Annotated in this window: 52 protein-coding genes, 1 tRNA gene and 2 pseudogenes (2 of these 55 cut by a window edge); 27 read left to right on the top strand and 28 right to left on the bottom strand. The window is 67.9% G+C overall.

Translation table 11 applies throughout. The annotated features are described in order from the left end of the window. The 3 genes from QE373_RS05845 to pmbA form a co-directional block, all read right to left on the bottom strand. Positions 1-1,150: the 5' portion of an ISL3 family transposase gene (locus tag QE373_RS05845; protein WP_309683669.1), read on the bottom strand. Its footprint begins 71 nt before the window's first position; 1,150 of the gene's 1,221 nt are visible here — the first part of the coding sequence; it begins with the start codon at positions 1,148-1,150; its stop codon lies beyond the left edge, outside the window. 198 nt (positions 1,151-1,348) lie between these two features. Next, complete coding sequence (locus QE373_RS05840) at positions 1,349-1,732, bottom strand: DUF4870 domain-containing protein (RefSeq protein WP_123699613.1); 384 nt, start codon at positions 1,730-1,732, stop codon at positions 1,349-1,351. Between the two features lie 85 nt (positions 1,733-1,817). Further along, positions 1,818-3,191: a metalloprotease PmbA gene (gene pmbA, locus QE373_RS05835; protein ID WP_057508763.1), complete on the bottom strand. Its 1,374-nt coding sequence runs from the start codon at positions 3,189-3,191 to the stop codon at positions 1,818-1,820. Positions 3,192-3,259: 68 nt separating this feature from the next. Here pmbA and yjgA point away from each other — a divergent pair, with 68 nt between their 5' ends. Next, a complete protein-coding gene (yjgA, locus tag QE373_RS05830; RefSeq protein WP_057508762.1) occupies positions 3,260-3,856 on the top strand; it encodes a ribosome biogenesis factor YjgA in 597 nt (198 codons plus the stop codon). A 101-nt stretch (positions 3,857-3,957) separates the two neighbouring features. On the opposite strand, the gene tldD is transcribed toward yjgA, so the two are convergent. From tldD to QE373_RS05810, 4 genes are all read right to left on the bottom strand, one after another. Further along, complete coding sequence (tldD, locus tag QE373_RS05825; RefSeq protein WP_057508761.1) at positions 3,958-5,403, bottom strand: metalloprotease TldD; 1,446 nt, start codon at positions 5,401-5,403, stop codon at positions 3,958-3,960. Between the two features lie 69 nt (positions 5,404-5,472). Continuing rightward, positions 5,473-9,366, bottom strand: coding sequence for a YhdP family protein (locus tag QE373_RS05820; protein WP_309684519.1), 3,894 nt, complete (start codon positions 9,364-9,366; stop codon positions 5,473-5,475). Positions 9,367-9,396: 30 nt separating this feature from the next. Next, the gene (gene rng, locus QE373_RS05815) at positions 9,397-10,884 is read right to left on the bottom strand and encodes a ribonuclease G (RefSeq protein WP_042612244.1); all 1,488 of its coding nucleotides are present in this window, start codon (positions 10,882-10,884) and stop codon (positions 9,397-9,399) included. After that, positions 10,877-11,485 carry a Maf-like protein gene (locus tag QE373_RS05810; protein WP_309684512.1) on the bottom strand — a complete coding sequence of 203 codons (609 nt, stop codon included), beginning with the start codon at positions 11,483-11,485 and terminating at the stop codon, positions 10,877-10,879. Before QE373_RS05810 ends, rng begins: the two co-directional genes overlap by 8 nt. A 129-nt stretch (positions 11,486-11,614) precedes the next feature. Here QE373_RS05810 and QE373_RS05805 point away from each other — a divergent pair, with 129 nt between their 5' ends. The 3 genes from QE373_RS05805 (at position 11,615) to QE373_RS05795 (ending at position 16,216) form a co-directional block, all read left to right on the top strand. Further along, entirely contained in the window at positions 11,615-12,352 is a 738-nt protein-coding gene (locus QE373_RS05805) for an SIMPL domain-containing protein (protein WP_057508798.1), read from the top strand. Between the two features lie 207 nt (positions 12,353-12,559). Beyond that, positions 12,560-13,219 (top strand): TonB family protein, encoded by a 660-nt coding sequence (locus QE373_RS05800; protein WP_309684505.1) that lies wholly within the window; start codon positions 12,560-12,562, stop codon positions 13,217-13,219. Positions 13,220-13,402: 183 nt separating this feature from the next. Then, positions 13,403-16,216 (top strand): TonB-dependent receptor, encoded by a 2,814-nt coding sequence (locus QE373_RS05795; RefSeq protein ID WP_309684503.1) that lies wholly within the window; start codon positions 13,403-13,405, stop codon positions 16,214-16,216. 111 nt (positions 16,217-16,327) lie between these two features. Here the strand turns inward: QE373_RS05795 and QE373_RS05790 are convergent, their stop codons facing one another. From QE373_RS05790 to rsfS, 4 genes are all read right to left on the bottom strand, one after another. Continuing rightward, positions 16,328-17,083, bottom strand: a complete 756-nt coding sequence (locus QE373_RS05790) for a hypothetical protein (protein WP_309684500.1) — start codon at positions 17,081-17,083, stop codon at positions 16,328-16,330. A 78-nt stretch (positions 17,084-17,161) separates the two neighbouring features. Further along, positions 17,162-17,238 (bottom strand) — tRNA-Asn (locus QE373_RS05785). 22 nt (positions 17,239-17,260) lie between these two features. After that, positions 17,261-17,731 (bottom strand): 23S rRNA (pseudouridine(1915)-N(3))-methyltransferase RlmH, encoded by a 471-nt coding sequence (rlmH, locus tag QE373_RS05780; RefSeq protein ID WP_057508755.1) that lies wholly within the window; start codon positions 17,729-17,731, stop codon positions 17,261-17,263. 68 nt (positions 17,732-17,799) lie between these two features. Further along, positions 17,800-18,225: a ribosome silencing factor gene (gene rsfS / locus QE373_RS05775; protein ID WP_042612238.1), complete on the bottom strand. Its 426-nt coding sequence runs from the start codon at positions 18,223-18,225 to the stop codon at positions 17,800-17,802. Positions 18,226-18,423: 198 nt separating this feature from the next. On the opposite strand from rsfS, the gene QE373_RS05770 reads away from it, so the two are divergent. Further along, on the top strand, positions 18,424-18,693 hold the full coding sequence (locus tag QE373_RS05770) for a hypothetical protein (RefSeq protein ID WP_309684493.1): 270 nt from the start codon (positions 18,424-18,426) through the stop codon (positions 18,691-18,693). 19 nt (positions 18,694-18,712) lie between these two features. Here the strand turns inward: QE373_RS05770 and nadD are convergent, their stop codons facing one another. The 5 genes from nadD to QE373_RS05745 form a co-directional block, all read right to left on the bottom strand. Next, entirely contained in the window at positions 18,713-19,369 is a 657-nt protein-coding gene (gene nadD / locus QE373_RS05765) for a nicotinate-nucleotide adenylyltransferase (protein ID WP_309684489.1), read from the bottom strand. 9 nt (positions 19,370-19,378) lie between these two features. After that, positions 19,379-20,419, bottom strand: a complete 1,041-nt coding sequence (gene holA, locus QE373_RS05760) for a DNA polymerase III subunit delta (RefSeq protein ID WP_309684486.1) — start codon at positions 20,417-20,419, stop codon at positions 19,379-19,381. 12 nt (positions 20,420-20,431) lie between these two features. Beyond that, the gene (lptE, locus tag QE373_RS05755) at positions 20,432-21,082 is read right to left on the bottom strand and encodes an LPS assembly lipoprotein LptE (protein WP_309684484.1); all 651 of its coding nucleotides are present in this window, start codon (positions 21,080-21,082) and stop codon (positions 20,432-20,434) included. Positions 21,083-21,270: 188 nt separating this feature from the next. After that, positions 21,271-23,910, bottom strand: a complete 2,640-nt coding sequence (gene leuS / locus QE373_RS05750) for a leucine--tRNA ligase (RefSeq protein ID WP_309684480.1) — start codon at positions 23,908-23,910, stop codon at positions 21,271-21,273. Positions 23,911-24,009: 99 nt separating this feature from the next. Further along, positions 24,010-24,624: a DUF998 domain-containing protein gene (locus tag QE373_RS05745; protein ID WP_123699603.1), complete on the bottom strand. Its 615-nt coding sequence runs from the start codon at positions 24,622-24,624 to the stop codon at positions 24,010-24,012. Between the two features lie 116 nt (positions 24,625-24,740). On the opposite strand from QE373_RS05745, the gene trxA reads away from it, so the two are divergent. The 8 genes from trxA to QE373_RS05705 all read left to right on the top strand — a co-directional run bounded on the left by trxA (position 24,741) and on the right by QE373_RS05705 (position 32,949). Then, positions 24,741-25,592, top strand: a complete 852-nt coding sequence (gene trxA / locus QE373_RS05740; protein ID WP_309684476.1) for a thioredoxin — start codon at positions 24,741-24,743, stop codon at positions 25,590-25,592. Between the two features lie 190 nt (positions 25,593-25,782). Then, complete coding sequence (locus QE373_RS05735) at positions 25,783-27,399, top strand: CHASE2 domain-containing protein (RefSeq protein WP_309684474.1); 1,617 nt, start codon at positions 25,783-25,785, stop codon at positions 27,397-27,399. Between the two features lie 146 nt (positions 27,400-27,545). Beyond that, positions 27,546-28,010 (top strand): hypothetical protein, encoded by a 465-nt coding sequence (locus QE373_RS05730; protein WP_309684472.1) that lies wholly within the window; start codon positions 27,546-27,548, stop codon positions 28,008-28,010. An 81-nt stretch (positions 28,011-28,091) separates the two neighbouring features. Next, entirely contained in the window at positions 28,092-28,562 is a 471-nt protein-coding gene (locus QE373_RS05725; protein ID WP_123699600.1) for a DUF4442 domain-containing protein, read from the top strand. 125 nt (positions 28,563-28,687) lie between these two features. Continuing rightward, positions 28,688-29,338 carry a protocatechuate 3,4-dioxygenase gene (locus QE373_RS05720; protein ID WP_309684469.1) on the top strand — a complete coding sequence of 217 codons (651 nt, stop codon included), beginning with the start codon at positions 28,688-28,690 and terminating at the stop codon, positions 29,336-29,338. Between the two features lie 166 nt (positions 29,339-29,504). Further along, the gene (locus QE373_RS05715) at positions 29,505-30,185 is read left to right on the top strand and encodes a DUF502 domain-containing protein (protein WP_123699599.1); all 681 of its coding nucleotides are present in this window, start codon (positions 29,505-29,507) and stop codon (positions 30,183-30,185) included. After that, the gene (locus QE373_RS05710; protein ID WP_309684463.1) at positions 30,185-30,958 is read left to right on the top strand and encodes a queuosine precursor transporter; all 774 of its coding nucleotides are present in this window, start codon (positions 30,185-30,187) and stop codon (positions 30,956-30,958) included. Before QE373_RS05715 ends, QE373_RS05710 begins: the two co-directional genes overlap by 1 nt. A 95-nt stretch (positions 30,959-31,053) precedes the next feature. After that, entirely contained in the window at positions 31,054-32,949 is a 1,896-nt protein-coding gene (locus QE373_RS05705; RefSeq protein ID WP_309684454.1) for a DUF885 family protein, read from the top strand. Positions 32,950-33,000: 51 nt separating this feature from the next. Here QE373_RS05705 and QE373_RS05700 read toward each other — a convergent pair whose 3' ends face one another. Further along, positions 33,001-34,368 carry a hypothetical protein gene (locus tag QE373_RS05700; protein WP_309684449.1) on the bottom strand — a complete coding sequence of 456 codons (1,368 nt, stop codon included), beginning with the start codon at positions 34,366-34,368 and terminating at the stop codon, positions 33,001-33,003. Positions 34,369-34,717: 349 nt separating this feature from the next. Here QE373_RS05700 and QE373_RS05695 point away from each other — a divergent pair, with 349 nt between their 5' ends. From QE373_RS05695 to rnfB, 5 genes are all read left to right on the top strand, one after another. After that, on the top strand, positions 34,718-35,113 hold the full coding sequence (locus QE373_RS05695) for a VOC family protein (RefSeq protein ID WP_309684446.1): 396 nt from the start codon (positions 34,718-34,720) through the stop codon (positions 35,111-35,113). 228 nt (positions 35,114-35,341) lie between these two features. Then, positions 35,342-35,785, top strand: a complete 444-nt coding sequence (locus tag QE373_RS05690; RefSeq protein ID WP_309684445.1) for a DUF2147 domain-containing protein — start codon at positions 35,342-35,344, stop codon at positions 35,783-35,785. A gap of 97 nt (positions 35,786-35,882) precedes the next feature. Continuing rightward, positions 35,883-37,967 carry a methionine--tRNA ligase gene (metG, locus tag QE373_RS05685; protein WP_309684442.1) on the top strand — a complete coding sequence of 695 codons (2,085 nt, stop codon included), beginning with the start codon at positions 35,883-35,885 and terminating at the stop codon, positions 37,965-37,967. A 28-nt stretch (positions 37,968-37,995) separates the two neighbouring features. Beyond that, on the top strand, positions 37,996-38,589 hold the full coding sequence (locus QE373_RS05680) for an HAD family hydrolase (protein ID WP_309684438.1): 594 nt from the start codon (positions 37,996-37,998) through the stop codon (positions 38,587-38,589). A 25-nt stretch (positions 38,590-38,614) separates the two neighbouring features. Further along, positions 38,615-39,043, top strand: coding sequence for an Rnf electron transport complex subunit RnfB (gene rnfB, locus QE373_RS05675; RefSeq protein WP_309684436.1), 429 nt, complete (start codon positions 38,615-38,617; stop codon positions 39,041-39,043). 1,457 nt (positions 39,044-40,500) lie between these two features. Here rnfB and QE373_RS05670 read toward each other — a convergent pair. Continuing rightward, complete coding sequence (locus tag QE373_RS05670) at positions 40,501-40,848, bottom strand: RidA family protein (protein WP_057687216.1); 348 nt, start codon at positions 40,846-40,848, stop codon at positions 40,501-40,503. Positions 40,849-41,031: 183 nt separating this feature from the next. On the opposite strand from QE373_RS05670, the pseudogene mprF reads away from it, so the two are divergent. Beyond that, positions 41,032-43,591, top strand: a pseudogene (mprF, locus tag QE373_RS05665) (bifunctional lysylphosphatidylglycerol flippase/synthetase MprF). Here mprF and QE373_RS05660 read toward each other — a convergent pair. From QE373_RS05660 to QE373_RS05645, 4 genes and pseudogenes are all read right to left on the bottom strand, one after another. Continuing rightward, positions 43,588-44,913 (bottom strand): AcvB/VirJ family lysyl-phosphatidylglycerol hydrolase, encoded by a 1,326-nt coding sequence (locus QE373_RS05660; RefSeq protein WP_309684432.1) that lies wholly within the window; start codon positions 44,911-44,913, stop codon positions 43,588-43,590. The pseudogene mprF and the gene QE373_RS05660 overlap by 4 nt on opposite strands. Positions 44,914-44,993: 80 nt before the next feature. Beyond that, positions 44,994-45,611 (bottom strand): annotated as a pseudogene (locus QE373_RS05655) (DUF998 domain-containing protein). Then, complete coding sequence (locus tag QE373_RS05650) at positions 45,608-45,778, bottom strand: oxidoreductase-like domain-containing protein (RefSeq protein WP_309684429.1); 171 nt, start codon at positions 45,776-45,778, stop codon at positions 45,608-45,610. The pseudogene QE373_RS05655 and the gene QE373_RS05650 overlap by 4 nt, the downstream one beginning before the upstream one ends. Positions 45,779-45,821: 43 nt before the next feature. After that, a complete protein-coding gene (locus QE373_RS05645; RefSeq protein WP_309684426.1) occupies positions 45,822-46,424 on the bottom strand; it encodes a hypothetical protein in 603 nt (200 codons plus the stop codon). 231 nt (positions 46,425-46,655) lie between these two features. On the opposite strand from QE373_RS05645, the gene QE373_RS05640 reads away from it, so the two are divergent. Next, complete coding sequence (locus QE373_RS05640; protein WP_309684425.1) at positions 46,656-47,816, top strand: tetratricopeptide repeat protein; 1,161 nt, start codon at positions 46,656-46,658, stop codon at positions 47,814-47,816. Between the two features lie 4 nt (positions 47,817-47,820). Here QE373_RS05640 and QE373_RS05635 read toward each other — a convergent pair whose 3' ends face one another. Continuing rightward, positions 47,821-48,156 carry a zinc ribbon domain-containing protein YjdM gene (locus QE373_RS05635; protein WP_123699824.1) on the bottom strand — a complete coding sequence of 112 codons (336 nt, stop codon included), beginning with the start codon at positions 48,154-48,156 and terminating at the stop codon, positions 47,821-47,823. A 123-nt stretch (positions 48,157-48,279) separates the two neighbouring features. Between QE373_RS05635 and QE373_RS05630 the strand changes: the two genes are divergently transcribed. The 3 genes from QE373_RS05630 to QE373_RS05620 all read left to right on the top strand — a co-directional run bounded on the left by QE373_RS05630 (position 48,280) and on the right by QE373_RS05620 (position 50,370). Then, positions 48,280-49,641, top strand: a complete 1,362-nt coding sequence (locus QE373_RS05630; RefSeq protein WP_309684421.1) for an Hsp70 family protein — start codon at positions 48,280-48,282, stop codon at positions 49,639-49,641. 244 nt (positions 49,642-49,885) lie between these two features. Next, the gene (locus tag QE373_RS05625; RefSeq protein WP_083492053.1) at positions 49,886-50,179 is read left to right on the top strand and encodes a YkgJ family cysteine cluster protein; all 294 of its coding nucleotides are present in this window, start codon (positions 49,886-49,888) and stop codon (positions 50,177-50,179) included. Positions 50,180-50,190: 11 nt separating this feature from the next. Beyond that, complete coding sequence (locus QE373_RS05620) at positions 50,191-50,370, top strand: hypothetical protein (protein ID WP_057687210.1); 180 nt, start codon at positions 50,191-50,193, stop codon at positions 50,368-50,370. 63 nt (positions 50,371-50,433) lie between these two features. Here the strand turns inward: QE373_RS05620 and QE373_RS05615 are convergent, their stop codons facing one another. The 3 genes from QE373_RS05615 to QE373_RS05605 are packed head-to-tail and all read right to left on the bottom strand — an operon-like array spanning position 50,434 to position 52,471. Further along, the gene (locus QE373_RS05615) at positions 50,434-51,324 is read right to left on the bottom strand and encodes a DUF4097 family beta strand repeat-containing protein (RefSeq protein WP_309689580.1); all 891 of its coding nucleotides are present in this window, start codon (positions 51,322-51,324) and stop codon (positions 50,434-50,436) included. 26 nt (positions 51,325-51,350) lie between these two features. After that, positions 51,351-51,899, bottom strand: a complete 549-nt coding sequence (locus QE373_RS05610) for a hypothetical protein (protein ID WP_309684416.1) — start codon at positions 51,897-51,899, stop codon at positions 51,351-51,353. Further along, the gene (locus QE373_RS05605) at positions 51,896-52,471 is read right to left on the bottom strand and encodes an RNA polymerase sigma factor (protein ID WP_309684413.1); all 576 of its coding nucleotides are present in this window, start codon (positions 52,469-52,471) and stop codon (positions 51,896-51,898) included. Before QE373_RS05605 ends, QE373_RS05610 begins: the two co-directional genes overlap by 4 nt. A 126-nt stretch (positions 52,472-52,597) precedes the next feature. Here QE373_RS05605 and QE373_RS05600 point away from each other — a divergent pair, with 126 nt between their 5' ends. Both QE373_RS05600 and QE373_RS05595 read left to right on the top strand, forming a co-directional pair. After that, on the top strand, positions 52,598-52,786 hold the full coding sequence (locus tag QE373_RS05600; protein ID WP_309684410.1) for a hypothetical protein: 189 nt from the start codon (positions 52,598-52,600) through the stop codon (positions 52,784-52,786). A gap of 36 nt (positions 52,787-52,822) precedes the next feature. Continuing rightward, entirely contained in the window at positions 52,823-53,404 is a 582-nt protein-coding gene (locus tag QE373_RS05595) for a mechanosensitive ion channel family protein (protein ID WP_123699821.1), read from the top strand. A gap of 356 nt (positions 53,405-53,760) precedes the next feature. Here the strand turns inward: QE373_RS05595 and QE373_RS05590 are convergent, their stop codons facing one another. Both QE373_RS05590 and QE373_RS05585 read right to left on the bottom strand, forming a co-directional pair. Then, positions 53,761-54,027: a DksA/TraR family C4-type zinc finger protein gene (locus QE373_RS05590; RefSeq protein ID WP_123699820.1), complete on the bottom strand. Its 267-nt coding sequence runs from the start codon at positions 54,025-54,027 to the stop codon at positions 53,761-53,763. A gap of 737 nt (positions 54,028-54,764) precedes the next feature. Further along, on the bottom strand, positions 54,765-55,322 hold the full coding sequence (locus QE373_RS05585) for a DUF2058 domain-containing protein (protein WP_309684405.1): 558 nt from the start codon (positions 55,320-55,322) through the stop codon (positions 54,765-54,767). 61 nt (positions 55,323-55,383) lie between these two features. Between QE373_RS05585 and QE373_RS05580 the strand changes: the two genes are divergently transcribed. Both QE373_RS05580 and QE373_RS05575 read left to right on the top strand, forming a co-directional pair. Next, complete coding sequence (locus QE373_RS05580; protein ID WP_057687606.1) at positions 55,384-55,881, top strand: M48 family metallopeptidase; 498 nt, start codon at positions 55,384-55,386, stop codon at positions 55,879-55,881. 55 nt (positions 55,882-55,936) lie between these two features. After that, positions 55,937-56,273, top strand: partial view of an RNA pseudouridine synthase gene (locus tag QE373_RS05575; protein ID WP_057687605.1) — the start only. It continues 371 nt past the right edge of the window; the window shows 337 of its 708 coding nt (coding positions 1-337); it begins with the start codon at positions 55,937-55,939; its stop codon lies off the right edge, out of view.

The following is a 56,273-nucleotide window of genomic DNA, read 5'->3' as shown; positions in this document are numbered from 1 at the left end:
CGCGCTTGATGACCTTGATCTTGTTATTGATGCCTTCCACCAGGTTCGTCCCGAGCGGCCATCGGCAGTGGGCCAGGATGCCCGGGAGATATGGTTGCAGACGGCGGACAAAGATGCGCAGCGGCTCCAGCCCGCTTCGCAGGGCGCGATGCTTCCATGACCGCCAGGCCTTCTCCGCCCAGCTCTGGCTTCGGTAGCGCCACAGCTGCTTCAGGTCGTCTTTGAGCAGATACGTGGTCAGCAGGGCTTTGTTGGCGGCCAGCAGCTCCTCGAGTTGGACGCGCTGCTCGGCTGGGACGTTTTGCCTATTGCGCAGCAGGAGCCAGCGCGAGGTCTTCACCACCCGTCGCGCGGGCTTGTCGGTGCGTAGGCGATTGGCCTCGTCAACCCGCACCCGATCAATGACTTCGCGCCCGTACTTGGCCACGACATGGAAGAGGTCGTAGACCACCTCGGCGTTGGGGCATTGGGCTTTCACTTCCAGGTCGAATGCCGAATTCATGTCCATGGCGACCGCTTGGATGCGTTCGCAGCCGTCCCTTCCGAGTAACTCGAAGAAGGGGCGCACGTCAGCGCGACTGCGTCCTCGACCGACCCAAAGCACGCGCTTGCGTGATGGCTCGACCACCACGGTGGCGTAGCGATGGCCCTTCTGGATCGCAAACTCGTCCATCGCGATCACTCTTACGTCCGATAGGTCCACCGGCCCCAGCGTCTGCACCAGATGCCTGAAATCAAGTGCCTTGACCGTCTTCCAGTCCAAGCCATGCCACTTTGCGGTGGCATGGATCGAGGTCGTGGCACACATGCGTGCCACGCTCTGCGCAAGCCGTTGCGTTACCCGGGCATGCCGCTCCAACCAATCCAGATGCTCCAGCTTTGGCCCGCAGCGAGGACAGGCCAGTCGCTGTCGCTGGATCTCCAACTCGACCGGCGCATCGAACACAGGCAGGTCACGAACCCGCCGGAGCGTCTGGTCGTGGATGGCCACGACCCACTTGTCGCATCCGCTGCAGCGTCGGCGGCGGCGTGAATCGGGCACCAGCGAAAGCACCAGCCACGTGGCTGCGCCACGTGCCTCGCGGCGCCACCCATCCAGGCGATACCCCGCCCAGCCTCCCAGCAACGGCATACAATCCAGCTTGGCCACGGCCGACCTCGGTTTGTTGTCTCGACAACTACAAATCTAGCTGGTCGGCCGTGCGCCTTCTCCCCTCAGATGGGAGAAGAACCAAAAAAATGCCCGGCATGGCCGGGCATTTTGTTCAGAGCGTGACGACCAACGGTCGTCACCCACCGGGGCGAGGAATCGTCACCCAGCGGGGTGGCGGGTCGTCACCCCCCGTGCTTACTTGATCAGGCGCAGGGTGAACGGGTAGCGGTAGGCTTCGCCGTTGTTGGACTTCACTGCGGCGATGATGCAGAACACCACGTTCAACACGCCGACCACCGGCATCAGCAGGGCGCCGATGAAGACGATCATCAGCACCACGCAGATCGCCATGGCGATGGCGATGGTGATCTGGAAGTTCAGCGCTTCCTTGGCCTGGTCGGTGACGAAGGCCTTGCTGGCGTCGTCCTTGTTGACCAGCCAGATCACCAGCGCGCCGATGAACCAGGTGAAGATGCCGAGCAGGTGCGCGGCCAGTGCCATGGTGCGCTGGTCGGCCGGGGCCGGCTCCACGCTGGACGGCGGCGGCGGCGGCGCGGTGACGTTGTCGAATTCGCTCACGGTAAACTCCTTTTAGGTTGTAGGGTCGGCGCGACCCACTCCCCGTGGGCCGTCGCAGCCCGGCAAGAGTACGCCAATAACGTCGTCAGTCGTTACCGGCGACCGTCATTTTCCCGATCAACAACGAACCGATGGCGACGTGCGAGCGGGGATCCACGTCGCTGCCGATCGCCTCGATGGACTGGAACATGTCGCGCAGGTTGCCGGCGATGGTGATGCCGTCCACCGGGTACAGGATCTCGCCGTTCTCCACGCGGAAGCCGCCGGCGCCGCGCGAGTAATCACCCGTCACGCCGTTGACGCCCTGCCCCATCAGCTCGGTCACCAGCAGGCCCGTGCCCATCTGCCGGGCGATGGCATGCAGGTCCAGCCCCGGTGCGCTGGCGGCTACCTGCAGGTTGTGCACGCCACCGGCGTTGCCGGTGGTCTGCAGGCCCAGCTTGCGCGCCGAGTAGCTGCCCAGGATGTAGCGCTGCAGCACGCCATCGCGCACGATCGCCGAGGTACGGGTCGCCACGCCGTCACCATCGAAGGCGGCCGAACGGCGGCCACGGCGCAGGTGCGGCAGTTCGTCGATCTGCATCCAGGCCGGGAACAGGGAGGTGCCCAGGCTGTCCAGCAGGAAGCTGGACTGACGGTACAGCGCACCGCCGGAAATCGCCGACAGCAGGTGGCCGACCAGGCTGCGCGCCACTTCCGGGGCGAACAGCACCGGCATGCTGCTGGTGGCCATCGAACGCGGCTGCAGCCGGGCGATGGTGCGCTCGGCGGCCTTGCGGCCTACCGCGGCCGGGTCTTCCAGGTCCTCGCGGGCCAGCGCGCTGGTATACCAGCCATCGCGCTGCATGCCGTCGCCCTGCCCGGCAATCAGCGCCACGCTGATCGAATGATGGGTGCCGCGCTCGCGGCCGAAGAAGCCGTGCGAGTTGGCATACACCGACAGGCTCTGTCCGGTCGATGCCGAGGCGCCATCGGTATTGCTGATGCGCGCATCGCTGTCGCGGCCGGCCGCTTCGCAGGCCAGCGCCAGGTCGATCGCCTGGTCGGCCTGCAGCGCCCACGGGTGCCAGCTGTCCAGCTCCGGGAACTCACGCGCCATCAGATCGGCGTCGGCCAGGCCGGCGGCGGCATCGTCTTCGGTATGCCGGGCGATGGCGCAGGCCTGCTCCACCGTGGCCACCAGGCTGGACGGCTGCAGGTCGGCGGTGCTGGCACTGCCCTTGCGCTTGCCGAAATACACGGTGACCGCGATCCCCCGGTCGGCGGTGGATTCGACCGTTTCCACCTCGCCCAGGCGCACGTTCACATCCAGCCCGCGGTCCTCGCTGCAGGACACTTCGGCCTGGCTGGCGCCCAGCCGCCGGGCGTGGTCCAGCAGCTGCTGGGAGATGTCGGCCAGCTGTTCCAGCCGGGCCTCGGGACCTGCGGCAACGGCCGCTTCAGGGGCGATGACGTTCAATGCTTTATCCTGTACAGGTTGGGCCCGGCACTGCGCCGGGCGACGTATTTACGAAAGTAGGAAAGACGATGCGCGGACGCGACGAAGAAACCGGTGAATTCCACGATAAAAGCCGCAAGCAGAAGCGCAATGAAGCGCTGGACGTGCTTGCGCTGGGCGAAAAGCTGGTTTCGCTGACGCCTGCGCAGCTGGCGCGCCTGCCGGTGCCGGAAGACCTGCTGCCGCACATCGCCGAATGCAAGCGGATCACCGCCCACATCGCGCACAAGCGGCAGCTGGCGTTCCTGGCCAAGCACATGCGCCGCGAGGAAGAATCCGCGCTGGATGCCATCCGCGAGGCGCTGGACGCCAACAGCGATACCGGCCGCCGCGAAGTGGCGATGATGCACCGGGTCGAAGACTGGCGCGAAAAGCTGATGAGCGATGGCGACGCCGCGCTGTCCAAGCTGCTGGTGGAATACCCGCAGGCCGACCGCCAGGAACTGCGCACGCTGGTGCGCAATGCCCAGGCCGAAAAGGCCAAGAACAAGCCGCCGCGCGCCTACCGGGAAATCTTCCAGGTGCTGCGTGCGCTGATGCTGCCGGCCGCGCTGGGGCTGATCGTGGCCGACAGCGGCGAAGACGCCGACGCGGTTGAAGACGACGCGGACGACAGCCAGGACTGAGGCCCGCGCTGCCGGGAAAGCCGCCAAGCATGGCTCGGCGCTACCGGTCAGGGACGCCGCCGGGCAGCGCGCGGCGCCACCGGGCAGGAGCACCGCTGGCATCACGCCTGGGTGCCACCTACGGTGAGTCCATCGATCAGCAGCGACGGCTGGCCTACGCCGACCGGCACGCTCTGGCCATCCTTGCCACAGATGCCGACGCCCTGGTCCAGTGCCAGGTCGTTGCCGATCATGCGCACTTTCTGCATGGTTTCCGGTCCGTTGCCGATGATCGTGGCGCCCTTCACCGGCGCGGTGATGCGGCCGTCTTCGATCAGGTAGGCCTCGGTGGCCGAAAACACGTACTTGCCGCTGGTGATATCGACCTGGCCGCCGCCGAAGTTCACTGCGTACAGGCCCTTCTTCACCGAGCGGATCATTTCCTGCGGATCATGTTCACCGGCACGCATGTAGGTGTTGGTCATGCGCGGCATGGTCAGGTGCGCGAACGATTCGCGGCGGCCGTTGCCGGTCGGCGCCATGCCCATCAGGCGGGCGTTGAGTGAATCCTGCATGTAGCCGACCAGGATGCCGTCTTCGATCAGCGTGGTGCACTGGGTGCGCTGGCCTTCGTCATCGATGTTGAGCGAACCGCGCAGGCCTTCCAGCGTGCCGTCATCGACGATGGTCACGCCCGGCGAAGCCACCCGTTCGCCCAGGCGACCGGCATACACGCTGGTGCCCTTGCGATTGAAGTCGCCTTCCAGGCCATGGCCGACCGCTTCGTGCAGCAGCACGCCCGGCCAGCCCGGGCCGAGCACCACCGGCATCACGCCGGCCGGTGCGGGTACCGCGTCCAGGTTCACCAGGGCCTGCCGCAGTGCTTCGCGGGCGAACGCTTCCGGCCGCCCGCTGCTGAACAGTTCGGTGTAGTCATAGCGACCGCCGCCACCGGAATAACCGGATTCGCGACGGCCGTTCTGCTCCACGATCACCTGCACGTTCAAGCGCACCAGCGGGCGGATGTCCGCGCCCAGCACGCCGTCGCTGCGGGCGATCAGGATCGTGTCCACGCCGCCGGACAGGCTCACCATCACCTGCTTCACGCGCGGGTCGGCGGCGCGCAGGTAGGCGTCCAGCCGCTTGAGCACTTCCACCTTGGCTTCGTTGCCCATGCTGTCCACCGGATCCAGTGCCGGGTACAGCGCGCGCGCATCACCGCGCAGCAGGGACTTGCCGGTCTGCGCCCCACCCTCGCGCGAAATCGCACGGGCCGACTGTGCGGCGTTGGACAGCGCATCGCGGTGGATGTCATCGGAGTAGGCGAAGCCGGTCTTCTCACCGGAAATCGCGCGCACGCCGACGCCTTGTTCGATGGAATGCGCACCGTCCTTGACGATGCCGTCTTCCACGCTCCAGCTTTCGCGGCGGGCGTGCTGGAAGTACAGGTCACCGAAGTCGATGCCCGGGCCGAGCAGGTGGCCGAAGGTGTTTTCCAGGGTGCCGGCGTCCAGCCCGGCGGGCTGCAGCAGGCGGTCGGTGGCGAGGGTCAGGGCGTTATCGGTCATGGTGTTCAATCTGGGGGCGAAACGCGGCCATGGCAAGCCGCGTCACGCAGGGGGGGAGAGCCGACGCGCTCAGCGCGCGGTCGGCTTGGGCGGCGGCGGCACGGACGCATCGCGCTCCACCACCTCCACTTTCGGGTCTTTCCAGGGGCCGGTGACGCGGTAGGTCTTGGCCCCGATTTCGCCCAGCGGCTTGGACAGCACCGCATTGGTGGCCGCGCCCAGTGCCGCGCCCACCGGGCCGCCGGCCACTGCGCCGACGACCGTCAGCAGGTTGCCCGAGCGCGGGTTGACGTCGATGGTCTGGTCGAACTGCTGCGCGCGCAGGTCGGTACGGCCACGGATGCGGATGTTGGCGGCCGGACCTTCGATCATCACCTTGTCGGTGGTGGCCGAGCCGTCGGCGAAGGCCAGCGTGCCGCCGATCTGGTTGAACGCAAAGCCCTTGGAGAAGAAATCACGGAAGTCCAGCATCAGCCTGCGCGGCAGCTGGGTGATGCTCAGCAGGCCGAGCACGCGGCCGGCGCCCGGCTCCAGTTCCAGCAGCTGGCCGTTGCGCGCATCGACTTTCAAGCTGCCCTGCAGGTTGCCCAGCTGGAAGTCCGACGGCCCGCCGGCCCAGGCGGCCTGCAGGTCGATGCTGCCCTGCCCGCCACGCAGCTGGCCACCGTAATCCAGGTCGCGCAGCAGGTCGCCAAGGTCTTCGCTGCGCACCTGCGCGGTGAGGTCCGTGCGCGCCGCAGGCCCCTTGCCCAGCCAGCTGCCACGCACGTCGATGGCCTGTTTCGGCGAACGGAAATCGAGCTGCTGCACGCGCAGCCCGTTGGCGACCGGCTGGGTGCGCACCACCGCCTGGCCAAGACTGATCTTGCCGAACTGCAGGTCGGCGATGTCCAGCGACAGCGGCGGAATGGCGGCAGGATCGGTGTCGTTTGCGCTGGCCTGCACGCGCGCGGCCATCACCTGGCCATCGGGCATCACGATCGGCGCACCATCGCGCGGACGCGGCTGCACCGGGCCCGGCAGCGATTTCCAGTGCACGCGCTGCAGGGTGCCGCTGATGGTGCCGCCACTGGCGTTGGGCACCTGCAGCTGGCCGGCCAGCGAAGGGCCGTCCAGGCGCACGTCAAGGTACGGGGCGGTCGGCCGCAGCTGCAGGCGGGTCTGTTCGAACACCCCGCCGATCAGCAGCAGCTGGGCCACCTGCACATCCACCGAGCGCAGCGGCATCGGGTCGCTGGGCGTGCCGTCGCCCTTGCCATCGCCGGCCGAACCACGCGCCAGCGATATCCATTCCAGTGCATCCAGCGAGCCGCTGCGGCCGTTGACCGCCAGCCCGCTGGGCGGCGGATCGCGGTCCACCCGCGCACTGCCCAGCGTGACCTGCACGCCGGTCTGGCCCTGCTGGGTGCGCGCGGCCAGCGCCAGGCGCTCGCCGAAGGCCACGTCGATGCGCCCATCGCCCATCGGCAGCTGCGCCGCCACGCGGGTATCCAGCGCCTCGGCGGCCGGCTTGTCCAGCGGCGCCGGCAGGCTCAGCGTGGTGCCCACCAGGTTGGACTGCAGGTGCAGCCGCGCCGGCGGAGTGGCAGCCGCCGTACCGCCCGCTGACGGCGCCGCAGCCACCGCCTTGGGCATGTCCACGCCGATCTTCCAGTCCGAACGGCCTTCGATATAGGGCTTCAGCCAGGCCATGTCCGGGGCGCGGTCCAGCAGCGTGCCGGCGTCCAGGTTGGCGTCCAGTTCCGATTCGAAGGCCAGCTGCGGATCGCGCACGAAGCCGCCAGCGCGCAGGCTCAACGTGCCCGGCGCGCCGAGGTGGCGCACGCTGAGGTTGTCGGCCCCGAAGCCGCCACCGGCGTACTTCGCGCTGCCGCGCACGTCCTCGAAATCCAGCGCATAGCGCTTGTCGGACAGCTTCACGCCATCCAGCGCCACGCTGCCCTGCAGGTGCCCGGGCTGGCCCGGATGCAGCGGCTGCAGCAGGTCGAAATCCACGTTCGCCGGGCCGCTGGCGCTGAGCGCATCCAGGGTGTCGCCATACTGCCCGTGCAGCGGACTGCGCCGCAGCATCGCCAGCAGCCGGCTGGCTTCGCTGCGGCTCTGCGCACGCACGTACAGCGGGGTCTCACCGAAATCCTCGATGCCCGCTTCCATCGCATTCACGTTGACGCCGGCCAGGTCGCCGCGGCCCTTGAGCGAGAAGCCCGGACCGATGAAGGCGATGTCCGCGTCCACCTGGGTCATGTCCGGCCAGGTCTTCTGGAAACGGATGGTGCCGTCCTCGATATGCCCGGTGGCCTCGAAGCGGCCGTTGTTGCGGTCGAACGGCCAGTCGTCCAGGTCGCCGGTGACCAGCCCGATGCCGTTGCGCACGCGGCCGGACTGCAGCGCGGTGTCCAGCCAGTCGCGCGCGTTGGCGCTCATCTTCGAACGGATCCAGAAGCGCTTGGCTGCGGTCATCGGCACATCGTCGATCTTCGCCGCCAGCTGCATCCACGGCCGCGTGCCGTCGCCCTGGAACCACAACCCGCCGCGCACGTCGGCCGCATAGTCCGTGCCCTGCACGCGCAGCGCCGGGGTGCCGATCCGCCAGCCACCGGCCTCGTCATGCCAGCCCACCACTTCACCGACCAGGCGCACGTCATGGCGCACGCCGAAGCCCTTCGGCCAGTCGAACTGCAGTTGCTTCTGCGGCTGCAACTGCAGCGAGAATCCTTCGGCATCGCCCTGGAAGCGGCCGCCCACGCCGGCCAGTCCCGGCCCGCCATCCACGCTGGAAAACGCCAGCGTTTCCAGCTCACCCTGCACCCACAGCGCACCGTTGCGTTCGCCGCGCGCCTGCAGCGAACGCACGCGCACCTGCGGGTGGGCGCGGTACAGCCAGTCACGCAGACCGGCATCGACCCGATCGGTCAGTGCCAGTCCGCGCAGCAGCACATTGCCATCCACGTTGTCGGCGACCAACGCCATGTGCTGCCCGGCACCGACCAGCAGGCCGTCCAGCACCTGTTCGCGGCCATCGGCACGCACCCGCAGCAGCGGCGCCTGTGCACGCCAGCCGCCTTCGCTGTAACGCCAGCGCGCGCGCATCTGCAGGCGCTCCACTTCCAGCGTCGGCCGCGCCACATGGGCGGTGGGTGCGCCGGACAGGTGCAGCGCGGCCAGGTCGGAATCGGTGGTGACCATCACCGGGCGGAAGTCACGCAGGGCCACCCAGGCATTGAGTTCACCGCGGCCCTGCAGCACCTGCACGCCGGCTCCGGACAGCAGCGACGACCACGCCTGCAGGTCCACTGGATCGCCGCCCAGCCAGGCCTCGCCGTTGCCGTGGCGGCGGTCCACGTCCAGCACCGCCGACAGCGGCAGCGCCTCTTCGTCGGCCCATGCCCGCACGCCGACGCGCAGGCGATCGCCGTTGACCCGCAGCCGCACGTCCAGCCGCGGCAGGGTCGCCTGCAGCCCGATCGAAGGCGCATCGACGGTCAGCCGGCCACGTTCGACCTGCAGCTCACCGAGCCGCCGCAGCGCATCCAGCGGATCACCGCCCGGCCGGCTCGGCAGCCCGCGCACGCTCCAGCGCCCGTCGTCGGCACGCTGCAGGGTCAGCGCCAGCCCACGCAGGCGCAGTTCGGTCAACGAACGCCCCGGCAGCAGGCCGGCATACATCGCCACCTGCACTTCGGCCTGGCCCACGCGCAGTCCCTCGCCGGCGCCGATGCGCAGGCCATCGAGCTGCAGCAGCGGGCCACGCCGAGTCCACTGCGCCTTCAGGTCATCAAAGCGCACCGGCTGGCCGGCACGTGCGCTCAGCCAGGCGGCAATCTGTTCCGGATGGCGCTCAGCCAGCGGCAGCAGCTGGCTGAAGGTGCCGACCAGCAACGCCACCGCCACCAGGGTGATCGCGCAGGCGTACAGGGCAAGACGGCGGATCCTTCGCAGTCGCAGGCGCGGCGGCGCGCTCATCGGCCCTGGCCGGCAACCGGCCGGTAAAGATCAGAGCAGGACCACATCGAATTGTTCCTGCAGGTACTGGTCGTCCGCCTGGAAGCGGATGCTCTTGCCGAGGAATTCCTCCAGCTCGGCAACGGCGGTGGATTCCTCGTCGGTGATGCGGGCCACCACCTTCGACGAGGCGATCACCAGCAGGCGCGCCGCCTCGAACTGGCGCACCGCCCGGGTGATCTCGCGGAAGATTTCGTAGGTGACCGTTTCGGTGGTCTTGATGCTGCCGCGGCCGCTGCATTGCGGGCAGGTTTCCGACAACTGGCGCTCCAGGCTTTCCACCGTGCGCTTGCGCGTCATCTCCACCAGGCCCAGCGGCGAGAAGTCGTACACCGTGGTCTTGGCATGGTCGCGGGCCAGCGCTTTTTCCAGCGTTCGCAGCACCTGGCGGCGGTGCTCGGCGTCCACCATGTCGATGAAGTCGATGATGATGATGCCGCCGAGGTTGCGCAGCCGCAGCTGCCTGGCCACGGCCTGCGCCGCTTCCAGGTTGGTCCGGTAGACCGTTTCTTCCAGGTTGCGCTGGCCGACGAACGAACCGGTGTTGACGTCGATGGTGGTCATCGCTTCGGTCTGGTCGATCACCAGGTAGCCACCGGATTTCAGCGGCACCTGCTTGTCCAGCGCGCGGCCGATCTCGTCCTCCACCCCGAACATGTCGAAGATCGGGCGGTCGCCGGCGTACAGTTCCAGCTTCTCGGCCAGCACCGGCATGTACTTGGCCACGAAGGCCTGCAGCTGCACGAAGGTTTCCTTGGAATCGACCTTCACCTTGTCCACGTCCTTGCGGATCAGGTCGCGCACCGAACGCAGCGGCAGGCTCAGGTCTTCATAGATCACGCTGCACGAGGCGGCTTCGCGGCCACGCCGCTCCACCACGTTCCAGACCCGCGACAGGTAAGCCACGTCCTCGGCGATCGCTTCGGCCGGCTGGCCTTCGGCGTTGGTGCGCACGATGTAGCCGTAGCCGCCGTGCTGGGCCGACAGCTCGGTCACCAGCGCCTTCAGCCGTGCGCGCTCGCCTTCGTCTTCGATGCGCGCCGAAACGCCGACCACCTTGGACTGCGGCAGCAGCACCATGTAACGCGAGGGGATGCTGATCTGCGTGGTCAGGCGTGCTCCCTTGGTGCCGATGGGGTCCTTGACCACCTGCACCACGATGTCCTGGCCGTCACGCAGCAGCTCCACGATGGGCACGCTGGACGGCGGCGGCAAGGTGGTGCCGTCGGTGTCCGGACTGGCCACCGGGGCCGGCCGCACCACGTCGTTGGCGTGCAGGAACGCGGCGCGCTCCAGCCCCACTTCAACGAAGGCGGCCTGCATGCCGGGCATTACCCGCTGCACCTTTCCCTTGTAGATGTTGCCGACCACGCCGCGGCGCCAGCCACGTTCGATGTGCAGCTCCTGCAACATGCCGTTCTCGATCACCGCTACCCGGGTTTCGCGGGGGGTTACGTTGACCAGTATTTCTTCAGACATGTACGGCAGCCTCCGTGGCGGCAACAGGGTGGGAAGGCAAGCCGGCGCCGGCCAGCAGCCGGTCGGTCTGGTACAGCGGCAATCCCATCACGCCGGAATAGCTTCCGGCCAGGTGGGTGATGAAGCGCTCTGCTTCTCCCTGGATGGCATATGCACCGGCCTTGCCGAACGGCTCGCCGGTGGCCACGTAAGCGGTGATACGGGCATCGTCCAGCGCCGCGAAGGTGACCTCGGACACCACCACGTCCACCGACAGGCCGCCGGCAGCGGCCAGCACCACCGCGGTCATCACCTGGTGGGTGCGCCCGGACAGCGCGGCCAGCATGGCGGCGGCATCGGCGGCGTCGATGGGCTTGCCGAACACGCGCTCGCCCAGCACCACTTCGGTATCCGACCCGACCACCACGGCATCCGGGTCGCTGGCCAGCACCTCGGCCAGGCCGGCGCGGGCCTTGTCGCCGGCCACCCGCTGCACGTAATCACGCGGACTTTCGCCGGCAGCGCGCACTTCGGCGACGTCCAGGTCCAGGGTCTGGAACGGACGGCCAAGGCGGGCAAGCAATTCACTGCGGCGGGGGGAGCGGGAGGCAAGATAGAGCATCGACACAGCATACCCTGCGCGCAGCGCCTGAATCGCAGGCAACGCCACGCGGTTTCCGGCAACCCCGTTCCGGCTCACAACGCGTTCATCCCTTCGCCAGCAACCTCGATGGCCTTCAAGGAGATCTCCATGCGTCGCCCCGTCCTTTCGCCCCTGCTGCTCGCCCTGTCCCTCGCCCTGGGAGCTTCCGTGACCGCTCAAGCCGCCGTACCGGCCCCCGCCATCGCCCCGGTGGAAGGCACCCTGCTCAACGTATCGGCCAACGCCGAAGCCAGCCGCGTGCCGGATATCGCCACGCTGTCCGCTGGCGTGGTCACCCAGGCCGTGGATGGCAACACCGCCATGCGCGAGAACGCGCAAAAGATGGACACGGTGCTGGCCGCGATCAAGGCCGCCGGCATCGCCGAGCGCGACGTACAGACCAGCGGGGTGAACCTGAGCCCGCAGTACCGCTACGCGGAAAACGAGGCGCCGAAGATCACCGGCTACCAGGCCAGCAACACCGTCAGCCTGAAGGTGCGTGACATCGCCAAGCTGGGCAAGGTGCTGGACGCGCTGGCCGCGCAGGGTGCCAACCAGATCAACGGCCCCAGCTTTGAGATCGACCAGCCGGAACCGGTGTATGACGAAGCCCGCCTGGCCGCGCTGAAGAAGGCCCAGGCACGTGCACAGACCTACGCCAGGTCGCTCGGCCTGCAGGTCCGCCGCATCGTCAGTATTTCCGAAAGCAGCGGCGGCGGCTTCCGCCCGGTGATGATGCGCGCAGCCGCCGCGCCGATGGCCGCCGACATGGCCAGCACCCCGGTGGCCGCCGGTGAGACCACCGTGTCGGTGAACCTGGACGTGGTGTTCGAACTCGGCCGCTGAGGCCATGGCAGTTGGGTGACGACCGCCCTTGGTGGGTGACGACCGTTGGTCGTCACTGTTTTCCAGTCGCCCTCCGCTTTACCTGACTCGTAACCAAACGAACGCGCCTGCCCGGCTGGGCAGGCCGCGCTTGCCGCGCTATTGCTGATCCACCGGCACCCACCGGCCCCGATGACGTCCCCCTGCTGGCTTGCATGGAGGTGAACCATGGTTCGTACGTACCCGGCAGTCCCGCTCCGCTTCGACCCCGCCCGCATCGCTGCATGGAGCACCGCCATCGCGCTGCACGTGCTGGCCTTCATGCTGCTGGTCATCCCCGCCGCCTACGTGGCCGCCCCGCTGCCACGTGAAGCCCCGCAGGTCCGCTGGATCACCCCGGACAAGCCGCTGCCGCCCACCCCGGTGCCACCGGAAGTCGTGCAGAAGGTCGCGCCGCCGCAGACCGTTGTGAAACCCCAGCCGACGCCCCTGTCCACGCCCACCACCGTCACCGAACAGATCCCGGCCTACGCCGTGCCCGCCGTAGAACCCCAGCCCGCCCCGGTGCCCAACGTTCCTCTGCTGACCGGTACGCCCACCAGCAGCGGCCCCGGCGCACAACTGCGTTACCGTTCGGCCCCGCCGCCGGCGTACCCCATCGCCGCCCTGCGCGGCCGTGAACAGGGCACCGTCCTGCTGCGGGTGGAAGTCAGTGCCGAGGGCCGCCCCACGGCGGTTTCCATCGAACGCAGCAGCGGTTCGCGTGCGCTGGACCTTGCTGCGCGCCAGCAGGTACTGCGCCAGTGGCGATTCGAACCGTCCATGCAGGACGGCGTGGCCACATCATCGGTGGGCCTGGTGCCGATCGAGTTCTCCTTGCCAGAGTAAGGCGCGACCGGGGGTGACGGCGGTCGCCCCCGGTCCCGCTTGCTGACGCACGTCACAAAGCGGTCCCGATTAAGCAAAATTTCACTCTTGCGTCACCTGAAAGAAACCTAGATTGGCGACATCGCGGGGCAAGGGGGCCTGCGGCAGGACACGCCACTACGTATTCCCAGTCAGGAGAGAGCTGTGAAATACCCGACCCTTCCACGTGCAAGCCGCCGCACGTCGCTTGCCACGTCCATCACCCACATCCTTGCCGGCAGCGCGCTGCTGCTGGCGGCCGCCGGATCCACCACTGCCTTCGCGCAGGACCCGGCCACCAACCTGGACCGGATCACCGTCACCGGTTCCAACATCCCGCGCACCAATACCGAAACCCCGTCGCCGGTCCAGGTGGTCACCCGCCAGGAGATCGACCGTACCGGCAAGACCACGGTCGCCGAATACCTGCAGACCCTGACCTCGGACGGCTCCGGCTCCATCCCCAAGACCTTCGGCAACGGCTTCGCCGGCGGCGGCGCGGGCATTTCGCTGCGCGGCCTGGGCGCCGGCTCCACCCTGGTGCTGCTGAACGGGCGACGCATGGCCACCTACGGCTTGGCCGATGACGGACAGAAGGTCTTCACCGACCTCAGCACCATCCCGCTCGATGCCGTGGAGCGCGTGGAAGTCCTGAAGGACGGCGCGTCGGCCACCTATGGTTCGGACGCCATCGCCGGTGTGGTCAACATCATCCTGCGCAGCGACTTCGAAGGCGTGATCCTGCGCGGTTCCTACGGCCTGTCCGGTGACAGTGACGGCGATGCGCGCAAGGCGACGCTGACCGCCGGTACCGGCAACCTGTCCGAAGACGGCTGGAATGCCTTCGCCAGCATCGACGTGGGCAAGTCCGATGGCATCCGGGTCAGCGACCGCCGCAACCGCGACTGGATCGGCACCGGCGACCTGCGTCGCTGGGGCTACAGCGCCGGCGGCAGCCAGTTCCTCGGCGGTTCGATCACCGGCAACGGCAGTGGCGGCGGCAACTCGCCGACCGGCAGCATCTTCAACCCGACCACCGGCCTGCTGGAATCGCTGCCGGGCTGTTCGGGGCTTTCCAGTGTCGCCCCGCAGGATCCGGGCGGTGGCTGCCTGTGGGACATGGCCGACTACCGTGACCTGAGCCCGGAAGAGAAGTACGTCAACGTGTTCGGACGTGCGACCTTCGCCTTCAACGACAGCGCTGAGGCGTACGTTGAAATGGGCTACTCCAAGAAGGAAACCACCTTCAACAACACCCCGTCCAACGTGTCCGGTGCATGGGGTTATCCCGGTGGCCCGGTCAACGCCAACAGCGGCCCCGGCGCCACCGTGCTGGCGGTCGGGCATCCTGACAATCCGTACGGCGAACCGGTGCGCGTGCGTTACAACGCCTTCGATGTCGGCCCGCGCGTGACCAACAACGACAACGAGTTCATCCGCTTCCTGGCCGGGGTCAAGGGCACCTGGGGCGAGTGGAGCTACGACACCGGCTACCTGCATTCGTCCACCAACCTGGTCAACAAGCGCGATGGCTTCCTGCGTTACAGCGCAGTGCAGTGCGTGCTGGGAAACCTGGCCTGCCCAGCCGGCGTATGGAACATCGGTGCCGGTTCGGAAGGCAATCCGCAGAGCCTGTACGACTATATTTCCCCGACCATCCAGGCCACCGCCAAGAGCAGCCTGGACATGTTCGACTTCAAGGTGAACCGCTCGCTGATGGACCTGGCCGGTGGCCCGCTGGGCCTGGCGCTGGGCACCGAATGGCGTCGTACCACCAACAGCCTGTCGCCGCAGACCTACACCGACACCGGCGACATCATCGGCCTGGGCTTCTCGTCCTATGACGGCACCCAGAACGTCTACGCCGCGTATGCCGAACTGGCCGCACCGGTGCTGGAATCGTTGGAACTGACCGCCGCCGCCCGCTATGACAAGTACGAAAGCGGCGATGATTCGGTTACTCCGAAGGTCGGCTTCAAGTGGACCCCGATCGACTGGATCGCCGTGCGTGGTACGTATGCCGAAGGCTTCCGTGCGCCCAACCCGGCCGAGAACGGCGACGGTGGCCTGGCCGCCTTCTCCAATGCGCTCGATCCGGTCCGCTGCCCTGGCGGCACCCCCGCCCCGGGCGGCACCCAGGATGATTGCGGGCAGCAGCCGGTGGCGATCATCACTCGCCCCAATCCGCTGCTGGAAGCGGAAGAGTCCAAGAGCTACTCACTCGGCATCGTGCTGCAGCCGACCCGCACTACGTCGATCACGGTGGACGCATGGCGGGTCAAGCGCAGCAATGAAATCGCGCAGGGTTCGACGGCCGATGCCATCGCCTCAGGCAACGTGCTGCGCGATACCGACCTGCTCAATGGGGTGCCGGGCACCGGCTCGATCCTGGCCATCAACACGAACTACGTGAATGCCAGTGCTTCGAAGGTTGAAGGTATCGATACCGATATCCGCCAGGACATCCCGCTGGGCACCGCCGGCGACCTGCGGCTGGACCTGCAGTGGAGCCACACCAGCAAGTTCGAGCGTACCGAGGGTGACACCACCCACGAATACGCCGGCACCCACGGCAACTGCGATGTCACCAACTGCATCGGCACGCCGAAGGACCGCATCAACTTCGGCGCCACCTGGAATTACCACGACTGGTCGGTCAGCGGCATCGTCAACTACATCAGTTCGATGGACAACCTGGCCGAAACGGGCGGCACCAAGGAAGACGACTGCCTGAACTTCCGCGCCGATGGCAGCCCGGCCCCGGGCAACTGCGAGGTCGCTTCGTTCACCACCTTCGATCTGTCGGCCAACTGGAAGGCGATGGATGGACTGGAGATCTTCGGCTCGGTGGCAAATGTCTTCGACCGCACCGCACCGCTGGATCCGGCCACCTACGGCGGTATCAACTACAACCCACTGCACTTCAGCGGTGCCATCGGTCGTTACTTCACCGTCGGCGCGAAGTACACGTTCAACTGATCGGCTTCACTGTGTGATGTGACCAAGCCCGGGCCTCGTGCCCGGGCTTTTTTTTCGTGGACGGTGACGCGCTCCGCCGAGCACGGCTCGGCGCTGCCGGGGCACTAAGGGTCAGGGCTGGATTTCAGCCAGCGCGCGGCGCAGCGGTGCGTCGGACACCTGGATCGGTCCATGGAAGGGGATGCTCATGTCCAGGACGAAATACACCGACGTGGCGATCAACGCGGCGGACACCAGGAACATGCCGACCACCATCGGATTGTGCGGCGCGCGATAACCGAAGCTGCCGTAGATCAGCGTCAACCATGCCATCAGCATCCAGATGATCAAGCGCGGCACGCTGGCTTCGGACTGCTCGACAATGCTCCAGCGCTGGCGCACCACGGTCTGGTACTGCTGCCGCGCATCGGCGAGCAGGCCTTCGTGGAAACGATCGGCCGGCGCGATGCGGTCCAGCGCTCCGCCGACCTGGTCCAGCGCGTTGGCTGCCGGGCTGCGCTGGTGGGCCAACGCATCGTTGCCGCGTGCGGGATGGGCGATCGCCACCTCGATGTACTCGACCAGCCGTCGGCGCGTCTCGTCGGTCTCCACGCCGTAGGTGCGCAGCGAGCGGTCGAACATGATCAGGCTGGTCGAGAACGCGTGCACGTTCGAATCGATGGTTTCGAAGGTGTTCTTGGAGGAATTGATCAGCAGGCCGAACACCAGCGAGGTCATCACCACGAAGATGTTGGCGACCAGCCGCAGCACGGTATTCGTCTCGTCATCCCGGTGCCGCGCCGACAGGCGCGGATACACGAACATCATGCCGATCGATGCCGCACTCAGGCAGGCAAACACGACCACCGCTGTCATGATCTCGCCCATCGTGACGCTCCAGCCATCAGATGGAGGGCAGCATGCCACATAAAAAAAACCCGCATCTCGCGATGCGGGTTTTCAAAGTGGCGCCCGAAGTTGGACTCGAACCAACGACCCCCTGATTAACAGTCAAGTGCTCTAACCGGCTGAGCTATTCGGGCAGACGACCAGTATAACGACTCTTCACGCGCGATGGTAGGGGTGGTTGGCCAACATCGCCGCGGCGCGATACAGCTGTTCGGCAACGACCAGCCGCACCAGCATGTGCGGCAGGGTCAATGGGCCGATCGACCATTTTTCATCAGCCAGCGCAGACACTTCCGACGAATGTCCTTCCGGGCCGCCGATCAGGAACGCCAGGTCCCTGCCCTGCCCGCGCCAGTGCTCCAGCCGCTGCGCCAACTGTTCCGAGCTCAGCTGTCGCCCGGGAACGTCCAGCGCCACCACGTAGGCATTCTTCGGCAGCGCGGCAATCACCCGCTTGCCTTCGTCATCGGTCGCGCGGCGCGCATCGCGGCCCTTGCCACGCAGGCCCGGTTCGATCTCCACCAGTTCGAACGGCAACCAGTGCGACAACCGCTTCTGGTATTCGGCAAAGCCCTGCGCCACCCAGCTGGGGGCGCGTTCACCGGTGGCGATCAGTCGCGCTTTCATCAGGCATCCTCATAACGTCCAACGGCGCCATCGGCGCCGTCGGGGGTACAGCACAGGCAGCAGGTCGATCAGACCTCGTCGTCCTGGCCTTCTTCTTCTTCGTGCTGGCGACGCTGGTCACCGACCGTCCACAGGCGCTCCAGCGCGTACAGTTCGCGCACGCGCGGCAGCATGACGTGGACCACGACATCGCCCAGGTCGACCAGCACCCATTCGGCTTCGCGCTCGCCTTCAACGCCCAGCGGCATCATGTCCAGCTTCTTGGCGAAGCGGACCACTTCCTCGGCGATGGACTTCACGTGACGCGACGAAGTGCCCGAGGCGATCACGAAGTAATCGGCGACGCTGGACTTGCCGCGTACGTCGATGGTGACCACGTCCTTGGCCTTCAGCTCTTCGGTGGCGTCGGTCACACAGGCCAGCAGCTGCTCCACGGAGGGCGGCGGGTTGGGCAGTTCGACCTTGATGGTCTGGGGTTGGGGCTGGTTGCTCAAAGCGGGTCGACTCGATAAACGTAGGGGGGATTATACGTGGGACCGGCGCCGGAGGCATTCACCGGGTTCAGCCCCCATGCGGACAGGCGCTGGCCCTACCTGGAGCTCCCCCGATCCCTGATGACGGCCCGCCGATGGCCGAGCCGATGATGGTGGCGCGCTCGTTGCGCGCGCGCTTTCCATGACCGGAGCATCACCATGAGCCTGCTTGCCACCTTCGTCGTCGCTTCGGGAATCGCGCTTGGCAACGCTGCGGCGCCGGCCCAGGCGCCGGCGGCGCCTGGAGGGGATCCCTGCCCTGGCTGCCTCACCTGGCGGTGCGATACGCACGGAAGCTTCCACCTGCCCTTGGCAGTGAAGGAGCCCGATCACAAACAGGCCGTCCTGCGCGCCCTGTATGAGCATACCCGCGCCAACTCAAGCGGCGAGGTTCCCGCGTGGGTGACGTGCATCACAACGGGCGGATGACAGCCGCCCGATCGCGGGATCACACCCCGTAAAGTCGATGTTCGGCGATGTACTCAGCCACCGCCGGGGGTACCAGGGAGTGCCACCGCCCTCCGGCGGCGATGCGGGCGCGGACCTCGCTGGCCGACTCGCTGCGCAGCGGCTGGCGCAGCCGCAACACGCGTCCTGCCGGTACCTTGTGCAGATCCTGCGGCCGGTCGGTCCAGCGTCCCTGCAAGGCCTCGCCCAGCGTGCCCTCCACCACCTCGGGCAAGCTGCTGCCCGGGCGCTCGGCGACGATGAAATGGGCCAGCCCGAACAGGGCCTGCCAGCGATGCCAGGCGGCCAGCGACAGCAGGCTGTCTGCCCCCACCAGCCACGCCAGCGGCGTATCCGCGCCGAACGCCTGGCGCAGTTCGGTCAGGGTATCCACGGTATAGGACGGCCGCCCGGACTGGCGGGCCGCGCGCTCCAGTTCGAGGCGGTCCAGCTGCAATCCGGTCTCATCGGCCAGCGCCAACCGCAGCATCTGGCAACGCTGTTCGGCACTGGCACCGGGCGCGGGACGATGCGGGGGGTCGGCGGCCGGCATCAGGTGTACCGGCGCGGCAAGCACATCACGTGCCGCGCGGGCAATGGCAAGGTGCCCGCTGTGCACCGGATCGAACGTACCGCCGTAATAGACGCGAAGGCCCATGGCCAGCGCTCAGGCACGCGCCAGCAGGCGTACCGCGCGTGCTTCGGACACCGCCACCAGCAGGCGCTCCAGCGCCAGCCACGGGTCGCCATCGGCGCGCCCCTTGGCAATGCGATCCACCAGCCCGGCTTCGGCAACGAAGCGCTCCCAGCGTTTGGCTTCGGGGTGCCGCTGCAGCGCGCGCTTGTACGGCGCCTGGCGGGACTCCCAGATGCCGCGTGATTTCATTTCCGCAGCCAGATTGCCGCCCCGCGCCTGCACCTGGGCCAGCGCGGCGCCGGCCAGCAGTTCGCGGATGACGATCGGCATCAGCGCCGCCACCGCTTCGCCTTCGGCGCGCAGCCCGGCGACCATCCGCAACACCGCGGTGGACTGGCCGGAGAAGGTCGACTCGACCAGCCGGAACACGTCATAGCGGGCCGCATCGGCCACCAGCGCGTCCATTTTTTCCACGTCCAGCACCTGGCCGGATTCAACCAGCAGGGCCAGTTTGTCGATTTCCTGGGCGGCCGCCAGCAGGTTGCCTTCCACCCGCTCGGCCAGCCGCTGCACCGCGTGTGGATCGGCACGCAGGCCCTTGCCGCGCAGGCGGCGCTCGATCCATTCAGGCAGCTCGTGCGGTTTGATCGCCCATGCCACCGACGTCACCCCGGCACGGCCAACCGCATCGGCCCACTTGCCCTGGTGCGACTTGCTCCATTCGTTGGCGGTGATCAGCAGCACGACATCCGGCGGCGGCGAGGCGCAGAAGTCACTGATGACCTCGGCGCCTTCCTTGCCCGGCTTGCCGTTCGGCAGTCGCACTTCGATCAGGCGGCGCGCACTGAACAGGCTGGGTGCGTTGAACCCTGCCTGCAGGCGTCCCCAGTCGAAATCGCGCCCATCGGCATCGAATACTTCGCGTTCGCTGATGCCCTCGGCGCGCGCTTTCGTCCGCACCGCATCGGCCGCTTCCAGCACGCGCAGGGTTTCAGGCCCGGCGATCAGATAGACAGGGGCCAGCGGCTGGCCGCCACTGGTGCTGGCCAACTGCTCCGGGCGCAGTTCCATCCGGGTGCCGGCTCAGTCCTGGACCGGCGGGCTGGCCGGTTCGGGGACGGGCCTGGCGGTCGGGAGGGTGGTCTGGATGGCTGGCACGCCGGCCGGCGCCGGACCCGCCGGAATCACCTGGCCATCGACCGCTTCGACCGGGGCGGAAATGCTGCGGCCTTCGCGCAGTTCATTGCGCACCACGCTGTCGATGCGGCGGATGATCGAGGCCGACATGTCGCGGCGCAGCTCATCGGCGAGGATCTCGCGCTCGGTGGTGGTACCGGTGGCGTCGGTCGGCGGGGACACGTAATCGCGCGACAGCTCGATCACCTGCTGCGGGACCAGCTCGCTGCCGTCTTCGCGGCGGAAGATGAAGATAACCGCGTAACGCAGGCTGTATTCCTGCGCACGGCCCTGTGCGTCGATGGCGATCGGCAGGTCACCCCAGCGCTCGGACAGCACCTGCAACTGCGCGGCCGGCGCGGTCGAGTCGTCGTCGGCCAGGGTCGCCCCGGACGCCAGCAGGCTGCGCCGCAGCAGCTTGGCCAGCTCGCTGTAAGGCGCGGTGGAGACCACTTTCACTGCTGCTGTATCGGCCGGCAGCATCAGCTTGTTGCGCATGTGGAAGCCGCAACCGGCCAGGCCGAGGGCGACGAGAAGGGCAAGCAGGATTCGGGTCATGGACACAGTCTGTAGTAGCCGGGCGGCTGCGGCAATACAGCCTGCCCGATGAGGCGTGAATGACGGTTGATCATCGGGGTCTCGGGAAGGCGGTGGCGACCCACGGTCGCCACCCACCCGGCGCTGGCTGACCCAGCGCCGCTGGCGCGACCGACCGACCGGTCGGCCGGCCGGCCGGCCGGCCGGGATCAGCCGACCACGATGTTCACGATCTTGCCGGGCACGATGATGATCTTGCGCACCGCCAGGCCCTCCATGAACTTGGCCGCGTTCGGTTCGGCCACCGCCAAGGCTTCGATCTGCTCGCGCGCCGCATCGGCGGCGACCTCGATCGTGCCACGCAGCTTGCCGTTGACCTGCACCGCCAAGGTGAGTGCATCGCGCACCAGCGCGTTTGGATCGGCCTGCGGGAAGACCTGGTCTTCCAGCAGGGTCTGGCCGTGGCCCAGCACCTGCCACAGCGCGTGGCTGGCATGCGGGGTGATCGGGTTGAGCATCAGCACGATCGCCTGCAGGGCTTCGTGGCGCACCGCGCGGCCCTGCGCACTGGCGTCATCGAACTTGGCCAGCGCGTTCATCAGCTCCATCACCGCGGCAATGGCGGTATTGAAGCTGTGGCGGCGGCCGTAGTCGTCGCCGACCTTGCCGATGGTTTCGTGGGTCTTGCGGCGCAGCGCCTTCTGGCCGGCATCCAGCGAGGAGGCATCCAGTGCCGGGGCGGTGCCGTCGGCGGCGTGCTTGTGCACCTGCGCCCACAACCGGCGCAGGAAGCGCGCCATGCCGTCCACGCCGGCTTCGTTCCACTCCAGCGACTGTTCCGGCGGTGCGGCGAACATCGAGAACAGGCGCACGGTATCGGCGCCGTACTTGCCGACCATGGTCTGCGGGTCCACGCCGTTGTTCTTCGACTTGGACATCTTCTCCGTACCGCCGACCACGACCGGCTGGCCGTCGGCCACCAGGGTGGCGCCGGTGATGCGGCCACGCTCGTCGCGCTGTACGTCCACGTCGGCCGGGTTGATCCAGTCCTTGGACCCGTCCGGATTGGCGCGGTAGTACGTTTCGGCGATCACCATGCCCTGGCACAACAGGTTGCGGGCCGGTTCGTTGCTGTCCACCATCCGCGCGTCACGCAGCAGCTTGTGATAGAAGCGGAAATACATCAGGTGCAGGATCGCGTGTTCGATACCACCGATGTACTGGTCCACGGGCAGCCAGTAGTTGCCGCGCTTGTCCACCGCATCGCGTGCACCCGGGGAGGTGTAGCGGGCGTAGTACCAGCTCGATTCCATGAAGGTATCGAAAGTGTCGGTCTCGCGCTCGGCCGCGCCGCCGCAGTCCGGGCAGGTGGTCTTGCGCCATTCCGGATCGGTCTTGATCGGCGAACCGGTGCCCGAGAAGGCCACGTTCTCCGGCAGCACCACCGGCAGTTGTTCTTCCGGCACCGGCACCGCGCCACACTTGTCGCAGTAGATCACCGGGATCGGGCAGCCCCAGTAACGCTGGCGGCTGACGCCCCAGTCGCGCAGGCGGTAATTGACCCGGCGCTGGCCCTGGGCCTTGCGCTCGAAACGTTCGGCCAGCGCTTCAAAGGCGCCCTGGAAATCCAGGCCGTCGAACTCGCCCGAATTGACCAGCTCGCTTTCACGGGTCTTGTCGCTGTACCAGTCCTGCCAACGGCTGGCGTCGTACGCGGTTTCGTCCTTGCGCAGCGCCTTCAGCGCGATGACCTGGCGGATCGGCAGGCCGTATTTGTTGGCGAATTCGTTGTCGCGCTGGTCGTGGCCCGGCACGGCCATGACCGCACCGGTGCCGTAGCCCATCAGCACGAAGTTGGCCACCCATACCGGCACCTGTTCGCCGGTCACCGGATGGATCGCCTTCAGGCCGGTATCCATGCCGCGCTTTTCCTGGGTTTCCAGTTCCGCTTCGGACACGCCGCCCTGCTTCAGGCCGCCCAGCAGCTCGGCCAGTTGCGGATTGGTGCTGGCCGCATGCAGCGCCAGCGGATGTTCACCGGCGATGGAAACGAAGGTCACGCCCATCACCGTATCCGGGCGGGTGGTGAACACGCGCAGCGGATCCAGCGTATTGCCTTCGGCATCGCGTACGGCGAACTGGATCTCCAGCCCTTCCGAGCGGCCGATCCAGTTGCGCTGCATGGTCTTGACCGATTCCGGCCAGCCGTCCAGCTCGTCCAGTCCGTCCAGCAGTTCCTGCGCGTAATCGGTGATGCGCAGGAACCACTGCGGGATCTCGCGCTTTTCCACCAGCGCACCGGAGCGCCAGCCGCGGCCATCGATGACCTGCTCGTTGGCCAGCACGGTCTGGTCGATCGGGTCCCAGTTGACCACCGCGTTGCGCCGATAGGCCAGGCCCTTGCGCATCAAGCGGGTGAACATGCGCTGCTCGTGGACGTAATAGTCCGGATTGCAGGTGGCGAACTCGCGCGACCAGTCGATGGCATAGCCCAGCGACTTCAGCTGGCTGCGCATGTGGTCGATGTTCTTGTAGGTCCACTTGGCCGGCGCGGTCTTGTTCTTGATCGCGGCGTTTTCAGCCGGCAGGCCGAAAGCGTCCCAGCCCATCGGCTGCAGCACGTTGTGCCCGGTCATCCGCTTGTAGCGGCTGATCACGTCACCGATGGTGTAGTTGCGCACATGGCCCATGTGCAGCGCGCCCGACGGGTACGGAAGCATCGACAGGCAGAAGTACTTCGGCTTGTCCGAGGTCTCGTTGACTTCGAAGGCACGGGTACCGTCCCAGTACTGCTGGGCGGCGGATTCAACCTGCTGCGGGTCGTAGGCGTTGGGTTCGACGCTGGTCATGGAACACACAAGTGCGGCGGCAAAGCGGCACAGGGTACCGCAGTGCGGCAAAAGCCTCCAATCCATCCGACTGGCGGGCCTGGGCCCGGCGGCAGGGGCTCAGCGGCGGGGCTCGGCTGGGGCCACCCACGGCAGGCCCGCTGCCAGCCACAATGCCCACGCCGCAAAGGTCAGCCGCTGCGCCAGCGGTGCCGGCAGCAGCCCGTGCAGGGCAAACGCGGTGACCGCCGCGACCAGCCCGCAGCCCAGCGCCAGCCGCGCCAACGGCGGCGATCTGCGCCAGCTGCCGATGCCCAGCATCAGCGTGCCCGCGATGAACGCCAGCGCCCACACCATCCATGCGCTGGCATGCGCCTGGCTGGCCGGGCCGTCCAGGTCCTGCACATCCAGCGGGAACAGCCCCATGCCGGCGAAGGCCAACCCTGCCAGCACCAGCAACTGGCCGGCCACCCGCAGCAGCCAGCTGCTGCCGGCGGGCAGGCGCGCCAGCAGGCACAGCGCCATCGCCGTGGCCAGCAGGCCCGGCAGCACCCAGCCCAGCAGGTTGAAGCCGAGTGCGTGGGCAATGCCGCCGGCCCCCAGCAACGCCACGGGGTGGCGCCCCTGCTCGAAGCCGTCCAGTGCCACGCCGAAACCGGCCACGGACAGCACGAACACCGCCGCCGCGGCGGGACCGAGCAGGTTCTCGACAGGGCGTGGAAGCAGGGTCGGCATGGTGACGCACTCGATCGTTGGCAGGCCCTATTGTGGAACATCACACCGGCAGCGGGTTGAAGCCACAAGCGTCCGCCACCATAGAATCGGTCTCCCGCCGTAGATCCAGAGGTTCCATGAGCGAACTGCCGAACGTATTCGACGCTGTCACCGAAACCTTCGAAGCCGAGGTGCTGCAGAAATCCCTGCAGACCCCCGTACTGGTCGATTTCTGGGCGACGTGGTGCGAGCCCTGCAAGACCCTGGGACCGCTGCTGGAAAAGCTGGCCGGCGAGTACAACGGCGCCTTCCAGCTGGCCAAGGTGGACGTGGACAAGGAGCAGCAGATAGCGGCGGCCTTCCAGATCCGCTCGGTACCGACGGTGTTCCTGGTCAAGGGTGGCCAGCTGGTGGACGGCTTCCCCGGCGCGGTGACCGAAGGCCAGTTGCGAGAGTTCCTGGCCCAGCACGGCATCGCCCCGGCCGAACCGGTGGCCGAGGCCGAACCCGAGCCGCTGGATGCACAGGCGCAGGTCGACGTGCTGCGTGCGCAGATCGCCGCCGAACCGGCCAAGGACGAGCTGCGCCTGGACCTGGCGGTGGCACTGCTGCAGATCGGTGGGGTGGACGAAGCCGGCGCCTTGATCGACGGCCTGCCGGCCAACCTGGCCACCGATGACCGCGCCGTGCGTGCCCGCGCGCGGCTGGCATTTGCATCGGCGCTGAAGGATGCACCGGCACCGGAGGCACTGGACGCGCGCATCGCGGCCGATGCAGGCGACCTGGCGGCCCGCCACCTGCGCGGAGTGCAGTTGCTGCTGGCCGGCGAAGACGAGGCGGCACTGCAACAGTTCCTGGAAATGCTGCGCGTGGATCGCAGCTTCAATGACGGACTTCCCCGCAAGGTGCTGATCGATGCCTTCAACGTGATCGGTGACCCCGCACTGGTGAGCCAATACCGCCGGAAGATGGCGTCGCTGCTTTTCTGAATGTAAATCCGTTCAGAACAGGCCCTCGGAGGGCACGCGATACTGAGCCGGTGGCGTCGTCGGACGCCACGGTTCATTCGGGGGAATGACACCCGGCCAACGGGCCGAGGGGATCGCTCCGCCGATCTTTCCTGCGGGAGGATCGCGTGATGTGTGAAGGTGCACCCCACCGCGGTCGGTGGCGGCGTTGATGCGGCGGCCGCTGCCGTGGCGTTACCGCCTGCTGCTGGCCGTCCTGGCCGGACTGGTCGCCGCTGCCGCCAGCCATGCCCGCTGGCTGGGGCCGCTGGACGACGCGGTTTTCGACCGTTACACGAGCCGCTGGACCTACCCGCCCGACCCCAGCCTGCTGATCATTGCCATCGACGAGGCCAGCCTGCGGCAGATCGGCCCATGGCCCTGGTCCCGCAGCGTGCATGCGCGCCTGCTTGACCGACTCACCGACGCCGGCAGCGGCCGGGTGCTGCTGGACCTGCCGTTTTCCGGACCGGACCGCCACCCGGGTGCCGATGCGCAACTGGCGGCCGCCATCGCGCGCAATGGCCAGGTGGTAGTGCCGGTGCTGGCGGTGCCGGCCCGCGCCGATCGGCTGGCCGAAGAACGGCTCCCCATCGCGCTGGTGACGGCCAGTGCGGCCGCACTGGGCCACGCGGAAATACACCTGGATGCCGACGGCGTGGCGCGCGGCATGTTCCTGCATGCCGGAACCGGATCAGCGCACTGGCCGGCGCTGGGGCTGGCACTGGCCGACCCGTCCGCGCGGGTCCAGGGACTGCCCACCGCCGAAGATCACCCAGCGCCTGGACAATGGGTGCGCGACGGCTACCTCCGCCTCCGCTACGCGGGCCCGCCGGGCAGCGTGCCGCAGGTCTCCTATGTGGACGTACTGGAAGGCCGGGTCGCGTCTGCGCGGTTGCACGGCCGACGCGCGGTGGTGGGTCCCACCGCGCCAGGTCTCGCCCCGCTACTGCTGACACCGACCCGCCGCGACGCCCCCATGAGCAGCACCGAATACCACGCCAACGTGGCCTCGATGCTGCTGCAGTCGCACACGCTGCGGGTGATGGCGCCGATAGGACAGCACGCGTTGGGCGCGCTGCTGGTGATGCTGTGCGTTTCCGGGCTGTGCGGTGGGCGGGCGTCCACGATGCTGGCCATCGGTGTGGGACTGCCCCTCCCGCTGTTGCTCTCCTGGTCCCTGCTGCGCGGGGCCAACCTGTGGTGGGCGCCCTGCGCCACGCTGGGGACAGCGCTGCTCGCCACCGCTCTCTGGGCCGTGTGGCGGATCGCCAGCGGGCGACGCGGGGCCGACGTGGACACCGTCACCGGGCTGGCCAACCGGCCGCGCTTCGAGCTTGCGCTGCAGCAGGAGACCTGCGTCGCGGACCGCGACTGCCGCCCGTTGTCGCTGGTGCGGGTGGAGCTGGATCACGGCAGCGGTCACCAAGACCGACCGGGTCCGCAGTCAGGCGACCCCCTGCCGATGGCAGTCGCCCGGCTGATTGCCGCACATGCCCGACGACCGCGCGATACCGCCGCCCGCCTTGGCCACGTCGGGTTTGCAATGCTCCTGCCCGATACGCCGCCCGGCGGCGCGCGCCAGGTGGTCGAAGACCTGATCGCGGATGTGCGTCGGCTGCCGTGGGTGGACGCCGCCGGAAACGCCCGCACCACCGTCAGCATCGGGGTGTACTGCCGGGTGCCAGGGCCGGAAGTGCCGGCTGATGCATTCCTCTCCGGAGCCGAGGCGGCACTGCGCCAGGCCAAAGCGAACGGCGGCGACGGCTACGTCCTGGAAGCGGGCTGAGCCGTCCACTCCTCAGGCGCCGCACGTACCGCCGCGTCAGCCGCTCATCGGGCTGGGCGAGATCCGCTCGAACGTGACGGATCTGCCACTTGCCCTGTGTCATCGCAGCCAACAGTGTGAATGGCCCATCCCTCGAGCGCGCCGCCATGGCTTCCATCCCCGCCTTGTTCGTCCTCACCTCGCTCGCTGCGACCTCCTTTCTGCCGAACGTCGCCGTTGCCGGCGCACCGGCCCCGATCACCGTCCAACCTGCCGCACCGGTGGCGACCTATCACCTCCACTATCGGAAACTCTACGACGCCAAGCCTTTCCCGAACGCGACCCTGATGCACTACGCCAACGGCGTTTATCGGATCACCTCGGAGGGCGAGGATCATTACGGCGTTTTCGTCGCCCAGGGCAACGTCGGGGACCAGAGCAGCACGATCCATTACGTCTCACTGCCGTCGCCGGACTGGGGCAATCGCACCGCCTACCATCAGCTGACTTTCATCACAGGCAACGCGGAGGGCAGCGGCCTGTTCGTGCAGAACGCGATCACCGACACCGGCGAAGCCATTGCGCAGCAGAACGGTACTTTTTCCCTGACGATCCCGAAGGGGTCGCCGTGAGAGATCGACCCTGCCGGCACGCCTTCTCCATACGCATCCGCATGGTTACACTGGCGTCCCCATCCCCGGCGCCGGTCCACCATGAAAGCCAGCCTGTTCCGCCACGGCATCAACCTGTGGCCGCCCTTCCTGTTCGCCGGCATCCACGTAACCGGGATCTCGCCGGATTACCGTGACATCGACGTTGAACTGCGCATGCGCCCGTGGAACCGCAACTATGTCGGTACCCATTTCGGCGGCAGCCTGTTCGCGATGACCGACCCGTTCTGGATGCTGGGGCTGATGCACAACCTGGGCCGCGACTACTACGTGTGGGATCGCGCCGGCGAAATCGAATTCCTGAAACCCGGCCGCGGCACGGTACGCGCGGCGTTCCGGATCGATGACGCAATGCTCGCGGAAATCCGCGCGTCCGCTGCTGATGGCAGCAAGCAACTGCGCTGGTACAGCAACGACGTGCTGGACGCCTCGGGTGAGGTCGTGGCCCGTGTACGCAAGCAGGTCTACATCCGGCTCAAGCCGCAGGCGCGCGGCGGCGCCATGGCCGGTTGACGCGAATCGTGCAGGATCGATTGCTTCGCCTGATACTGAGATGCACCACACGGCGCACTCTCCCTGCATGCCGATGATGGTTCCGGCGCGCGACTGGCGCGTCCTGAACTCATCGGAGAACTGTCATGTCAGCAACGATCAGCAGACGCCAGGCACTGCAGGCCGCTGGGTGGGCGGCCACGGCCCTGTTCACCTCCAGCGCCGCCGCGCAGCAGCAAGGCCGGATCACCGTGGAAGACATCATGGGACCGTACTACCCCATCCAGAGACCGCTGGACGAGGACGCCGACCTGACCCGCGTCGACGGACAGCCGGGGGTTGCCCAGGGGACCCGGATCGACCTGCGAGGACGCGTCGTCGATACCTTGGGCCTGCCGGTGGCAGGTGCCTGGATCGAGATGTGGCAGGCCAATACCCACGGCCGCTACGCGCATGCCACCGACCCCAACGTCGATGCGCCGCTGGACCCTGCGTTCCAGGGATTTGGTCGGCAGGAGACCGACGAGGAGGGGCGGTTCCGCTTCCTGACCATCGTCCCCGGACCGTATCCCGTCGGCACCAGCCTGCGCACGCCGCACATCCACTTCGACATCCGTGGCCAGCATGATCGCCTGGTGACGCAGATCTACTTCAGTGGAGAGCCGCTCAACGACAGCGACCTGCTCTACCAGGCACTGTCTCCCGAAGATCGCGAGACCGTTACCCTGACGCCGCGCAACGTGGGGGACGATGCGCCGTTGGAAGCGGAGTGGACGGTAGTGCTCGCCACTGGTTGATGCCGGGAACGGGTCCGCCTCACCTTCCAGCCGGCCGTGCAGCCACTGGATCCTGGCGCAGCGTCACCCCCAGCGGGCCGTCATCGGGTCACAGGACGCGACGTATACGCCGCGTCCTGTGACCCGGAGAGCCTGACCGGCCCCACGCGACCGCTACAATGCGCCGATGTCACTCCAAGCCCCCACCCTCACCCCCCGCCCTTCCCTGCAGCGGCTGTTCCTGACCGGCCTGCTGACCCTGCTGCCGATCTGGCTGACCTGGGTCGTGGTGAAGTTCGTCTTCGTGCTGCTGTCCGGCATCTCCAGCCCGCTGGTGGTGCCGATGTCCGAACGCATCGCCACCTGGTTCCCGCACTATCTGGGCTGGGTCCACGCCGAGTGGATCCAGAACGTGGTGGCGCTGCTGGCCACCCTGCTGGTGATCCTGGCGGTGGGCGTGCTGAGCCGGCGCGTGGTCGGCCAGCGGCTGCTGCGCTGGGTCGGGGCGGTGATCAAGCGGATACCGCTGGCCAGCATCATCTATGACAGCGCCAAGAAGCTGCTGGACATGCTGCAGACCGAGCCGGGCACCACCCAGCGCGTGGTGCTGATCGACTTCCCGCACCGGGACATGAAGGCGGTGGGCCTGGTGACGCGGGTCATCCGCGAACAGGGTACCGGCCGCGAACTGGCGGCGGTGTACGTGCCGACCACGCCCAACCCGACTTCCGGCTACCTGGAAATCGTGCCGGTGGAACTGCTCACGCCCACCGACTGGACCGTGGACCAGGCGATGAGCTTCATCATCTCAGGCGGTGCGGTCGCACCGGAAACCGTGCCGTTCACCCGCGCTGGCGAACGCGGCTGATGAGCGCGCGGCCGCTGCAGGACCGTGCGGTCCTGCTGTTCATCGGGCTGGCCGCGTTCTTCTGCGCCAACGCGGTGCTGGCCGAGCTGATCGGGGTGAAGATCTTCGCCCTGGAAGACACCCTCGGCATCGCACCGCTGAACTGGAGCCTGTTCGGCCAGACCGGCTCGCTCAGCTTCACCGCCGGCACGCTGCTGTGGCCGGTGGTGTTCGTCATGACCGATACCATCAACGAGTTCTTCGGCAAGCGCGGCGTGCGTTTCATTTCGTGGCTGGCGGCGGCCCTGATCTGCTACGGCTTCCTGTTCGCCTACGCGGCGATCTCGCTGGCCCCGGCCAGCTGGTGGGTCGGCTCGATGAGCGCGCAGGGCGTGCCGGACTACCAGGCCGCGTTTGCCGTGGTGTTCGGCCAGGGCATGTGGACCATCGCCGGTTCGCTGGTCGCGTTCATCGTCGGCCAGCTGATCGATGTCGCGGTGTTCCATCGCATCCGCCGCGCCACCGGCGAACGCCATGTGTGGCTGCGGGCCACCGGATCGACCGCGGTGTCCCAGCTGATCGACAGCTTCGTGGTGATCTGGATCGCCTTCGTGCTGGGGCCGCAGCAGTGGCCGACGTCGCTGTTCCTGGCCGTGAGCAGCCTGAACTACGCCTACAAGATGGGCTTCGCCATCGCGCTGATCCCCTTGCTGTACCTGATGCGGCATGCGATCACGCGCTATCTTGGCGCAGCGCGGGCGGCACAGCTGCGGGCCGACGCCGCAGCTGACTGAGCGACAACGCCGCCTTTGCTGACTGCGCTGTGGATGCTGGCCGTATGCGTCCGGATCGTGCAAGCTCCACGGTCTGTGTTCCACGGAAATGTCCGATGCCCCAGCTTGCCCGCGCCCTGGCGGTCGCACTTGCCTCGCTGATGTTGTTCAGCGCCGCGCCGCCGGCCGAAGCCGCGAAGAAGAAAGCCACCCGCCCTGCGGCCGCGCAGACCCGCCAGGCGACCAAGCCCAAGGCCAAGCCGCGTGCCCGCCCGGCCGCCGCTGCAGGCCGGCAGGCAGCCGCCGCACCGGCCAGCAAGGCGACCCAGCTGGAGCGCCTGTACGACGAGTACTGGGACGCTTCGATGCGGCTCAATCCGCTGCAGGCCACCTTCCAGGGCGACGCGCGCTACAACGGTGAACTGCCGAACATCCTGTCCGCGGCCTGGCGCCAGCAGTCGCATGACTTCACCACGCAGTGGCTGGGCAAGGTGGAAAAGATCGGCAGCAGCGGCCTGCAGGGCCAGGATCTGCTGAGCTACGAGATCTTCGTCCGCGACGCCAAGGCATCACTGGCCGCCGAACAGCACCCGGCGTGGATGCTGCCGATCAGCCAGTACTACAACCTGGGCAGCATCATGGCCATCCTCGGCGCCGGTGCCGGGGCGCAGCCGTTCAACACGGTGAAGGACTACGACGACTGGTCCCGGCGTTCGCTGGGCATCCCGGCCCTGTTCGAACAGGCCACCGCGAACATGCGCCAAGGCATGGCGGCCGGCGTGGTGCAGCCGCGCGACCTGATGGAAAAAGTGCTGCCTCAGCTGGATGCGGTGATCAAGCCAACGGCTGAAGAAAGCATTTTTTGGACGCCGATCCGGACCATGCCCGATACCATCCCGGCCGAAGAAAAGACGCGCATCAGCGCTGAATACAAGCGCATGATCGAATTCCGGATCATGCCGGCCTACCGCGCGCTGCGCGGTTTCATCGCCACCGAATACCTGCCGGCCACGCGCGATACTGCCGGGCTGGGCGCCCTGCCGAACGGCGCGGCGTGGTATGCCGGCACGCTGCGCCAGGCGACCGCCACCGCGCAGGACCCTGCCCAGCTGCATGCCTGGGGCGAGCAACGCGTCCAGGCCCTGCATGCGCAGATCGCCGCGGTGATGAAGGACAACAAACTGCGCGGCGGCGAAGCCAAGCTGCTGCAGCGCATGCGTACCGACAAGCAGTTCCAGTACACCGATGCCACTGCGCTGCTGGGCCGCTACCAGCAGGTGCAGCAGCAGGTGGCGGCACGACTGCCCAGCGTGCTGCAGACCCTGCCCAAGGCTGCACTGGAGATACAGCCGGTCGAAGCCGACCGCGCCGCCGCTTCGGCAGCAGCGTCCTATCAGCCCGGCATCAACGGCAGCCGCCCGGCGGTGCTGTCGGTAAACACCAGCAACCTGCCGGCGCGCAAGCGCTGGAGCGTGCCCATGCTGTACCTGCATGAAGCGGTGCCCGGGCATCACGTGCAGTTGGGACTGCAGCAGGAGATCGAGAAGCTGCCGCGCTTCCGTCGCCTAGGCGGTGACCTGGCCTTTGTCGAAGGCTGGGGCCTGTACGCCGAATCACTGGGCGAGCCGCTGGGCCTGTATGCCGATCCGTACGACCATATCGGCTACCTGCAGGCAGCACTGACCCGCGCCGTGCGCGTGGTGGCCGATACCGGAATCCATGCGCAGGGCTGGAACAAGAAGCGCGCGGTGGACTACCTGCAGCAGAACACCGGCATGCCGGTCGACGATGCCAACGCCGAAGTGGAACGGATGATGGCCCAGCCCGGCCAGGCGCTGTCCAACGTGCTGGGCGAGGCGAAGATCGTCGAACTGCGCGACCGTGCGCGGCAGGCGCAGGGCGCTGCCTTCGACCTGCGCGCCTTCCATGCCGAACTGTTGAAGGACGGCTCGATGCCACTGGACATCCTGGAACAGCGGATGACCCGCTGGCAGGCGCAGCCCGGCCGTTGATGCGGCCGGATCCCGTTGCCGCAGGGCACGGGATCCGGCACGGGCCAGGGATCAGAAGTAGACGCCGATGTCCTCGTTCAATTCCTGGTTGCGGCGCAGGGCGGCATCCAGCTCGCGCTGCATCTGTTGCAGCCGCTGCAGCTGAAGCACCGCTTGGCCTACGGGCGGCTCAGCCCGCTCGTCATCCCGGCCCAGGTCCGCCCAGACAACGCTACCGATCTCGGCATGGGTCGCTTGGTGATCCCGGTCTTCGTGGAACGCAGAGTGCACGACGAACCCGCTGTCGTCGTCACCCGTGCGTGCATGCGGCGCGGCCACCACAGCAGACCTCGAGCGCTCGACTGGCTGCGGATCGACGGCGTTCAGCGACGACGGCTGCTGCGCGCTGCGCGTACTCCATTTTCCATCGTGCTCTTTGGTCTGGACGTACTGGTCGCTTACCGAGATCGTCTCTGCGGATTCAGCGTCGACCTCCAGCATCCGGCTTTGTACGAGAGGGTCGAAGCCCACCGTCCGCAAGCGCCCCTGCACGACATCGTTCGGCTGCGGGTCGTTGAGCGCGGCGTTGCCCCGCTGGAGGGCTTCCCGGCGCAGCCTGGCCTGCGTCCTGCGCGGCGTGGTGCCGAACAGCTCGGACGGGTGGAACGGATCCTCGTCGTGCTCCTCGTGGTTCATCGGAAGCGCGGCGCCGTGCGCACGCGGCGCTTCCGCCGGCGCGCCGGGTTGCCCCTCCATCGCGCGATCCACTTCCAGCAACTGCGCGTCGATCACCCCGGCCTGTGCTTCGGCGCCACGCCGCTGGTGCTCCATCTGGTCCAGCAGCGCAGCCACTTTCCACGGATCATCGGCGGCTACCGGTTGGTCTTTCTGCCGCAGCGATACCGATGGCACGTTTGCCGGCTGCAGGACGGCTGCAACGCGCACAGCCGGGGCCGCTGCAGGCACGGGCGGGTGCCCCCCCTGCGCCTTACCGGAAGACGTTGTCGGTGCTTGGTTGCGAAGATGAGCCAGCATCTGCTTCACGCTGATGTTGGACGGCGTCACCACGCCCTGGTCAGGATCCGCGCGTCCCGCGCCGGGTACCGTGCCCTGCTGCTGCAGACGACCGACGACACCCTTCCAGTCACTGCCATCGGCTGCGGTAGTGGTCGACAACCCGGCCGCGGGTGAAACCGGACCGCCGCCAGCGCGCGCAGCCACCGTCGCGGTCACGCGGCGCAGCACCTGACCGACACCGGAAGGCGTTGCCGGCGGTGGGTTGCGAAGATACGCGAGCATCTGCTTCACGCTGACGTTCGACGTGGTCATGACGCCTTGGTCAGGATCCGCGCGTTCCGCGCCGGGTACCGTGCCCCGTTGTTGCAGATGACCCACGAAGTTCTTCCACTCGCTGGCATCGGCGGCTGCGTTGGCCGACAACCCAGCCGCCGGCGAGGCCGGACCTGAGCGGTGCGGCGCAGTCATCGCAGGGCGGCATAGGCTCGATGGATGCGCATCGCGCGCGGGATTGCTGACCGTTCGCATGGCCGGCAGCGCACTCGGCTCGGGGGCCTTTGATTGAAGCCGTATGGAAATGGACGACCTGTAGCTGACAGGAGATTCGCTGATGGTTGTGGTCACGATCGGCACTCTCTGCATGCGGAGGAAGCCCAAGGCTGCACGAGGCATGGCCCAGGCGCTTTCGCATTTCGTCCAGGCGGCGCCGAAAATCGACCGCGCTCGGCGGCGTGATCTGCGATCATGGCCTGCCCCGACCCGGCGCACGCCCATGTCCCTTGGCCTGCAAGGCATCCACCATGTCGCCCTGATCTGCGCCGACTATGCGCGCTCGCGGGCGTTCTACGTCGACGTGCTCGGCCTGGCGGTCATCGCCGAGCATCATCGGGCCGCCCGCGACTCCTGGAAACTGGACCTGGCGCTGCCCGATGGCGGCCAGCTGGAGCTGTTCTCCTTCCCCCACCCGCCGCCGCGCCCCAGCCGGCCGGAGGCGCAGGGGCTGCGCCACCTGGCCTTCCGGGTAGACGCGCTGGAGCCCTTCATTGCCCACCTGGCGCAGCATGGCGTGGCCTGCGAAGCGATCCGCGTGGACGAGTACACGGGGCGCCGCTTCACCTTCTTCGCCGACCCCGACGACCTGCCGCTGGAACTGTACGAAACCCGGTAGTGACGGCCGCTGGCCGTCCGCCTCTTGCGGAGACCCGGTAATGACGGCCGCTGGCCGTCAGCCTCTTGCGGAGACCCTGTAGTGACGGCCGCTGGCCGTCAGCCTCTGCGGATTGACGGCCAGCGGCCGTCACTACCGGGGCCTTGCACCATACCGCCCCGGATGGGTATACAGTCGGCACAGGCCGGCACCTGCGCCGGCATCGAACCAACGCCCTGGGAGGGGACCATGCGCAACACCTTCAAGACCCTGCTGCTGGCACTGCCGCTGTGCGTGGCCGCGCTTTCGGCAAACGCCGCCGATTCGGCGGTGGGCCGCTGGAAGACCATCGATGACAAAACCGGCAAGGTGAAGTCGATCGTGGAGATCACCCAGGCCGGCAACGGCACGCTGAGCGGCAAGGTGGTCGACATCCTGCACTCGGACAAGGGTCCGAACCCGGTGTGCGGCGACTGCAGCGGCACCAACAAGGACAAGCCGGTGCGTGGCATGACCATCCTGTGGAACCTGAAGTCCGACGGCACCGCCAGCTGGTCCGGCGGCACCATCCTGGACCCGGCCAACGGCAAGACCTACAAGTCCAAGATGAAGCTGCAGCCCGGCGGCACCCGACTGGACGTGTCCGGCTGCGTGGCCTTCATCTGCCGCGCCCAGACCTGGCAGCGCGAGTAAGCGCAGGCGGTCACGGAGGTCGGATCGCCCTTTTTGGGAAGGGCATCCGACCCCCTTGTGCGATAATCAGGGATTCCCCTCGCTGCACGCTGTGACCATGACCCGTACCGCGCTCGTCACCACCGCCCTGCCCTACGCCAACGGCCCGCTGCACCTGGGTCACCTGGTGGGCTACATCCAGGCTGATATCTGGGTGCGCGCGCGGCGAATGAGCGGCGGCACCACCTGGTTCGTCTGTGCCGACGACACCCATGGCACGCCGATCATGCTGGCCGCCGAAAAGGCCGGACTGACCCCGGAAGTGTTCATCGCCGGCATCCAGGCCAGCCACGAGCGCGACTTCGCCGCCTTCGGGGTCGACTTCGACCACTACGATTCGACCAACTCGGCCGCCAACAAGGCGCTGACCGAATCGTTCTACCTGAAGCTGGAATCGGAAGGCCACGTCAGCCGCCGCTCGGTGGCGCAGTTCTACGACCCGGCCAAGGGCATGTTCCTGCCGGACCGTTACATCAAGGGCATCTGCCCGAACTGTGGCAGCGCCGACCAGTACGGCGACAACTGCGAAGTCTGCGGCGCAACCTACAACCCGACCGACCTGAAGGATCCGAAATCGGTGATCTCCGGGGCGACCCCGGAAGTGCGCGATTCCGAGCACTTCTTCTTCGAGGTGGGCAAGTTCGAAGGCTTCCTGCGCGAGTGGCTGGGTGGCGATGTCGCCCTGCCCGGCGTCAAGGCCAAGCTGATGGAGTGGATGAACGCCGACGGTGGCCTGCGCGCGTGGGACATCTCGCGCGATGCGCCGTACTTCGGCTTCGAGATCCCCGGCCATCCGGGCAAGTTCCTGTATGTCTGGCTGGATGCCCCGATCGGCTACCTGTCCAGCTTCCAGACGCTGTGCGCGAAGACCGGCGTGGATTTCGAATCGCACCTGCGCGCCGGCACGTCCACCGAACTGCACCACTTCATCGGCAAGGACATCGTCAATTTCCACGGCCTGTTCTGGCCGGCGGTGCTGCATGCCACCGGCCACCGCGCGCCGACCCGCCTGCACGTCAACGGCTACCTGACCGTGGACGGGGCGAAGATGAGCAAATCGCGCGGCACCTTCGTGATGGCGCGGACGTTCCTCGATGCCGGGCTGGAACCGGAGGCGCTGCGCTATTACTACGCCGCCAAGTCCTCCGGCGGGGTGGACGATCTTGACCTGAACCTGGGCGACTTCATTGCCCGCGTCAACGCCGACCTGGTCGGCAAGTTCGTCAACCTGGCCAGCCGCTGCGCCGGCTTCATCAGCAAGCGCTTCGACGGCCAGCTGGCCGCGGCGCTGCCCGATCCGGCGCAGTACCAGCGCTTCGTCGAAGCGCTGGCGCCGATCCGCGAGGCCTACGAGCGCAACGATCCGGCCGCCGCCATCCGCCAGACGATGGCGCTGGCCGACGAAGCCAACCGCTACATCGACGACGTCAAGCCGTGGGTGATCGCCAAGCAGGAAGGCGCCGATGCGCAGTTGCAGTCGGTGTGCAGCCAGGGCCTGAACCTGTTCCGCGTGCTGGTCACCGCGCTCAAGCCGGTGCTGCCGGCGACCTCGGCGCAGGCAGAGGCCTTCCTGGCCGCACCGGTCAGCGACTGGACCGCACTGGCGCAGCCGCTGCTGGCGCATCGCATCAACGACTATGTTCCGCTGTTCACCCGAATCGACCCGAAGAAAATCGACGCCATGACCGACGCCTCCAAGGACACCCTGCAGCCGACCGCCGCTGCCCCCGTTGCCGCTGCGGCCCCTGCCGCAAAGGCCGAAGCCAGGCCGGCAGCTGCCGCGAGCGCGCCGCAGGGCGACGCCGCGCCGGCGTACATCGGCATCGACGACTTCGCCAAGCTGGACCTGCGTATCGGCAAGGTCCTGTCCTGCGGATTCGTGGAGGGTTCGGACAAGCTGCTGCGCTTCGAACTGGACGCCGGCGAGCTGGGCACCCGGCAGATCTTCTCCGGCATCCGCGCCAGCTACGGCGAGCCGGAAAAGCTGGTCGGGCGCAGCGTGGTGTTCATCGCCAACCTGGCCCCGCGCAAGATGCGCTTCGGCCTGAGCGAAGGGATGATCCTGTCGGCCGGCTTCGACGGCGGCGCGCTGGCGCTGCTGGACGCCGACAGTGCCGCGCTGCCGGGCATGCCGGTCCGCTGACCGGCGGCTGGCCAGCACGGAGGGTGCGATGGAGCTGGCGCTGTTCGATTTCGACCACACCATCACCAATGCCGACAGCTACAGCCGCTTCCTGCGGCGCGTTGCCACACCGGAACAACGCGCGCGTGCGTGGTGGCTGGTGGGGCCCTGGCTGGCCGCCTACCGGCTGCGGCTGATCACGGCGGCGCGGATCCGCGCGCGGGTCACCGCGCTGGTGTTCAACGGCCGCCATGCCGATGACATCGCCCTGCTGGCATCCGGCTACGCACGCGATGCGTTGCCGGCGATGGTGCGCCCGGAAATGCTCGAACAGATCCGCTGGCACCAGACGCAGGGCCACACGGTGGCCGTGGTGTCGGCGTCGATCGATCTGTACCTGCGCCCTTGGTGCGAGCAGCACGGGCTGCAGTTGATCTGCAACCAGCTGGAGGCACGCGAGGGCCGCATGACCGGACACTACGCCGGCGGTGACTGCGGCCCCGGCAAGGTGGCGCGCATCCGGCAGCGCTTCGATCTGTCCCGTTACACGCGCATCCATGCCTACGGTGACAGCCGCGAGGACAAGCCGATGCTCGCCCTTGCCCACGACCGCTGGTACCGCGGAAAACCCGTGGAACGATGAATCCCCTGCACCGCCACCGCCCCGCATGAGCCTGATGCCTCCCCCGTTGGTGGAGCGGCTGGACCGCCTGTTGCCGCAGACGCAATGCGGCCAGTGCGGCTTCGACGGCTGCCGCCCCTACGCTGCGGCGATGGCCCGCCGCGAAGCCGGCGTGGAGCGCTGCCCACCGGGCGGTGATGCCGGTGCACGGGCGTTGGCGCAGGTGCTGGGCGTGCCGGCGCTGCCGTATGACCGCCGCCGCGGCGAGCACAAGCCGCCGCAGGTGGCACTGATCATCGAGGCCGACTGCATCGGCTGCACCAAGTGCATCCAGGCCTGCCCGGTGGATGCGATCGTCGGCGGGGCCAAATACATGCACACGGTGATTGCCGATCTCTGCACCGGGTGTGAGTTGTGTATTCCGCCGTGTCCGGTGGACTGCATCGATCTGGTGGGTCGGACGTCGAGCGGGTGAGCCCCCCTCGCGGGTGGCTTTCAGGCTGAAGCTGGTGCGCCGGGCGGTGGGGCTGGGTGGGGGACGGCAAAAGCCGCTCCTGCGGGCCTCGTTTCGCGCCATCCGTGGCGCTCAACGCCCCCGCCCAGCCCCACCGCCCGGCCCCTGACAGGTTCCGATGGCCGCCACCCGCGTAATAAAAATAAAAAAGCAAAGGTAGGGGTCAGAGTCCTTTCGCGTAGCGAAAGGACTCTGACCCTGTCTCTCCTCCCCCCTCCAACCGCTGCTCGTCCATGGCCGCCATGGACCTGTCGAAGGTCCAACGGGTGAGACTCCCTCGCGGGTGGGGTGAAAGCCGCAGCTGGAAGTGGGCCGGGCGGTGGGGCTGGGTGGGGGACGGCAAAAGCCGCTCCTGCGGGCCTCGTTTCGCGCCATCCGTGGCGCTCAACGCCCCCGCCCAGCCCCACCGCCCGGCCCCTGACAGGTTCCGGTGGCCGCCACCCGCGTAATAAAAATAAAAAAGCAAAGGCAGGGGTCAGAGTCCTTTCGCGTAGCGAAATGACTCTGACCCCATCTTTATTCCATCCTTCCAACCGCTGCCTCGTACATGGCCGCCATGGACCTGTCGAAGGTCGAGCGGGTGAGACCCCCTCGCGGGTGGGGTGAAAGCCGCAGCTGGAAGTGGGCCGGGCGGTGGGGCTGGGTGGGGGACGGCAAAAGCCGCTCCTGCGGGCCTCGTTTCGCGCCATCCATGGCGCTCAACGCCCCCGCCCAGCCCCACCGCCCGGCCCCTGACAGGTTCCGGTGGCCGCCACCCGCGCAAGAGAAGAAAAGAGCAAAGGCAGGGGTCAGAGTCGTTTCGCGTAGCGAAAGGACTCTGACCCTGTCTCTCCTCCCCCCTCCAACCGCTGCTCGTCCATGGCCGCCATGGACCTGTCGAAGGTCCAACGGGTGAGACTCCCTCGCGGGTGGGGTGAAAGCCGCAGCTGGAAGTGGGCCGGGCGGTGGGGCTGGGTGGGGGACGGCAAAAGCCGCTCCTGCGGGCCTCGTTTCGCGCCATCCATGGCGCTCAACGCCCCCGCCCAGCCCCACCGCCCGGCCCCTGACAGGTTCCGGTGGCCGCCACCCGCGCAAGAGAAGAAAAGAGCAAAGGCAGGGGTCAGAGTCCTTTCACGTAGCGAAAGGACTCTGACCCCATCTTTCTTCCCACGCCAAATCCGCCGACCATGCGTCGGCGCTACCAAAAGCCGCCATGGACCTGTCGAAGGTGGGGCGGGGTGGGGTTGCGGGGCCTTGAGCGGCAGGAGCCGCGAAGAGCTACATGGATGTACTTGCGCGTGCCCCGCAACCCCACCCCGCCCCGCCAACCCAACAGCCCTGCAGCTTTTGACGTTGACGTTGACGTTGACGTTGACGTTGCTCCTGCTTGAACAAGCAGGCCGCCGGGCCGCAGGCCCGGCATCATCACCCCTGCAGCATCACGGCACCGCGGCGGTCACCACGATCTCGACCTTCCACTCTGCATGCGCCAGCTTGGCTTCCACCGTCGCACGCGCCGGCGTCATGCCCGGCACCACCCATTCGTCCCACGCCGCGTTCATGCCGTCGAAATCGGCCATGTCGGCCAGGAAGATCTCCGCCCGCAGCACGTGCTGTTTATCGCTGGCCACCTGCACCAGCAGCTTGTCGATCTCCTCCAGCACCTGTCGGGTCTGCCCGGTGATGTCCTGGCTGGTGTCCTCCGGGATCTGTCCCGACAGGTAGGCAACCTTGTTGTGGACGGTCATCTCGGACATGCGCGGACCAACATCGAAACGCTCCAACACGGGCGTGCTCCTCTTTCTGTGGACAGACCCCATTCTGGCCCACCGCGGCCGGCTTGTGGTGACGGCCAACGGCACTGCAACAGCACAACCGCACACCTCTAGCCAAACCTCCAGCACGGGCGCACGATGCGCAGCTTCGCGCCGTTGTCGCGCCCATCGCCCGTGCGGGTTCACTTTCCTTCCATGACCGAATCCGCCCTTCCCGCCTCCCCTGCCCGCCAACGCATCAAGCGGCTGCTGACCCTGGTGTTTCCACTGCTGGTGCTGGCACTGGCGCTGCACGGACTGGCCGGCGCCTTCGACGAACATGGCTACCGTGCGGTGCGCCAGGCATTCCGCGACCTGGGCACCGGACAGTTGCTGCTGGCCGTGTTGCTGGCCCTGGCCAGCTATGCCTGCCTGGTGGGCTTTGATGCCATCGGCCTGCGCCGCAGTGGCGTGCGCGTGCATCCGGCGCGGATCGGCATCACCGCCTTCCTGGCGCATGCGCTGGGGCAGACGGTGGGCTTTGCCGCACTGACCGGCGGCGCAGTACGACTGCGCGGCTATCGCAGCGCCGGGCTGGACCTGGCGCAGATCGGCCAGGTGGTGCTGATGAGCACGCTCGGCTTCGTGTTCGGTGCCTGGGTGCTGCTGGGCGCCGCGCTGTGCCTGGAACCGGCCGCCGCCGCACTGGCCCTGCCGCTGCGTACCGGGGTGCTGCAGGCCGGTGGTGCAGCGCTGTTGCTGGGCTATGCGGCAGCCATCGCCGCGGTAGGCCGCCAAGGGCGCACGTTCTCCTTCTTCGGCCATGCGTTGTGGTTTCCCGACCGCCGCACCATGCTGGCGGTGACCGCGCTCAGCGTGGTCGAACTGGTGCTGGCCGCCGCCGCGCTGTACGTGCTGCTGCCCGATTCCACGCCTACCGGCCTGCCCGGTTTCGTCGGCATGTACCTGGTGGCGGTGCTGGCCGGGCTGGTCTCTACCGTGCCCGCCGGATTGGGCGTGTTCGAATGGAGCCTGCTCAAGCTGCTGCCGCAGGTCGCGCCCGGGGCGGTGCTGGCCGCCGCGCTGGTCTACCGCGTCACCTACTACGTGCTGCCGTTGCTGCTGGCCACGCTGTTGGCCACCGCCCCCGCACTGCGTCGTCCGCTGCGTGCCAGTGCCAATGCCACCCGCGCCGGTTGGAAAGCATTGCGCCCGTGGCTGCCGCACATCGTCGCGCTGGCGGTGTTCAGTGTCGGCGCCGCGCTGATCGTGGACGGCACGCTGCCGGCACCGCATCGGCACCTGCACACCGCCTCGCTGCCGTTGCTGGAAACCTCGCACCTGCTCGGCAGCCTGGCCGGCGTGGTGCTGCTGCTGATCGGCCAGGGACTGTCGCGCCGCAGCCACGCCGCGTGGGTGCTGGCGCTGGTGATCTGCCTGGCCGCACCGCTGCCGATCTGGCTGCGCGGCGGGCAGGTACTGATCGCGGTCGCCGCGCTGCTGGTGGCCGTGGCGCTGTGGACGGCACGGCGCGAGTTCTACCGCGAAGGCGCGCTGCTGGACCAAGCGTGGTCGTGGCCATGGCTGCGCAACCTCGGGCTGGTACTGGTGGCGGTGGTGTGGCTGCTGTTCTTCGTCTACAGCCATGTGGAATACCAGAACGAGCTGTGGTGGCAGTTCGCGCTGTCCGGCAACGCACCGCGTGCGTTGCGCGCGCTGCTGGTGGTGGCGATGGCGGTGGCGGTCTTCGGTATCGGCCGGCTGCTGCACAGCACCCGCGGACCGCTGCCGGTGGCCGACGAAGCCACCCTGCAGGCCCTGGCGCCGGTGTTGGCGGCCGCGCGCGATACCCAGGCCTGCCTGGTACTCACTGCCGACAAGGCGGTGCTGCGCGACGAGGCCGGGCTGGGCTTTGTGATGATGCAGCGGCATGGTGGTTCGCTGATCGCGATGGGCGACCCGGTCGGGCCGCCGGACGTCGCCCGCACCCTGATCTGGCGCTTCCGCGAAGAAGCGGACCGCCTTGGCCTGCGGCCGGTGTTCTACCAGGTGGGCGAAGCCTACTGGCAGACCTATCTGGACCTGGGACTGGGCCTGGTCAAACTCGGCGAAGAGGCGATGGTGCCGCTGCAGGAGTTCGCCCTGGAAGGGCGCGACCGCGCCGACCTGCGGCAAGCCTGGAACCGCGGCAAACGCAGCGGACTGCGCTTCCGCCGTGGCGGCAGCCGACGAGGTACCGGCACTGATCCCGGAACTGTCAGCGGTTTCCAGCGCCTGGCTGGACGACAAGGCCGGCGAGGAGAAAGGCTTCTCGCTGGGCAGCTTCGATCCAGCCTACCTGGCACGTTTCCCGGTGGCGCTGGTGGAAGTGGAAGGCCGCATCGTGGCCTTCGCCAACCTGTGGCATGCACCGGCGGGCCATGAGCTGTCGGTCGACCTGATGCGACACCTGCCCGATGCGCCGAAGGGCACGATGGACTTCCTGTTCATCGAACTGTTCCTGTGGGGGCGCGAGCGCGGCGATACCCGGTTTTCGCTGGGCATGGCGCCGTTGTCCGGGCTGGCCAGCCATCGCCTGGCCAGTCGCTGGTCACGCGTGGCCTCGCTGGTGGCACGCCATGGCGAGCGCTTCTATGGCTTCAGCGGCCTGCGCCGCTTCAAATCCAAATTCGTCCCGCAGTGGCGGCCGCGCTACCTCGCCGCGCCCGGTGGCGTGCACCTGCCGGCCGCGTTGCTCGATGCCACCCGCCTGATCTCACTCGAGCCGCGCCACTAGCGGGCAGCGGCGTTGAGGATCTCCCGCGCAAGGCGGTCGTGGTCACCGTTGAAATGGTGGTCACCCGGCAACTGCAGCACGCGCACGCCCGGCGGCAGCTCCGGGCACAGGGCGTCGGCGTCCTTCTGCCCGTAAACACACAGGGTCCTGTCGGTGGGCAGGCGCGCGATCTCCGGCGCGATCGGCAGGCCGTCATCGTTGCTGCCCAACCAGTTGCTGACATGGAATTCGAAATCGGCGGTGCGCCCCACCGACAGCAGCGCGATCAGTTCCACCTGCGATCGCAGCGCCGGTGCCAACTGGTTGATGCTGGCTGGCAGTACGTCGGCACCTTGGGAAAAGCCGATCAGCAGCAGCTTCGGACGCTGCCAGCGCTGGCGGTAATAGTCGGCGATGCGGGTCAGGTCGGCGGCAAAGCCGGCCGGCGTACGCGCGCTCCAGAAATACCGCAGCGAGTCCACTCCGACCACCGACACGCCCTGCGCGGCCAACGCCGCGGCAACGTCCTTGTCCAGCCCCGCCCAGCCGCCATCGCCGGACACGAAGATCGCAACGGTGTCTCCGGCGACGCTTGACGGCACCTCGACCACGGGCAAGCCACCGAGGTCCTTCGGGGCGGGTGCCACGTTGACGCCGGGGGCTTCGCCGAGCACCCGCGCCGCAGCCAGCAGGCCAGGCAGCGCATCGCCGCCAGCGGTACGGCGGAAGCTGCGTGCTGAAGCGATTGTCTGCTGGAAGGCACGCGCATGCGCACCGCTGTCGGCCGCCAGCCACGGCACGGTGAGGGCGGCCGGTTCCAGCACGCCATCGACGATGCCGGCGCCACAGGCCATGCGTTGGCTGACCGCGCCCGGCTGGAAGCCGGTGGTCAACACGCCGGCGAACACGCCCTCGCCCGCCTGCGCGGCCAGCACATAGGCGAACCGGGCGCCGTCGCCGTCTCCGGCCAGCAAGGGCAGGCGATAGCCCGGCAGGTGCAGCCACGCTTGCAGCCAGCGCGAGAAATTCTCCACGTCGCCTGCACCGAACGCGCAGGCAGCACTGCCTTCGCGCTTCAGGGCGTCCTGCAGTTGTCCCATATCGACCGGCACCACCAGTGCGCCGGACGCGCGCAGGGCCTCGCGTTCGCGCTGCGCCGCTGCGGCCTTGCCAGGTGCATGGAACCACAGCACCACGCGCTGCACCGGGCCTTGCGGCTGCTGCACCGGTACCTGCTGGAACCTGCCATGGCTGGCCGGTTGCACCGGCTGTGCGGCGGCCACGCAGGGCGCCAGCACACACCACGCCAACAGCGCCCGCGCGTATTTCCCACCTGACCGCATGCAGCACTCCCCTCGCCTTTGATGTGCGCCCACGATACGCCCGGCAGCTGCCAAGGTGATGTGCCGGGACGGGCGTGCGATCAGCGCGCGTTGCGCGCGTGGCGCCAGCCGGACCACGCCAGCCACAGCAGCCAACCGACGATCACCACGATCACCAGTTTCTGCCCTGCCCCGCGCGGCGGATCCCGCCACAACACGTGCAGCCACAACAGCACGAAGGCCAGCCACGCCCACCACCACAGCACCGTCGCCGCTCGCATCCAGCCGGGTTCGCGACGCAGGTATCAGGACTGCAGCAGCATCGCCACGCTGGCGCACAGGAAGGCGGTCATCGCCGAAAGGCCGTGCACCAGCGGCCACGCAAGCGGGGCCCGCTCGGGCAGCCAGCTGTCGCCGACCGCGACGCCGGCCAGGCCCAGTCCGGCACACACGAACAGCAGTGCTGCGGCGCCACTGCGGCGCGGACCGCGCAGGTGCCGGTACATCGAAAGCCCGAGTACCACGATGGCCACCGCCAGCAGGCAGTATGCCGTGCGCAGCGCCAGCCCCCAGGGCCCGTGCAGGTACAGGCTCAGGGTAGCGGTGACCCAGTCAAGGTCAGCGCGTGCGAACTGGGTCCACAGGGCGGTCGCCAGGAACAGCAGCAACGCCACCATCGCAACGCCACTGGCCCTGCGCAGGCCGCGTGCGCGGTTCATCGCCCGCCTGCCTCCGGATGCCGCAGCAACCACGCCGCCAGCGCCTGCCGATAGCGCTGCAGCTCTTCGCTGTACAGGTCGAGCACGCACAGCGGGCAACCACTGCCACAGCATTCGTTGGGACCGGGCGCTTCCGGCGGTATCGGACGGGGATCGGGATCAGTCACGCAATCAGGCCAACAGGACAGGCCGCCAGTGTAGCGGCCGCGGTCAGGGCCCGGCCACCCGCAGCAGGTTGGCCCGTGCCGGTGCGTCGAAATGCTGGTGGAACAGATCGCTGAGGTAGATGCGTGGCTGCCGCGCCAGGTTGCGCAGGAAGCGGCGACGGCCGGCACGGTACAGGAACGCCGGCACGCTGCCGGCGTACTCTTCGGCCACGCCGCGGTCATAGGCATCGAACACCGCTTCCGGCGCGCCGAGGATGGCCATGTCGCAGTCCAGGAACAGCGCCGCCTCGCGGTCGACGTCGCCGGGCTGCAGGCTGCCGTGGCGTGCGGTCAGCAGGATCAGTTCGCGCACCCGCGCCACGTCGATGCCCGCATCAGGCAGCCAGTGCGCGATGGCTTCGCCGGCCAGGTCGGCAGAGCGCGCTTCGTTGTCCTTGCGCCCGCTTTCGTAGATCGCATCGTGGTACAGCACCGCCAGATAGACCTCGCGCGGCTGCTGCCACGGCGCCTGCGCGGCAACCCACTGCGCGTGCTGCAGCAAGGCGCGCACATGGCCGAAGTGGTGGTACGCACGCGGCGGTGTCGCGTAGCTGTCCTGCACGGCGTCCCACTGCCCGGCAGGCAGGATGATCGGCTGGAATTCCATGCGCTCAGGATGGGCCAGCGAGCCGCCGCGACGCAAGCACTGGTCATTCTTTCACCACCTGTTCACGGCGCCTGCGACGAAAGGGCCGCTGCCACTTATGCACAGCTTTCTCCGCGCATGGTCCACACCCGCTGTGGATGACCGGCCGGCATCCGACCAGCGGTGCAGCGGCAGGCAGGCGCGGCGCTATGCTCGTGGCCGTGGCGCATGCCGCGCCCGCGGAGAATGGCGATGACCCGCCCGTTGCTGTCCGTGTTGGTGGCATTGGCCACGCTTGCACTGGCCGCCGCGCCGGTGATGGCCCAGGCATCGCTGCAGGCGCCTGACGCTGCGTCGCAGGGCGTGCCACCGATGGATGCCCCGCCCCCCTCCCCTGAGGAGGTACTGGCCATCCCGCCGGCATTGTCCGCGCTGCTGCAGGCGCGCGTCATCGATCCCGGCGGCGGCCGCGGACCGCAGTTGCATCGACTGGCGGAGATGATCTTCGACCGCGATGGCATGGACCTGCAGTACGACGCCGCGGCGACCTACACCATCGGGGAGACGTGGCAGCATCGTCGCGCCAACTGCCTGTCCTTCACCCTGCTGTTCGTCACCCTGGCGCGCCATATCGGCATCCAGGCGCAGGTCCAGGAAGTGGCCCAGGTGGTGTCCTGGTACCAGGATGCCGGTGTGCTCTACAACGTCGGCCACGTCAACGCGGGCATCGAATTCAACGGCCGCCGCGGCACCGTCGACCTGGACCGCAACGTGCTGTACGACCGCGACGGCCCGCGGCCGATCACTGATGCGCGGGCGCTTGCCCACTTCTACAACAACCGCGGTGCCGAACGGATGGAGGCCGGCGACGTGGCAGGCGCGCGTGCCTGGTATGCCGCGGCCCTGCAGCAGGCCGCGGACTTCCCGTCTGCGCTGAACAACCTCGGGGTACTGGAAACACGCCAGGGCAACCTTGCGCTTGCGCGGCAGCATTACGCTGAGGCCCTGCGCATCGCACCACGCAATCCCGCCAGCCTGGCCAATGCGAGCAACCTGCTGCTGCGGCTCGGTGAGCCCACGGCGGCGGCACGCCTGCAGGCCCGCCTGCGCAGCGTGCGGCAGAGCGATCCGTTCTTCCAGTATGTGCTGGGCACCCAAGCCGAGCGTGCCGGTGATGCCAACGGGGCCATCACCTATTACCGGCGTGCGCTGCGCCTGTACGACAGTGCCCACCAGTTCCACTTCGCGCTCGCCCGTGCCTACCTGATGGCCGGCCAGCTCGAACGCGCCGATGGTGAACTGGCACGCGCCCAGGCGCTGGGCGGTGCGGCCCTGCAATCGCGTTACCAGGACAAGCTGGACAGCCTGCAGCGCTGGCGCCGTCAGCAGGCCAGCGCGCGGCTGGGCCGCTGAGCCATCAGGCCTTCTTGAGGAAGCAGGTCTTCAGCACCAGGCCCTTGATCTTGTCCGAGTTGCCTTCGATGTGCTCGGCATCATCTTCCACCAGGCGGATGTTGCGGATCACTGTGCCCTGCTTGAGCGGGATCGACGAGCCCTTGACCTTCAGGTCCTTGATCACCGTGACCGTGTCACCGGCGGCCAGCACGTTGCCGTTGCTGTCCCGCACCACCACGCCGGAACCGTCACCTTCCTCGGCCGTCCACTCGAAGCCGCAGTCGGCGCAGATCATCAGGGCGCCATCGGCATAGGTGTTTTCAAGCGTGCATTGCGGGCAGGCGGGGGCGGTGGACATCGGGGACAACCTGGCTGTAGTTCAACAGCGGCCATTGTAACCGCCCGCCCCTGCGGACCGGCCCTACCGCTGGGCCGGCCGGCGCGCTACAGTGCGCGGCCCTCGAAACAGCGGAACCCCACCATGCGCCTGGGCATCGACTTCGGCACCAGCAACTCCGCCGCAGCCATCGTCCGCGATGGCCAGGTACAGCCGATCCGTTTCGGCGATGCCGACCAGTTCCGTACGTCGGTGTACTTCCCGGGCATCATGCAGGACCCCGGTGAATTCAAGCTGGAACCGGGGCAGGAACATGAGCTGCAGGCACTGATCGACGCCGCCGCCGCCCAGGCACGCGCCAACGGCCAGGCGCGTCCGCTGGAAGCGCTGCGCCGCGAAGCGCTGCTGTCGCTGCGCCGGCAATGGATGGAAAAGCGCATGGCCGAGCCGCGCAGTTCCAGCCAGCTGCTGCAGAACGCGGTGTATGGCGATGACGCGCTGGAAGCCTACTTCGAGGAGAACGAAGGCAACCTGGTGCAGAGCCCGAAATCGATGCTGGGCTACAACCTGCATCCGCGCGCTCGCCAGACCATCACCGGCATCGCCACCCACATCCTGGAACACATCCGGCTGACCGCCAGCGCCCAGCTGGGCGCACCGGTGCGCGAAGCCCTGCTTGGCCGCCCGGTGCAGTTCCGCAGCTCGATCGGCGATGCCGGCAACGAGCAGGCACTGGCGATCCTGCGCGAAGCCGCGCTGGCCGCCGGTTTCGACGAAGTGGCCTTCATGGAAGAGCCCGCTGCGGCGGCGATGCACTACCACGCCACCAGCGCGCAGCCGCACGAGGCGATCATCGTGGACATCGGCGGCGGCACCACCGACATCGCCCATGCGCGCGTGGGCGGGGGCGAGCCGCCGCGCATCCACCGCGCCTGGGGCATCGCCCGCGGCGGTACCGATATCGACCTGGCGCTCAGCCTGGCCGCCTACATGCCGCTGTTCGGCCGCGGCATCACCCGGGTGCCGACCCACCACTACGTGGAAGCGGCGATGGTGCAGGACATGACCCGCCAGCGTGACTTCCGCCAGCACAGCTACGATCACGTCGAAGACCCGTATGGCAGCCGCCTGCAGGCGCTGCAGGACACCGGCAACACCGCCCGCCTGTACCGCGAAGTGGAGCGTGCCAAGATCAGTCTCAGCGGCACCATCGAGCATGCCAGCCCGCTGCCGTTCATCGAAAAAGGCCTGCAGGCGGAAACCTCCGCAGAAGGCCTGGGCCAGGCCGCGCACGGCTACCTTGGCCAGCTGCGCGAGCTGCTCGACCAGGTCCGCCAGGACATCGGCCAGGCCCCGGATGCGGTGTTCATGACCGGCGGCATGTCCCGCGCGGGCTACCTGCGCCAGGCCGCCGCCGATGCCTTCCCGACCGCCCGCCAGGTCCATGGCGATGCCTCCTTCGGGGTCGTGCAAGGCCTCGCGCTGGCGGCAGCGGGCTCGCATTAACATATCTCCGCACGATCCGCGTTAAACTCGACCGGCTTGACATTCACCTGCGCTTTCAGCTTGCGCGCTGCCTTCGTGGCGCGCGCAGCGCGTCCCAGTGCGCAGCCGCCCGCCTGCGGGCCCTGTGGCCATGCTTTCCTTGGCTCTGCCATGACCACGTACCCGCTCCGAGCCGCGATCGAGACCATCTTTGGGCATTACGAAGGCCCACGAGGCCTTACAAACTGAGCAGCCCCCGGCCTCCATCGACTGCCGTCGCTGTGATGCGGTGTGCTGCCGGATGCCGGTGTGGTTGATGCCGGGCGATGACGTCCCCATCTGGTTCGTTGAAAGCGACGGCCACGGCGGCCGCCGCATGGCGCAGAACGAAGAAGGCTGGTGCGCAGCCATCGACCCGTACCACCTGCGTTGTTCCATCTACACGCAGCGTCCCGCCATCTGCCGCCAGTTCGAGATGGGCGGCGATGACTGCCAGCGTGAACGGCAGGACTATCAGCACCAGGCCCTTGCCTGGAACCCTCCCCACCCTTCCACCTGACAGGAGCACCCATGCCCCGCAAGGCAAAGACCCCCGCGAAGGCCAGCAACACCATCCGCAACGAGCGCAAGGCCGGTTCATCGTCCACGCCCAGCAGCAACAGCATCGCCGCCGACCTGGCCGCGTTCCGCAAGGCCGGCGGCAAGATCGAAGTCCTCGGCAACACCTGGTCGCTGAAGAAAGCCAGCTGACCGCGTCGGCGACCGCGGCGGCATCACCGCCGCGGCCGGCCAAGCCTGGCCCCTGCCAACGGGTCAGCGATCCAGCCGGACCCGCACGCCACCGGAATGCGATTCCAGGCTGATGTCCCCATCGCCATTGCCCAACCGGGTATCCAGCGAGCTGCCAGGACCGTAGCGCGGCCGTTCCACCTTGCCCGCGTCACTCTGGATGGAACCGCTGAAACTGTTGACCGACAGCTGCGCGGACACGTTGCGCGGCAGGTGCAGGGAGATCGGCGCACTGACCGATTCCACGCTGATCCGCCCGCCCGGCGCCAATGCCGCCGCGGACAGCTCCACCGTCCCCGATACGGTTTCCACCACCATGCGCTGCGTGCGGCCGGCCTCCACGCCAACCCGGCCGGACACCGAGGTAGCGCCGATTTCACCGGACAGCCCACCACCGGCCCGGATGCTGCCACTCACCGTGCGCGCGTCGATCCGCGTGGTCTGCAACTGCGCATCGACATCACCGCTGACGGTGTTGAGCGTGCTCTCGCCGCTGCGACCGGCAGCGCGCAGATCCCCGCTGACCGTGTTCGCCTGCAGGCGCTTGACGTCGATCGCGCTGATGTCCAGGTCGGCGCTCACCGTACCCAGCTGCAGCTCCACCGCACGCGGCACGCGCAGTTCCAGGGTGGCGCCGCCACTGTTGTTGCGCCGTGGGTACTGCACTTCCCAGCGCACCCGGTTCGCGCTTTTTTCCTGCTTCAGGGTCAGTCCGTCGGGGAGCGTGCCGGTGAGCTGCACCTCGTTGCGGTCCCAGCCGCGTACCACCACCTTGCCGGCGACATTGCTCAATTCGACCCGTCCACCACTGGCGATGGCGTGGCGCTCATCGACGCGGGTGTCCGCCCACGCCGGCAGGGACAGCAACGCCAGGGCGGCGAAAGGCAGCGCGCGGCGCGGGAAATAAACGTTCATGGTCATGGTTCTCCTGGTGGATCGGATCAGCTGGGCAGGCCGGTAGCGGACGTCGCCGCCTGCCGGGTCAGTTCAAGCCGCAGCGCGTACGTACGCTGCAGCTGTTCAAGCAGGTGGCGCGAACGCGGGCTCTGCGCCAGCGCGGCGTGGATCTGGTCGGCACTATCGTCCAGCTCGCGCAGCGCCGGGCGCCACTCCGGCGCATCGACCCGCGGCAGCGCCGCGATGGCCTGCTGGTAGTCGGCGCTCATCGCGCTGGCCTGCTGCTGCAGCACGCTGGGCGCAGCCGGCGCCTTCGATGGCAGCTGCATCGTCAGCGGCACCACCCAGTACAAGGCAATGCTCGCGGCCAATGCCGCGCCGGCCGGCAATGCCCAGCGCAGGCGGCGGCGCGCGGAGCGGCCGTGGGCCAGCGTGCGCGGCGGCGTGGCCACGATCGGTGGCCGCGGCGGCAGCGCAGCCTGCAACCGCGCCCAGCCATCACTTGGCGGCGCCAGTTGCGTTGGCAGCGCGCGCAGGCGCTGCTGCAGCGCATCGTCGGTGTCGTCGGTCCTGCGGGGGGTTTCGTGGTTCATGTCATGTCTCCCAGGCGCGCGCGCAACAGGCCGCGTGCTCGATGCAACTGTGCCTTCGAACTGCCGACCGCCATCTGCAGCTGTTCGGCGATCTCACTGTGTTTCCAGCCTTCGATGTCGTGCAGCACCAGCACCGCGCGGGCGCGCGGCGGCAGCGTAGCCAGCACCCGCTCCAGGTCGCGTTCGGTCCCGGCGCAGCAGTCATGCACCTGCATTTCCGGCAGATCCAGGTCCGCATCGTCCAGGCTGTCGTGGGCCTGGTTGCCGCGCGCGCGCAGCTCCATCAATGCGGCGTTGACCGCAAGTCGATGCAGCCAGGTGGCAACGCTGCTGTCCATCCGGAACGCCGGCAGCGCTTTCCATGCCTGCAGGAACGCTTCCTGCAGCGCATCTTCGGCACGGGCCTGCTGGCCGCCGCACAACCGCCACACCACCGCGAACAGGCGCGGGGCATGCCGCCGGTACAGCTGCTCGTAGGCCGCGACGTCGCCCGCGGCCGCAGCACGCACCACCTCCGGCTCGTCATGGGCAGGCAGGGGGGTGTCCAGTGCTGGCGTGAGCGTGTCGAGCATGACCCTTGGATGCGGCGCCTGCAGAAAAGGTTTAAAGCGGTTGACCGTCGATTGCCTTTAAACCTTTCGGCAACCGCGTGCATCCAAGCCAGGTACCCAGCGGCCACCCGGCCACGGAGAAGCCCCATGTCCACCCCCGCCGCCAGCGGCCTGCTCGCCATCCTCGTTTGCGGCCTGCTGCAGGGCAATCCCCTGCAGCTGCAGGTGCGCCTGCACGGCAACCGCGCCTGCCTGCTGCAGCAGGGCGTGGTGGCGGCCTGCATGGGGCTGCCTGATGCGATGACGATGGTCGATCCCCGCACCGGGCGCAGGTAACATCGACCTCCCCCTGCGTTACCGGATGTCTGTTTGATGGAAAAGTACCTGCCGCCGTGGGCCCATGCCTGGCTGGAACAAGCCGAGACCGCCCTGCTGGTGCTGGCCACCCTGCTGGCCGCCTGGCTGGTGAAGCTGGTCGTGCGCCGGCTGATCCGCCGCTTCGCCGCGCACTACACGCTTCCCCCTGAAATGGTGATGGGCGCGCGCCGGATCACCACCTTCGTCATCTACTTCGCTTCGCTGCTGGTGATCCTGCACATCCTCGGCACGTCGGGCGCGGTGCTGTGGACGGCGTTCACCGGCTTTGCGGCGGTGGGCGCGGTGGCGTTCTTCGCGGCCTGGAGCGTGCTGTCGAACATCTTCTGCACGCTGCTGATCTTCACCACGCGGCCGTTCCGCCTGCACGATTACATCGAAGTGCTGGAGAACGGCGAGAAGCCGGGGCTGAAGGGTCGGGTGATCGATGTGAACCTGATCTATACCACGCTGCAGGAAACCGGTGAGGGACACGAAGGGACGGTGCTGCAGTTGCCGAACAATCTGTTTTTCCAGCGCACCGTGCGGCGGTGGCGGGATCCGTCGACGGCGCCGGGTGGGATACAGGGCGACGGTTGAGGGTTGGCGAACGGGTGAGACCCCCTCGCGGGTGGCTGAAAGCCGCAGCTGGAAGTGGGCCGGGCGATGGGGCTGGGCGGGGGACGGCAGAAGCTGCGTCCATGCGGGCCTCGTTTCGCGCCATCCATGGCGCTCAACGCCCCCGCCCAGCCCCACCGCCCGGCCCCCTCACGGGTTCCGGTGGCCGCCACCCGCGTAATGAAAGAAATAAAGGCAGGGGTCAGAGTCCTTTCGCGTAGCGAAAGGACTCTGACCCCATGTTTCTGACCCCAAGTTTCTGCCGCGCTTTCTCCCCGAATCTGGCGACGCCGGGGCGGCGGGGTGCGTCCGCGAGCTTGGGATGGGCGCCGCAGCGATCAGCGCAGCTGGCTGTCTTTGCTGCCGCGGCGGTTGTAGCCGGACTGGGCGCTTTCGTCTTCGTCGTGGGCCTGCTGGCAGGCCACGCACAGGCGCACGCCGGGTACCGCCTTGCGCCGCGCCAGTGGAATCGGGGCGTCGCATTCTTCGCAGTGTTCCAGCCCGGGGCCCTGCTTGAGCTGGCTGCGGGCGCGGGCGATGGCATCGTCGACGGTGGCGTCGATCTGGTCCTGCACGGCGCCGTCCTGTGCCCATCCGGTGGCCATGGGAACTTCCTCCACGGGGATACGGATATCCAGCCTAATCCGGCGCGGGTGAAGCACCCGTTGGGGTGGTCGAACGGGTGAGACCCCCCTCGCGGGTGAGCTGAAAGCCGCAGCTGGAAGTGGGCCGGGCGGTGGGGCTGGGCGGGGGACGGCAGAAGCTGCCCCTTCGGGGTCCGGCCCAGCCGCTGGGCGGCTGTGCGTCCGGGCGCTTGCGAAGCGGTGCTTCGCAAGCAAAGCGCCCTCACCCATGCGGGCCTCGTTTCGCGCCATCCATGGCGCTCAACGCCCCCGCCCAGCCCCACCGCCCGGCCCCCTGACAGGTTCCGGGGGCCGCCGCCCGCGTAATGAAAAAAAAAAGCGTTAGCGCCGACCCACGGTCGGCGGAATCCATCAGGCCCCATTCCCTCAACGCCAGAGGTCAAAGCCAGGTGTCAGAGTCCTTTCGCTGCGCGAAAGGACTCTGACCCCATCTTCCGACCCCATCCCCCCGCCGACCATGGGTCGGCGCTACAGAAGGTTCCAGAGCCACCATGGACCTGTCGAAGGTGGGGCGGGGTGGGTTGGCGGGAACGCTCATCCGCATGGATGCGGATGGCGAGCCTCCATGGACGGATTCACGGCGATTCCCGCCAACCCACCCCGCCCCACCCAACCATCAGCCCTGCAGCTTTTGACGTTGCTTTTGACGTTGCCGTTGCCGTTGCTTCAAAGCCGCGCGCACGCGCAGAAAAAACCCTTTACCAGACCAGGTCATCCGGAATCTGGAACTGCGCGTAATACGCATCGTCTTCGGGATTGCCGGTGGACGCGAATGTGCTCTCGCCCGCCTGGCCGTGGTCAACCGCAATCAACTCCGGTGCCCGCTCGCGTACCTTTTCCGCCGCCGCGCGCGGCAACAGCGCATAACTGTCGCCCGCCGCCACGATCACCAGCGCACCGGCCGACAGCGCCTTGCGCAGCTTGGCATCGATCAGCAGCGTGCGGATCACCTCGCCGTGGGTGAAGCGATACTCGCTCTCGCCCGCGTGCGGCACCGCATGCGCCTGCACGATCTGCCGCGCCTGCGCCCGGCCCTCGATGGCACGCAGCTGCGCATTGCGTTCGGCGGCGATCGCGCGGTCACGCTCGACCTTTTCCAGCCGCACGCGCTCGGCCTCGCGCTGGATGTCCGCCGATGCATCCGGCGCCTTGCCCTGGCGGGCCTTGACCTGCTCGCGGGCCGCGGCACTCGCCTGCGCCTTCTTGGCCAACCCGGCCTTGAGCAATTGTTCCTGCAGCGCGTTCGGCTTTGCCATGGTCCTGCCTGCAACTGGTCTATCTTAGGGACGTCCATGATACCGGAGCCCCGGCGGCACCATGCCCTCCCTGAAATACCTGACCGGCTACCCCGAACCCCTGCAGGAGCAGGTCCGCCAGCTGCTGGCTGAGGATCGCCTCGGCGCCCTGCTGCAGCGGCGCTATCCAGAGGCGCACGAGGTCCGCAGCGACCGCCAGCTGTATGACTACACCCAGGACCTGAAGGACCGCTACCTGCGCAAGTCGGTGCCGCTGAACAAGGTCTGCTACGACAACAAACTGGAAGTGGTGAAACACGCACTGGGCCTGCACACCGCGGTGTCGCGCGTGCACGGCGGACGCCTGAAGGCCAGCCGCGAAATCCGCGTGGCCAGCGTGTTCCGCCAGGCCCCGGCCGCCTTCCTGCGGATGATCGTCGTGCATGAACTGGCGCACCTGAAGGAAGCCGACCACAACAAGGCCTTCTACCAGCTGTGCCAGCATATGGAACCGGACTACCTGCAGCTGGAATTCGACACCCGGCTGTTCCTGACCGAACTGGCCCACCGCGGCGGCTGAAGCAGGCCGACGCCGTGGCAGGTACACTGCGCGCCCCCTTGAGGTTCCCTGCCCCATGCTCCCCACCCGTCTCGACAAACGCCTGGCCGAACTGCTCGGCTGCCCCCGTGGCGAAGCCCGCCGCTACATCGAAGGCGGCTGGGTGCGCGTGGACGGCCAGGTGGTGGAACAGCCGCAGGCGCAGGTCAGCACCGAAACCGTGGAACTGGATCCGTCCGCGCGCGATGAGAAAACCGAGCGCGTGACCATGCTGCTGGCCAAGCCGGTGGATGCCGCCGCGCATACGCTGAGCGCGATGGTCACCCCGGAATCGCAGAGCCCGCTGGACCTGGGCAGCATCCGTCCGCTGCAGCGCCATTTCCACGGCCTGCAGCTGGCCGCCGCGCTGCCCG

It is taken from the genome of Stenotrophomonas sp. SORGH_AS_0321, assembly GCF_031453215.1.
Lineage (GTDB): Bacteria > Pseudomonadota > Gammaproteobacteria > Xanthomonadales > Xanthomonadaceae > Stenotrophomonas > Stenotrophomonas chelatiphaga.
This window is presented reverse-complemented; position numbering and strand designations above follow the sequence as displayed.

Coding starts and splice junctions, on each gene's coding strand:
- metG (WP_309684442.1), top strand. CDS start 35,883: ATGACCCGTACCGCGCTCGTCACCACCGCCCTGCCCTACGCCAACGGC.
- trxA (WP_309684476.1), top strand. CDS start 24,741: ATGAGCGAACTGCCGAACGTATTCGACGCTGTCACCGAAACCTTCGAA.
- QE373_RS05580 (WP_057687606.1), top strand. CDS start 55,384: ATGCCCTCCCTGAAATACCTGACCGGCTACCCCGAACCCCTGCAGGAG.
- QE373_RS05630 (WP_309684421.1), top strand. CDS start 48,280: ATGCGCCTGGGCATCGACTTCGGCACCAGCAACTCCGCCGCAGCCATC.
- QE373_RS05645 (WP_309684426.1), bottom strand. CDS start 46,424: ATGGAATTCCAGCCGATCATCCTGCCTGCCGGGCAGTGGGACGCCGTG.
- lptE (WP_309684484.1), bottom strand. CDS start 21,082: ATGACCCGAATCCTGCTTGCCCTTCTCGTCGCCCTCGGCCTGGCCGGT.
- QE373_RS05635 (WP_123699824.1), bottom strand. CDS start 48,156: ATGTCCACCGCCCCCGCCTGCCCGCAATGCACGCTTGAAAACACCTAT.
- QE373_RS05690 (WP_309684445.1), top strand. CDS start 35,342: ATGCGCAACACCTTCAAGACCCTGCTGCTGGCACTGCCGCTGTGCGTG.
- QE373_RS05585 (WP_309684405.1), bottom strand. CDS start 55,322: ATGGCAAAGCCGAACGCGCTGCAGGAACAATTGCTCAAGGCCGGGTTG.
- QE373_RS05800 (WP_309684505.1), top strand. CDS start 12,560: ATGGTTCGTACGTACCCGGCAGTCCCGCTCCGCTTCGACCCCGCCCGC.
- QE373_RS05590 (WP_123699820.1), bottom strand. CDS start 54,027: ATGGCCACCGGATGGGCACAGGACGGCGCCGTGCAGGACCAGATCGAC.
- QE373_RS05805 (WP_057508798.1), top strand. CDS start 11,615: ATGCGTCGCCCCGTCCTTTCGCCCCTGCTGCTCGCCCTGTCCCTCGCC.
- holA (WP_309684486.1), bottom strand. CDS start 20,419: ATGGAACTGCGCCCGGAGCAGTTGGCCAGCACCAGTGGCGGCCAGCCG.
- QE373_RS05820 (WP_309684519.1), bottom strand. CDS start 9,366: ATGAGCGCGCCGCCGCGCCTGCGACTGCGAAGGATCCGCCGTCTTGCC.
- QE373_RS05615 (WP_309689580.1), bottom strand. CDS start 51,324: ATGAACGTTTATTTCCCGCGCCGCGCGCTGCCTTTCGCCGCCCTGGCG.
- QE373_RS05660 (WP_309684432.1), bottom strand. CDS start 44,913: ATGCGGTCAGGTGGGAAATACGCGCGGGCGCTGTTGGCGTGGTGTGTG.
- yjgA (WP_057508762.1), top strand. CDS start 3,260: ATGCGCGGACGCGACGAAGAAACCGGTGAATTCCACGATAAAAGCCGC.
- rnfB (WP_309684436.1), top strand. CDS start 38,615: ATGAGCCTGATGCCTCCCCCGTTGGTGGAGCGGCTGGACCGCCTGTTG.
- QE373_RS05735 (WP_309684474.1), top strand. CDS start 25,783: ATGCGGCGGCCGCTGCCGTGGCGTTACCGCCTGCTGCTGGCCGTCCTG.
- QE373_RS05705 (WP_309684454.1), top strand. CDS start 31,054: ATGCCCCAGCTTGCCCGCGCCCTGGCGGTCGCACTTGCCTCGCTGATG.
- tldD (WP_057508761.1), bottom strand. CDS start 5,403: ATGACCGATAACGCCCTGACCCTCGCCACCGACCGCCTGCTGCAGCCC.
- QE373_RS05770 (WP_309684493.1), top strand. CDS start 18,424: ATGAGCCTGCTTGCCACCTTCGTCGTCGCTTCGGGAATCGCGCTTGGC.
- rng (WP_042612244.1), bottom strand. CDS start 10,884: ATGTCTGAAGAAATACTGGTCAACGTAACCCCCCGCGAAACCCGGGTA.
- QE373_RS05640 (WP_309684425.1), top strand. CDS start 46,656: ATGACCCGCCCGTTGCTGTCCGTGTTGGTGGCATTGGCCACGCTTGCA.
- QE373_RS05720 (WP_309684469.1), top strand. CDS start 28,688: ATGTCAGCAACGATCAGCAGACGCCAGGCACTGCAGGCCGCTGGGTGG.
- QE373_RS05725 (WP_123699600.1), top strand. CDS start 28,092: ATGAAAGCCAGCCTGTTCCGCCACGGCATCAACCTGTGGCCGCCCTTC.
- QE373_RS05600 (WP_309684410.1), top strand. CDS start 52,598: ATGTCCACCCCCGCCGCCAGCGGCCTGCTCGCCATCCTCGTTTGCGGC.
- QE373_RS05790 (WP_309684500.1), bottom strand. CDS start 17,083: ATGGGCGAGATCATGACAGCGGTGGTCGTGTTTGCCTGCCTGAGTGCG.
- QE373_RS05610 (WP_309684416.1), bottom strand. CDS start 51,899: ATGAACCACGAAACCCCCCGCAGGACCGACGACACCGACGATGCGCTG.
- QE373_RS05595 (WP_123699821.1), top strand. CDS start 52,823: ATGGAAAAGTACCTGCCGCCGTGGGCCCATGCCTGGCTGGAACAAGCC.
- QE373_RS05620 (WP_057687210.1), top strand. CDS start 50,191: ATGCCCCGCAAGGCAAAGACCCCCGCGAAGGCCAGCAACACCATCCGC.
- QE373_RS05745 (WP_123699603.1), bottom strand. CDS start 24,624: ATGCCGACCCTGCTTCCACGCCCTGTCGAGAACCTGCTCGGTCCCGCC.
- QE373_RS05715 (WP_123699599.1), top strand. CDS start 29,505: ATGTCACTCCAAGCCCCCACCCTCACCCCCCGCCCTTCCCTGCAGCGG.
- QE373_RS05730 (WP_309684472.1), top strand. CDS start 27,546: ATGGCTTCCATCCCCGCCTTGTTCGTCCTCACCTCGCTCGCTGCGACC.
- QE373_RS05810 (WP_309684512.1), bottom strand. CDS start 11,485: ATGCTCTATCTTGCCTCCCGCTCCCCCCGCCGCAGTGAATTGCTTGCC.
- QE373_RS05605 (WP_309684413.1), bottom strand. CDS start 52,471: ATGCTCGACACGCTCACGCCAGCACTGGACACCCCCCTGCCTGCCCAT.
- nadD (WP_309684489.1), bottom strand. CDS start 19,369: ATGGGCCTTCGCGTCTATTACGGCGGTACGTTCGATCCGGTGCACAGC.
- rlmH (WP_057508755.1), bottom strand. CDS start 17,731: ATGAAAGCGCGACTGATCGCCACCGGTGAACGCGCCCCCAGCTGGGTG.
- QE373_RS05695 (WP_309684446.1), top strand. CDS start 34,718: ATGTCCCTTGGCCTGCAAGGCATCCACCATGTCGCCCTGATCTGCGCC.
- QE373_RS05680 (WP_309684438.1), top strand. CDS start 37,996: ATGGAGCTGGCGCTGTTCGATTTCGACCACACCATCACCAATGCCGAC.
- QE373_RS05710 (WP_309684463.1), top strand. CDS start 30,185: ATGAGCGCGCGGCCGCTGCAGGACCGTGCGGTCCTGCTGTTCATCGGG.
- leuS (WP_309684480.1), bottom strand. CDS start 23,910: ATGACCAGCGTCGAACCCAACGCCTACGACCCGCAGCAGGTTGAATCC.